The organism is Neisseria sp. P0021.S006 (assembly GCF_051956895.1).
In genome coordinates this window covers 1-49,739 of record NZ_JBQCWZ010000014.1, presented here as the reverse complement: position 1 = coordinate 49,739, position 49,739 = coordinate 1, and the positions used below count along the sequence as shown (strand labels likewise).

Genomic DNA, 49,739 nt, shown 5'->3' with positions numbered 1-49,739 from the left:
AAATCCCTCAGCAAACCCATGACCACCAGCGGCAGCTTTACCCTTGTCCCACAAAAAGGCCTGCTCTGGAAAATGCAAAAACCATTTGAAACCACCCTGCGCGTGCGTTCAGACGGCATCATGCAATGGAACGGCAGTCAATGGGTCAACCCAAATGCCAGCAAACTCAACGGCCAAAGCCGCCAAATCAAACTCTTCCTCGACCTTTTGGGCGGCAATACCCAAGGTTTGGAAAAACAATTTGATTTGAAATTAAACGGCAACGAGAAAAAATGGACGTTGACCCTGACTCCGAAAACCGCCATTACCCGCCAAATCTTCAACCGTATCGAAATCAACGGCGATACGCTGGTACGAAAAATTGAATTGGACGAAAAACAAGGCGACAAAACCATCATGCAGTTCAACCAAATCCAAACCGATAAAGCTCTGGACAGCTTCAGCCGTACCGCCCTCTAAATTGTCTATCCCAACAAAAGGCCGTCTGAAAATAGATTTCAGACGGCCTTTTATATTAATCGGCTGAAGGCTGCTGCCCTTTTCTTTCCGCCTTTCTCGCTTCGCGAATGGCTTTGAGTTCGGCCTCTTTCTGTCTGGCTTTTTTCAGCCAAGCCTCCCATTGGTTTGGCGTTTCCAGCGTGATTCTGCCGATTTTGCCTTCGCGGAAATCAGTCAGGATATTTTCAGCGGCCTTTTGGTAGTTGACCCGTCCGCCACTCAAAACCGCACCGCGTTTTTTGGCAATCCACTCCAGCCAAGAAGTATCGTCCCAATGGCTGCTTGGATCTTTGTCGGCTTGATAGCGCTCTTGCAACAGAGCCAGATAATGGCGGCGGAGGTAATCCAAAAGCTCAAGTGCCACTTCTTCTTCATCCAGCGCGTTGCGTCCGACTGCACCGCCGGCCGCAAGGTTATAGCCGCCTTCTTCGACGATAATTTTTGGCCACAACATACCCGGGGTATCGTAAAGCCAGAAATCGTCTGCAAGGAAAAGGCGCTGTTCGGCTTTGGTAATACCGGGTTCATTACCGGTTTTGGCAGATTTTTTGCCGATCATGCCGTTAATCAAGGTGGATTTGCCGACGTTGGGGATACCGCAAATCAGGACACGCAGCGGCTTCTCGATACCTTGGCGATGCGGAATCATGGCGCGGCAGGCTTGGGTAATTTTGCTATGCGCGCCAGTTTCGGAAGAATCAAGCGCAATGGCGCGGGTATCTTGGCGGCTGTTGTAGTGTTCGAGCCAAACTCTGGTACGCTCGGGATCGGCAAGGTCTTGCTTGTTTAAGATTTTGAGTTTTGGCTTGCCTTTGGACAACTGGGCAAGCAAGGGGTTTTCGCTGGAAGCAGGCATACGCGCGTCCAACATCTCAATCACCATATCAACGCTTTTAATGCGTTCGGCAATGGCTTTTTTTGCCTTATTCATGTGGCCGGGAAACCATTGGATAGCCATGTCTTTTTATTCTTTCTATTCGTATCTGAGGCCGTCTGAACAATTATTTTTTCAGACGGCCTCGGCATTTGGATAATCGGTCAATCGGGATTTAGAGGTTGCCATGCTCGTAGCTGTAATAACCTGCTTCATCCATACATTGCTCAAACGTCTTGGATGTATTTCCATTTTGAACTTGCGATTTGCAGGTATTGATTTGGCGGGAAACTTCAGCTTCGCTCGCGCCGGTGCGGTGCCAACGGTAAGCAGTGACAGGTTCTGTTGCACAGGCGGTCAAGATAAGCAGGGATAATGCGGTCAGACTGATTTTTTTCATGGTTTCTTCCTTTGAGGCCGTCTGAAACGGCAAGTTAGCGTCCTGCCAAGCTTTGTGCCTGACGATGGCGGACAAGGAGTTCGTAACGGCCTTTGAGGCGTTCGGCCAGTTTTTCCACAACATAAACGGAGCGGTGCTGACCGCCGGTACAACCGATGGCAATCGTCACATAACTACGGCTCTCTTGCTGCAGGCGCGGTAACCAGCGGCTAATAAAATGGTCGATGTCATCAACCATTTCTTGAGCCAACGGCTGCTGACCCAAATAATCTTGAATAGGCTTATCCATGCCGGTAAAGGGGCGTAATTCCGGATCGTAATACGGATTGGGTAGGCTGCGCATATCAAACATAAAGTCGGCATTGTTGGGGACGCCGTATTTGAAACCAAAGGATTCAAGAATGACCAGCAAACCGACACGTTCAATATTGAGCCATTGTTGCACAGCATAACGCAGCTGCTGTGCGTTCATTTTGGACGTATCGATGCAATATGCGATGTCTCTAAGCGGGAAGAGCCATTCGCGTTCTTTTTGCAGGCTTTCCAACAAAGTCAGATTATGGCCGGACAAAGGGTGTCCGCGGCGGGTTTCTGAGAAGCGGCGAACCAACACACCCTCTTCCGCTTCAATAAAGAGGACTTCGACTTGATGCCCTTCATGACGCAAATATTGGATTTGCTCTTGCGCTTCCTGAATATTGATACCGGAACGGATATCAACGCTGACACCAAGCTGGGTTTCTTCGCCGCGTTCAATATGGTACAACACCAGCGAAGGCAACATTTCCAAAGGCAGATTATCAACGCAATAAAAGCCTGAATCTTCGAGTTGTTTGAGGGCTACGGATTTTCCTGAGCCGGATAAGCCGCTAATCAGGACGATTTTCATGGTTTTGTTCGTTTTCTTTGAGTTGTGTTTGATGGCGTTCGAGGAATTCTTTGGTGCTGTCTTTACCGCGCAATTGAAGGATGTAATTGCGCACTGCAGCTTCAACCAATACTGCTAAGTTTCGACCGATTGCAACAGGCAGGGTAACGGAACGGATGCTGACGTTGAGGATAGACTCTGTTTCGGTACGGATGCTCAATCGATCGAGTTGTTTCATGTATCCGTCGTCGGCCGGAACCAAATTAATAATCAGCTGGAGGATTTTTTTCGGACGGATGGAGGTTTCGCCAAAAATATGGCGGATATTGAGTATGCCCAAGCCGCGTACTTCGAGGAAATCACGCAGCATAGGCGGGCAACGGCCTTCCAGCATTTCTGGACCGGTACGGAAAAGTTCGACTGCATCATCGGCAATCAGGCTGTGGCCGCGCGAAATCAGCTCCAATGCCAATTCGCTCTTACCCAAGCCGGATTGTCCAGTAATGAGTACGCCCACTTCAAATACATCCAAAAATACGCCATGCTTGATGGTGGAAGTTGCCAATGTCCGTTGCAGATAAATCCGCAAAACGTCCATCAGGTGCGGGCTTTCCTGTTTGGAAGTCAGCAAGGGGATACTGTTGGTATGGCAATAATCGCGTAATTTGGGCGAAACCGGCAAACCGTTGGCGACGATGACCAAAGACATGGGAATGTCGAAAAGCTCGCCGAAATCATAGTTGAGTTCGCCCGATTCCAGACGGCGTAAATATTCGGCTTCGGCTACGCCGACAACTTGAATTTGGTTGGGATGGATAAAGTTTAAATGGCCGACCAAGGCCAAGACGGGTTTATCGGCTTCGACACCGATACGGTTGTCCGCGCCGGAATTGCCGGCAGCCCAAGCAAGTTCGAGTTTGTGCTGATTGTCGGAAAACAGGCGGCGGACAGATATGCTGGGCATGAATTACTCTTCGGTCAGGAGTGTGCGTACTTCTTCGGCAGAAGTCGCGGCCATCAATGCTTCACGGATGGCTTTTTGAGAGAATCTGCCGGCCAGTTTGGACAAGACTTCCAAATGTTCGCCGGTAGCGTTTTCAGGCACAAGCAGGATAAAAATCAGGGAAACGGGTTTGCCGTCGGGCGCATCAAAGGCGACCGGCTCTTTGGTACGGATAAACGCACCGGTGGCTTTTTTCACGCATGCGTGACGGCCGTGAGGAATCGCCACCCCCTGCCCCAAACCGGTCGAACCAAGTTTTTCACGGGCAAACAGGCAGTCGAACACGTTGGTATTCGGTAATTCTGCTTCATTCTCCAGCAGCTGTGCAGCCTCTTCAAACAGACGCTTTTTGCTGCTGACTTCCAAATCCAAAACGATATGGGACAAAGGTAAAATTTCGCCGATCAGGCTCATGTGTATCTCTTTTAAATGTCGCAAAACAATGGGATTGTACCGATTGTCGGTGCAAATCTCAATCCTGAAGGCGTAATTTACACTCGCCCTGCTAACATTTTCCATGTTGTTTTTGATATTTTTTAACGAACTGGAAATAATCCAACCATTTGATTATAATTAATTTAAAGTAAAAATTCCATCATTGGCTAAATCATGGTTTAAATAAAAAGGGGTATGTCCGGCATACCCCTTTTCCCTTCTTTTCAGACGGCCTCAACCTAGTTTTTTAAAACAATTTGGAAACCAAAAACAACCAGAAATAATGGCAGACCAATCCGCAAAACCACGCCAAGCCGATGCGGTTGTTGGCCAAAAATGTTTGGAAGCACAACTGGCGGTCGCGCGTACGGATAGCGGCATACTGCTGATACTGCCAATAAACGGTTATCGGCAATACCAGCCAATAAGGCCAAGTTGCGCCGATTTTAATACCCAGCACCACCATCAATACGGTAAACCAAAAATGGCAAAGCATAGAGGCGGTAATATCGTGATGACCAAATGTGATTGCCGAAGTTTTAATACCGATTTTCAAATCATCTTCTTTGTCCGCCATGGCATAAATCGTGTCGTAAGCCAGCGTCCATAAGGCATTAGCGGTAAACATCAGCCATGCTTCGGGAGGCACTCGGCCTTGCACGGCGGCAAAGGCCATGGGAATACCGAACGAAAATGCCAGCCCCAAATAAAACTGCGGCAATGGAAAAAAGCGTTTGGTGAAAGGATATGTGATGGCCAAAAATAAGGCCGGAAGGCTCATCAGCCAAGTAAAACGGTTGAGCGGCACCAAGCATAAAGCCGCCATCAGACACAGCATGACGGTCAAAAGCAGCGCTTCGGTTTTAGAAACCAAACCTTTGGCAAACGGGCGGTTTTTGGTGCGCTCTACTGCACCGTCAAAATTGCGGTCGGCAAAGTCATTCACGACGCAACCTGCGCTGCGCATTAGAAATGTGCCTGCGGTAAAGGCAATAAAAATATCCGCGTTGGGAACGCCTTTAGACGCAATCCACAATGCCCAATAAGTCGGCCACAGCAAAAGCAGTGTACCAATGGGTTTGTCGACGCGCATCAGCTTGGCGTATATCACCATCCGTCCGACAGCGTAACGCGGTAGAATTTGTAGGAAAAATCGCCTTATGTTCATTGATGTAATGTGTCGTTGTTTATATATCGATTCGGAAGGAAAGGTTTTTTAGAGCCTTAGCTCTTATTATAATTTATTGCCGTCTAAAATTAAACAGATCTTAACAATTTAATTTATTGTATTATAACAGAATTATGACAAACATCGGTAATTGGTTTTATTTTCAGACAGCCTTAGCGGTATAAATCTATTAATTTCAATAAGAAATATTCTGTTAATTCCAATGTTTCGCCGTTCCAATCAAAATAGGAACGGCGCGCGGTAACAGGCCGTCTGAAAGATGGATGGTCGGAATCTTCAAAACGAAGAAACTCAAAATCCGAACGTTTCAACGGCAATGTACCGTCAAACAGGCGCTCGCCCAAAGGCTGCGTTCCGCAATCCAATAATTCTGTCCATAGACGGCTGTCCGGTCGGCACGCGCTTCTGGCTTGTATCACTGTTTCGCCGTCCAGTTTGAGCAAAACATCGCGTACAAAGATTTCGTCTCCGTTTTCCGCACCCTTCGTCAAACCCAAATACACCGGCTCGACTGAAAACTCCTTGCCGGAAGCGCGCAGAGCGGCAGTTAACGAAGAAACGGTCAGCAGATGTTCAGCATCAGACGACAAAAGACTTGAAGCTTCGGCATGTGAACAAAGCGTGCCACGCGGTATATCAAGCTCCATCTGACACCTCTGTTTTGGCCAACTCCTGCCATTTGGCTTCGGGAAACTCATCTTTCAGACGGCCTTTAAGATATTCCAAGGTATCGCCGGCAACGGTTTCATCTTTACTGTCGTGAATATGGTTGAAAATCAGACTATGCAATTGGATGCCGTATTGTTTGAGCGCGGAGAAGCTGAGCAGGGTGTGGTTGATGCTACCGAGCCGTCCGCTGGTAACGAGGATGACGGGATAAGCCTGTTGCTGAATATAATCAATGGTCAACAAATCTTCCGTCAGCGGAACCATCAATCCGCCCGCGCCTTCGACCAAAACGATTTCGTATTGCGTCGCCAACTCTTGAGTGGTGGTACGGATTTTATCCAAATCCAAAGCCCTGCCGTCAAGACGGGCGGCGAGATGGGGCGAGGCTGGATAGCTGAAGATTTCGGGCATGGTCAGCCCTTGTTTGTCGGCTTCCTGCATGGGTATGCCCATGATTTTGCGGTGGACGACGATGTCTTCGGCAATGTCTTGGCAACCGGTTTGCACGGGCTTTTGCGTAATCACGCTTTTACCCTGCTGCAACAATTGTTTTGCCAACACGCCGGTGACGACGGTTTTGCCGATGTCCGTGTCTATGCCACTAACGAAGTAAACGCCTTTCATTTGCTGTGTTCCTTCAAGATTTGTACGGTTTTGTCGGCAAGTTCGGTCAAGAGGTCGTCTGGAATAATGTAAGGCGGCATGAGATACACCAGCCTGCCGAAGGGGCGCACCCAAATTCCTTGCGCCACGCAATCCGCTTGAAAACGCGCCATATCCACGCCTTTTTCCAACTCGATCACCCCGATGGCACCCAAAACGCGTACGTCCTTCACGCCGCGAATGTCCCATGCAGCTTTCAGACGGCCTTTTAAGATGCTTTCGATGCGGCGGATATTTGCCTGCCAGTCTTGAGACAAAAGCAGCTTGACCGAGGCGCAGGCAACGGCACACGCCAGCGGGTTCGCCATAAATGTCGGCCCGTGCATAAATACGCCCGCTTCGCCGCGCGAAATCGTTTCGGTGACTTTTTGCGAAGTGATCGCCGTCGCCAACGTCATATAGCCGCCGCTCAAGCCCTTGCCGATACACATAATATCCGGCACGACATTCGCGTGTTCGCAGGCAAACATCTTGCCCGTGCGTCCGAATCCGGTAGCGATTTCATCAAAAATCAACACGATATCAAATTTGTCGCACAAATCGCGCAATCCGCGAAGATACTGCGGATGATAGAAATACATGCCGCCCGCGCCCTGCACGACCGGCTCTAAAATAAAGGCGGCGATATCCGCATGATGCGCTTCAAACAAGGCGCGGACAGGCTGCAAATCCGCCTCGTCCCATTCATCATCGAAACGGCTTTTCGGATTATCGACAAAATAACGCTGCGGCAACGCGCTGCCGAAAATATGGTGCATCCCCGTTTCCGGATCGCAGACGGACATCGCGTTCCAAGTATCGCCGTGATAACCGCGCCGCACCGTCGCAATATTCTGCTTCGCGGTCAAACCCCGCGCCTGCTGGTATTGCACCGCCATCTTCAGCGCGACTTCCACCGAAACCGAACCTGAATCCGCATAAAAAATACGGTCCAACCCCTGCGGCAAAATCCCGACCAACAACTTGCCCAGCTCTACCGCAGGCTCATGCGTCAAACCGCCAAACATCACATGCGACATTTGCTTAATCTGCGCCTCAACCGCCTGATTCAAAACAGGATGATTGTAGCCGTGTATCGCACACCACCAAGACGACATCCCATCAATCAGCCGCGTACCATCCGCCAATTCGATGTGCACGCCCTCCGCACGGCGCACCGGATAAACAGGCAACGGGTCGGTCATGGACGTATAGGGATGGAGCAGGTGGGTGCGGTCGAAATCGAGCAGGGGGGAATGTTCAGACATGTTGAAAACAATGGTTTGATCAGTTTCATTATTATATAACATATTTTCTATTTCAGACGGCACGTCTTCCGTACTGCATCAACACCAATCCGCCCACCGCTGCCAAACAGCCAGCAACCAAAGAAACATGCAATGCCTCGCCCAAAAACCAAGCGGAACACAAAATACCGAATACCGGCACCAAAGTGATGTACGCCGCCGCGCTGCCTGCGCCCAAAGTCTTCACGCCTTCAAAATACCACGCATAGCTCAAGACCGTTGCGCCGACAGACAGGCCAATTAAAGCAAACCAGCCCCTGCCGTCCATTTCGGCAAGCATGCCAAACGGCAGGCCGTCTGAAATCAACGCAGGCGGCAACAACATCATTGCACCCAGCCAAGCAGTAGCCACGGTGACCGTCAGCGCATCAATCCCCTGCAACACCGCCCTGCCCATCATCGTATAAGTAACCAAGCAGCAAAGGCTGCAAAACACCAGCACTTCGCCCCACCCTATGCCGCCGCCCGACAAAAATGCCGCAATCTCGCCATGCGTGACCGCCCATACCGAGCCTGCCACTGCCAACAACATACCCGACACAATCTTGCCGTTGAGCTTCTCGCCAAATAGCAAAGCCGCAAAAAACATCGTCAATACAGGATTGAACGTGACCAACACCGTCGCCCTTGAAGCAGGAAGCCGCTGCAAACCCAGCATAGACAACACAGTAAAACCAAATACGCCGAATGCCGCCGCCAGTGCCAACCCAAGCCATTGTTTGCGCGACAAAACCGCCAAAGTACGCAACCGATACCGTGCAAACAGCCAGCCCAAAAGCAAGATTGCCGCCGTCAAAAAGCGTAGCATACCGCCCGTTAAAGGCGGCAGCGCCTGTCCCAGCATCCGCCCCATCGGCCAAGATGCGCCCCAAAACGCCGCCATGCCCAATAGTTTTAGATGGATTGCTAAATGTTTCATGGTGATGGATAACTTGAATAATCAGTTTAGAAAGCGTACAAGCGCAGTTTGAAAGGATAAATTTCCTTAACCGCCGAGACTTGATAGAGTTTACGCGGATAAAATACTACGCTGATCATTATGGAAACAAAGGCCGTCTGAAAGACTGAAATCCAGCTTTTTCAGACGGCCTTTGCTGCTCAATCAATAAGACTTACAACTCAATGCCTTTGAGTTTCGCCACGGTATTAATGTCTTTATCGCCACGACCGGAGAGGTTGACCAAAATCACTTGGTCTTTGCTCATTTTCGGCGCGTTTTTCACCGCCCAAGCAACGGCATGGCTGGATTCCAGCGCAGGAATAATACCCTCAAAACGGCAAAGCAAATCAAAGGCTTCGAGTGCTTCGTCGTCTTTGGCAACAGTGTATTCCACGCGGTTGATGTCGTTCAAATGGCTGTGTTCCGGGCCGATGCCTGGGTAGTCCAAGCCTGCGGAAACGGAATGCGTACCCAAAACTTGACCGTTTTCGTCCTGCATCAAATAGCTGCGGAAACCGTGCAATACGCCGATAGGGGCTTTGCTGGTAATCGGTGCGGCGTGGTCGGGGGTATCCACGCCCAAACCGCCTGCTTCTACGCCGACCAAACGTACGTTTTCTTCTTCGATATAGGGATGGAACAAACCGATGGCGTTCGAGCCGCCGCCCACGCAGGCAACGGCAACATCAGGTTGGCGGCCGATGGCTTCCAACATTTGTTCTTTGGCTTCATTGCCGATCACGCATTGGAAATCGCGTACCATTTCCGGATACGGCGTAGGACCTGCGGCAGTACCGATGATGTAGAACGTATCGTCCACGCGCGCCACCCATTCGCGCATGGCTTCGTTCATCGCGTCCTTCAAAGTACGGCTGCCGCTGTCGACGCTGACGACATTCGCGCCAAGCAGCTTCATACGGAACACGTTGGGCATTTGACGTTGGATATCGTCCGCCCCCATGTACACGTCGCAAGTCATGCCGAAACGTGCGGCGACGGTGGCAGAAGCCACACCGTGCTGACCCGCGCCGGTTTCGGCAATCACGCGTTTTTTGCCCATGCGGCGGGCAAGCAATGCCTGACCGATGGTGTTGTTGACTTTGTGCGCGCCGGTGTGGTTCAAATCTTCACGCTTCAGCCAGATTTGTGCGCCGCCCAAATGCTCGGATAATCGCGCGGCATGGTAAACAGGGCTGGGACGGCCGACATAGTGTTTCAAATCATGGCGGAACTCTTCCCAAAATGAAGGATCTTCTTTCGCTGCTTTATAGGCTTCTGCCAATTCTTGCAAAGCAGGAATCAGGGTTTCGGAAACGTACAGGCCGCCGTGTTCGCCGAAAAAGCCGTTCTCGTCGGGAGCGTAATAATTTTTCATGGGATTTTTCCTTATTCGTTTTATGGTTTCAGACGGCCTGATTCAGTACAAGGCCGTATGAAAGTAAAATTGTCAGCAATTATAGCCGTTTTCCATTCATCTTGTCGGCAACTAATTGAATAATAATATCAGCAGACAAAATAGGAACAACAGCGTACAGCTCGATGTTGCAATCAATGCCGTACCCAACGGCGGCGCGATATATTTTTCTTCGTTTTTGTTTCTCAGGCATATTTTTAATGCCAACATCCCCAGCCACAGTGCCAGCAACCAACAACCCAAAAAGTTAAGCACAAGCAAAGCAATAATCAACTCATTGGTATTTATAGTGCTTACGTTCAAAAATATCCAATTAAGGCCGTTAACAGACATAACGACTGCAGATATTTGTATCACATACAAAAGCGTTCCGCCCAACAATACCTTGATATGCCATTGTTTGGCCTTCAGCCACACTGAGACGACATTAAAAAGCCACCACAAAGCCATAAACGTCATTAAAGAGATTTCATAACGGTCCATCGCTCTACTCCTGAAAAACAGTCAATCCAGCCATTTCAAAAAAAGCCCGATACGCCGCTGCTTTTTTCGCCAAACTCAAAGGATAGGCACGCGAAGTCGAAGGCAGGCGCGTCAGGGTCAACTCACGTCCAGCATAGGGGAACGGCACTGTTTCGCCGATCTTCGGCATTTTCATACCGTTGCCTTGAATCTCCAACAAAACTTCGGTTGCCTTGCCGCCGGTGGTACAAAGATGGCGGCACTCGGGCATTTGCGCCAATACTGCCGCCAAATCGACAGTTTCTATTACTTTTAAAAACTTATCCGAAGCATTGCCATGTTCGCGTATGGCCTTCAACACGGTCGGACAGGATGCAATGCCCTTCTCACTTAAAAACGCTTTGATTTTATCGGCATCAAACGCCTTTTCGCCCTGCCTTTGAAAATGCGCCACATCGCCAAAAAACACCAGCCCATACACGCGCCACATATCGTTTTGGAAATTCGGATAATGAAACTGCATCGCGTGTTTTTCTTCTTTAGGCGGAAACGTCCCCATCATCATGATCGTTGCCTGCGGCGGCAACAAGGCTGCGAAGGGGTGGGATTCAACGATTGGCTCTTGCATATATGTATTCCGGTTTCTTTGAATTCAAACAAAATTTCAGACGGCCTTTACTGCTTGAATAAACGCCGCCATTTTCTCCCTGCTCTTAACCCCGCCGGAGATTTCCACGCCACCGGACACATCTACCGCCGCAGCGCCGCTGATTTTTACCGCTTCGGCAACGTTTTCCGCAGTCAATCCGCCGGCAAGTATCCACGGTTTGCCGATATTGCCATGCAACATGGTCCAGTCGAAACTTTGTCCCGTACCGCCGTATTCAGTCGGATGATAGGCATCAAACAGCAAGGCGCGTGCATTCGGAAATTTGGCACAGGCCGTCTGAATATCGGCAGCGGACTGTACGCGCACGGCCTTCAAATACGGGCGGTCAAACCGACGGCAAAAATCATCGTCTTCATCGCCGTGAAACTGAATCACATCTATCGGCACCTGACGCAAAATCTCGCGGATGGTTTGCTCGTTTTCATTCACAAACAAGGCCACCACCGATACAAACGGCGGCAGGTTTTTCACAACCGCCTGCGCCTGCTCAATACTCACTGCCCGTTTACTCTTGGCATAAAACACCAGCCCGATGGCATCCGCGCCCAATTCGGCCGCGGCCAGCGCGTCTTCAGGTCGGGTAATACCACAAATTTTGGTGCGTATGGTGTTCATGGCGATAGCCTTTTTAAACAGTTGGGTCGGATATTATATAAGTTTAAGGCCGTCTGAACATGAAATATCAGGTTCAGACGGCCTTAAACTTTAAAACAACCATCAGCCGATAATATTGGCGGCTGTCAGTTGCGCAGCATCTTCATTATAGAAACGTGCGAACTCTGTGCTGCTTTAGGCTCTGCTTGATATACAGAACATCATACCGATTATTACTAATAACTTTGTAATTATTTTCCTCTTTTCTATTTGCCTATTATTTAATCAAATTTATTTTATCCTTTATTATCAATGAGTAAAATAAACTATCCACAATTGGATTCACACAAAATTTGGATAATGCCCGTCAATAAAAAATATTAAGGCTGTCTGAAAAGTCTTTCAGACGGCCTTTTAGCCTTTTTACTCAAACGGTTTCTTCTGCCAATAAAACTTATCCTTTTTCAGACGGCCTTGAAATATATCGTCCTGTCCCAAAGCAAACACCAACGCGCCAGACAAATCCGTTCTCAATAAAGTAATACCATGCGCGCGGACACGATTTTGTACGGCAACGGTCGGATGTTTGTAGGCATTGGCATAGCCGCTAGATGCCACGGCATATTGTGGCGAAACCGTATGCAAAAAGCTGCCTGACGAAGCCGTGCTGCTGCCGTGATGTCCCAACACCAACACTTGGCTATACAGCGCATTGCCGTATTTCTCAATCAAACCGGCCTCGCCTTTCACGCCCAAATCGCCGGTTATTAACAAGGCTTTTCCGTTTGCCACGACACGCAATACGCAGCTTTGGTCGTTATCTTCCTTGCCTGCATTTTCAGACGGCCTGAGCAACTCGAAATCTACGCCGTCCCATTGCCATTTGTCTTCTTGGCAAAACTCTGCATTCGGATAAAATTCAGGTTGTCCGGCAAGCAATTTATCGGTACCGACAGCCGCCACACTTTGAAAACCGCCGTCATGGTCAATATCATGGTGCGACAAAATCAGGCTGTCCAAACGGCGCACACCCATCGCGTTCAAACTCGGCACTATACCTGTTTGCGCCACTTGCTCCGTTCCCGTATCAAACAAAAGATTGCGGTTACGCGTTTGTATCAACACCGACAAACCTTGTCCTGCATCCATCACCGTAACTCTTGCCACCCCCTCCTCCAGCTTGGCAGGACGGTAAAACACAAAGCCCAATAAAACCAGACATGCCCAAGGTTTTAAGCCCATTCCTTTAGGCAGCAATAACAGTAAAGCCGCCATCATCGCCAACACAAGCAAAGGCACGGGCGCCGCTGCGACGGCAAATTCAGGCGATACCATAGCCAGCCATAGCAAACCGCGTAAAGTATATTCCGCCAAAAATGCCGCTACCAACTGGACAAGTTCAAACGGAAAAACCGAACCCAGCAAAGCCAACGGCGTCAACACCCAAGAAAACCAAGGAATAGCCAGCGCATTAACCAACGGACTGAGCAAAGGTAACGAAGCAAACAAATAGCCCAGCAATACCACCGACAATACAGTCGCTGCCCATTGTCCCCGTACAGCCAACCGCCAGCCCGACTCTTTCAGACGGCCTGATGAAGCCCAAATCAAAGCAGCAACCAAACCGAAAGACAACCAAGTTCCCACGCCCAATACAGCCAACGGATCCAACAACAAAACAACGGCCAAAGCCTGCCACCACGCCGTCCAGCCCGAGCCGCCACTGCCGCGCCACCATGCCCACGCAAACGCAGCCAACATCAACACACTGCGTTGCGTCGGTACGGAAAAACCGGCCAAAAGCGCATAAAACAAAGCACCGGCAACACCGCCTGCCAATATCCACACACGCGGTTTTGCCGGAATCCACGGCAAATAACGGAAAATTCGCTTAATCAGCCAGGCAAACAATACCGCCACCATCGTCACATGCAGGCCCGAAATACTGACCAAGTGTGTCAGCCCCAAAGGGCGGAATGCCTGCCACAAAGGCGGCCTCAACGCCGATTGCTCGCCAATACTCAAAGCACGCATCAGCCCTATGCCGTCTGAAAACTCAGGATATTTGTCCCCTGTTCTCTGCCAACTCCGGCTTACCGCATCACGCATATTAGCCAAACCGAAACCGCCACCTTGCCGCACGAGTTTCCTGTCGCGCCCCAAAGTACCCATGCCATCGATACCATTGGCCAAAGCCCATATTTCACGGTTCAAACCGCGCACATTCACTTCACCGATCACCGGCCTTACCCGCGCCGATACAGACCACCTGCTGCCCACCGCCCAATCGCGCCGCTGATAATCCGACAACATCAAATCAAAAGCCTGCCCCTGTTCATCCCAAGCCCTTGCCGCAAACTGCACGCGCCGACCATCATCACGCGGCATATCCGCCACTTCAACCGTCAAAACTTTAGCCGCCACCTCCCCTGCAGGCCATTGACCGGCCAACACCAGCCCGGTCGGCCACACTCCAAACGCCATACCCACGCAAACAGCCAGCACCAACCAAGCCACAGCAAATTTTCGACACAACGCAAGCGCGCCAATGATTACAGACAACCAAGCCCACCATGGCGGCACAAACGGCAACGCAAACGAAAGCACTACACCCACCACCCAAGCAGGCAACACAAACCGCCACGCCATGAACATTTTCCCTTAAATTATGATTATTAGATATGTAATAATAAATGCTTTTAGTAGATTATGACAAATATTTGATTGCAGTATTTATGACCTGAATCCGTCCGATTTTGTCGTAGATGTAATTGAGTACGCCGCTTCTTTGGTCGGCACTTTGAATCAGGTTGCCGGCTTTGTCATAGGCGTAGGTATGACCCAACGCGTTGGTGCGTTTGAGCGGCAGTCCGTCCACTGCGAGCTCGTAAGCGGTTTTGGCACCAAGTCCGTCGATGTGGGCGGTCAGCCGGTTGAGGCGGTCGTATTCGAAGGTTTCGTGACTGCCGTCGGGATAGTCGGTACGGACGGGGTTGCCTGCTGCGTCGTAGTGGTGGCGGGTGGTATGGCCCAGCGCATCGGTAACGGTTTCGAGATCGCCGTATTCGGTGTAACCGAAACGGGTGGTTTCGCCGGTACAGTCGGTAAAGCAGACGAGTTGGTCGAGGGTGTCGTAGTGTAGGCGTCGGGTTTTACCTAAGGCGTCGGTAATGGTTTCGGGCAGCCATTGGGCGTTGTAGCCGTAGCTTGTGGTGTAACCGGCGGGGTCGGTGATGCTGATGAGGTTGCCGCGCTTGTCGTAATCGTAGGCGGTAATCCTGCCTGCAGGATCGTTGACGGTAATCGGCAGGTTGAGGGTTTCGTGGTAGTCGATTTGAGTGCTGCTGCCGTCCGGGGCGGTGATGGCGATGACATTGCCTTCGGTATCGTAGAGATAGCGGGTTTCGCGTCCGAGGGGGTCGCGTTCTACGGTAATGCGGCCATAGTCGTCGCGTTCGCTGTCGCTGCGTTGTCCGTCGGCGTCGATGCGGTAGACGAGTTCGCGGTTTTCGTCGAAACCGTACACTTCCGTCCGTCCCAATGCGTCGGTAACGACGGTATGGTCTTTGCGGTAGGCGAACGTCCATTCTTCACCGAGGTTGTTGCTGCTCTTGAGCACTTTGCCGTCGGTGTCGTAACGGTCGTATTCGTAGCGGGACACCAGTCCGTCGGGCTGGTTGTGTTCGACCATGATGTGGTTGCGATAGGCGAAACCGCGCAGTTTTTTGCCGTCACGTCCGTAAACGGCGGTCAAATCGCCGTAGCCGGAATCGACTTCGGCAAACAGCAGCCTTGCACCGCCGTCGGGCGAGGCAATTTGGCAGAGGTCGTCTGAAAGTCGGTTTTCAGACGACCTCTATGTTAACTACTAATGAGATTGTTAAAGAACAAATGTTTCAGACGACCTCAAAGAAGATAGTGAGGTCGTCTGAAAAACAGAAACCGCGTGCGTGCGTACCGCACACACTCCACGTCAGGACTTAAGGTTTTGTCCGGGCTATGGCTTGCTTATCCGTAAGGAAACAAACGAAGGTCATCTGAAAGTTATGTTTCAAACTACCCTATGGTTTGGTTTTGTCTTGACTCAACCAACTTACTGGGTTTGCTTTAATATTTTTCCCAGGATAAATCTAAATCGTTTTGTGGAATACATCCCATAGTCAAACATTTTACAGCACATTTGAATGCTATTTCTTTAGATAAAATATATTTAGACTCAAATAAGCCAATTTGCCCTCCCGTATTTAATTCTATTTTTAAGGTACTTCCTTCGTTAGGGTTTATTAAATTAAAAATGATGCCATTTTCTTCACCTGTTACAACATATTTCCCTCCCCCTCCACCAATCATTAAATAGTTTTCTTCTGATAAAACTAAATTTACAAGAGTATGTTGCTTAGCATCTAATTTTTCTAAAATTTCTAAAAGTCTTTCCGAGGAATTAATATGATAAACCTCTTCCTTACAATGAGATCCATTCCAGTTATCCAAAGTAATTTCCATAATAACTTCCTCTAATGAGATTGTTAAAGAACAAATGGTTCAGACGACCTCAAAGAAAGTATTGAAGTCGTCTGAAAAACAGAAACCGCGTGCGTGCGTTCCGTTCGCACTCTACATCGGAATTGTAGGTTTCATTGGCTACAGCTTGCTCATTTATAGAGACTGTATTAATTCTATATATCTGTCTGTTTTTTTATCCCAAAAAATGTACAAATAAGTAGTATCATGCTTCAACTTCGATATATCTAACTGCCCTAGAAACATTGCGGGAATATTATCAATGATAGGCCAACCAGGCTCCTGTAACCATTTGGGATGTTTATCCATGCAAATAAAATGTTCCTTAATAATCTTTTTAAAAGTGGTCACCGTCTTAGGTTTGTACTTATCATACAAGAAATTTAAATAACCCATATCAGCTGGTATCCAGTTAGGAATAGCCTCCAAAATCAAATCGAATTTTTTTTCTGTCGTTGAATTTGAAGAGTACGGTATATGTTTGTAATCTAAAATTTCCCTGAAAATATCCATCAAGTTTAACTTTGCATCAAGAGATGTCAAATCCTGACTAATTAAATATTCATAAGTGGAATTACTATTCATATAAGGTTTAGCTTTAGTATTTTCCAACAGGGAAATTAATTCTTGATTGGAAGACAACGCCATTTCCAATTCTTCAGTTGATAATTTTTCTTCCACAAAATTCTTTAAAATTTCTATTGCTTTCATAGCTAATTTCCTAGATTCCTATAAGGGTCAAGCGCTGCATGTTGTTCTCTAGTTACTTCTCTCAAATTAAAAGGACTATGCCTATCTGCATGACCTAAGCGTTGTGGCACATGATGATGCAACTCCATGGGATTTCCATTTGCATCTAAAGGAGCACGTCCTCTTTTCATTCTACTCATATTTGCAGGAGAAAATTCTCCTGTACCTTTCGAGGCTAAATACCTATTTTTCCAGTATCTTGACCTAACAACATCCCAAGATGGCATATCACCGTTAGGTAATGGTTTATCAATACGCTCGCCTCTTTTCCAACGTTTGAATAAATTCTTTAACAGCGGTTTAGGTTTATTTGGTTTATTTTTGTTGGCCGGGCACAGTCCCCAAACATCAAGCCATTCCTGCGCATTCGGAGCAAACTGATACAGATTCTCCCCACCCAACAACCCAATCGGGTCCTGATTCACAAACCTCCCCGCCTCAGGCTCGTAATACCTCATCAGGTTGTAATGCAACCCGGTCTCTTCATCATAATACTGGTTCTGCAATCTGAACGGCTGATGCGCGTTCTTGTAAACCCGCTCATCCTTTTTCAGACGACCCCAGGCGGTGTATTCGCCGTACCACAAAAGATTGCCGTGGATGTCGGTCATCTCGCGCGGGATGCCGACTTGGTCGTTGTGGAAATAGGCGAGGTATTGTTTGCCGTCTTTGGCGTTGTCAAAGACTTGCGCCAGCGGTTCGTAGCTGTCTTGGTCGGTGTAGAGATAGGTGTAGCTGCCTTTATAGGTGTATTCCTGCAACAGGCGGCTGCCGTCCCAGACGAAGTGGGTGCGTTTTGGGTCGGTACTTGTCCAGGCAAGTTTGTCTTGGCGTTCTTTGGAGAGCCTTCTGCCGAACGGGTCGTAGGCGTATGTCCAGATTTCGGTGTTGCCGACGGGCTTTTTGATTTCGGCGCGGACAAGTTGATTTTCTAAATCGTATTGGTAATATTGGTTTTCGCCGTCGGGCAACTGGCGGTAGATCAGGTTGCCCAAGGCGTCGTAGGTGTATTCGATGCCGTTGTATGATTCTAGGCGGTTTCCGCTGCTAATGTTACTGCCTTTGCCCTTCCCTTCGGCTATTTTGTCGGAAAGGATGTTGTGGGCGGGGTCGAAGGCGAATGTTTCGCTGCGGCCGGTTTGGCTGTTGCGGGCTTCTTGAATCCGTCCGATTTTGTCGTAAACGTAATTAAGGACGCCACTTCTTTGGTCGGCACTTTGAATCAGGTTGCCGGCTTTGTCATAGGCGTAGCGGCGGTTGACGGCGCCGCCGGCCAACGGGTTTTGTTTGCCGTGAAGCGTTTGTGTGCCGTTCTGGATGGTACGCTGGCTTTTTAGACGACCCATGGGGTCGTAGTCGTACAGGCTGCTGATGCTGCCCTGCGTCCTTTGGATTTCGCGGTGCAGTTTGTCGCGTTCGATGTCGCTGACGACTTCGCCGTCGAGGCTGATTTGGTGCAGGTGTCCGCTACCGTAGTACAGGTAATCGATATGGCGGCCGTCGGGCAGGATGGTACGGATGCGGTTGCCCAACGGGTCGTATCGATAGCCTACGGTGGCGCTTTGTCCGTTGTGGACGGTGGTTTCGCCGATGAGGCGGTCGAGTTCGTCGTAGGCGAGTTCGACGATGCTGTAGTGGTTGCGGGCTTTGGTCAGGTTGCCGGTAATGGGGTCGTATTCGAAACGGGTGCGGCTGATGCCTTCGTCTTTGCTTTGTCCGTTGCGGCCGGAGACTTTGCGGCTTTGTTTTTCGATCAGTTGGCCGAGGATGTTGCGTTTGAACCGGTGGATGTGCCAAGTCTCGGGACGCTCTTTCAGACGACCTTTATCGGTGCTTTGACCGTATTCGGTCTGTTGGACCAGTTGTCCGGCGGCATCATAGCCGTAGGCGGTGATTTTGCCGTCCCAGCCGGTTTCTTGGATCAGGTTGTCGGTTTGGTCGTAATCGAGACGGTAGGTTTCGCCGTTTTCGTTGGTGAGGACGGTCAGACGGCGGGCTTTGTCGTAGGCGTAGGCGAAGGTATGGCCCAACGCGTTGGTGCGTTTGAGCGGCAGTCCGTCCACTGCGAGCTCGTAAGCGGTTTTGGCACCAAGTCCGTCGATGTGGGCGGTCAGCCGGTTGAGGCGGTCGTATTCGAAGGTTTCGTGACTGCCGTCGGGATAGTCGGTACGGACGGGGTTGCCCGCTGCGTCGTAGTGGTGGCGGGTGGTATGGCCCAGCGCATCGGTAACGGTTTCGAGATCGCCGTATTCGGTGTAACCAAAACGGGTGGTTTCGCCGGTACAGTCGGTAAAGCAGACGAGCTGGTCGAGGGTGTCGTGGTTAACTGCTAATGAGATTGTTAAAGAGCAAATGCTTCAGACGACCTCAAAGAAAGTATTGAGGCCGTCTGAAAAACAGAAACCGCGTGCGTGCGTACTGCACACCCCCTACGTCAGGGCTGAAGGTTTTGTGTAGGCTGCGGCTTACCCTACATCGGAATTGGAAGTTTCATTTGCTACAGTTCGATTACACCTTGATAAAACATTCAAAAAAATCAAAGTGATTTTTATCAAATGCAATTAATAACTTGCCTTCAGGAATTTTTTTCCCTGTCATACCTCCTATACAAATCCCGAGATTCTTAAAAAGAATATATTTTTTTCCTTCGATAAATTCTGAATCGATGGCTTTAAGGTCTTCGATTGAATTTTTAAATATATCAATATCTCCTAATATGGGATTAGAATCTTTTAAGCAATATCCATAAACCAATTTATCGTTTTCATAAACTAACTCACAAGCATTCCTATATTCCACCTTATTATTCATAATATTATCTTCAACCATTCTTGCTGGTTTTCCATATTTTTCTTGTACGTCCTCAAGAGAAGTACCAAATACAAAATCACCAATTGATTCATATGGCTTAATCAAGTAGGTCATATTAACCCTTTCTAATATATTTACATTAATAAAATAGGAACATTTACCAATAATTCTACGCAGTCTTGCTGCCTGTTTCCTAGAAATTAATCCCTGCCGTTTAGTATCTGAAATCATTCTCCCACATGATTTTATATACGCCTTTTATTCTATTTCAAAGGCAGCAGTATGATATGAAAACCCTTTCGTGCGCAGAATTTTGACAAAATAAGATGAAGGTTGTCTGAAAGTTAGTTTTCAGACAACCTCTATGTTAACTGCCAATGAGATTGTTAAAGAACAAATGGTTCAGACGACCTCAAAGAAGATAGTGAGGTCGTCTGAAAAACAGAAACTGCGTGCATGCAACATACACTCTACGTCAGGACTGAAGGCTTTGTCCGAGCTACGGCTTGCTAGAATTTAACGTTTCATGTGGAAGATGACTTACTATATGATTAAATATTTGTTTAAGTCGTTTGTACGAAGAATAATCCACCCGATAGATCTCGATTTATAAAAATATATCCTATGTTCTCAGTTAAATAAAAAATTTCATTTACTTCTTTAGGTAGATCCATTCCTAAGATTTGACCTATGAAAATATATTTTTCTAGAAAATCATCACCTTCTTGTTGTAAATATTCAGGTTGTCCTCCTAAAAAACTCATTTCATCTAAATTCTCAATAGGATTAATTGGATAAAATTCATCTAGGTTAAACTTGAACTGACTTTTATCTCCGACGATAACTTTCGTGTATCCTTGAATAGCATCGTCAATTTCAGTAATGTAGTCAAGAAAATAATCTTCTTTATCATAATAAGAAAAAACGTAAATTGCTTTATCTTTATATTCCTTCCCCTGAAAATCTGTTTTAAATTGAGGTGCAATAGTTAATAAATTCTCAATCGGTATGAAAGCGATCAATGCTAACTCATGACCATCTGGCGCTATCACTTTATTTGAATAGTCTAAATCTAGCCCAACTAATATATCATTTATATTGGACTTACTATCTAAAAAGTTAAAATTAACGTATCCATTTTTTTTCATTTAAATTCTCCTAAAAATTTAAGGACATTTCTTACCTGTTTTTTTCAATTTTCTAAGAAATTTTTTAGCTTCTTTTCTTAATCGTTTTCTTTGAGCTTTAGGAGTTCCCGTTTTTCTCAATCCTCCTTGAGCAATATCAATCTCTCGATGTAAATCAGTATGCATTTGATTTCTACCCAAACCATAATGAGAACGCCTAATCTCTGCTTCATGGTAATGAGTGCCACCAATCCCTCTAGTATCTTTTGCTGGCCCTCTTGTATGATGATCCAAATCTAAAGCAATAGCTGGATTCTGGCTTAATCGATTATTTTTAGTTGTATAACCATTTTGAACTAATGCTTCATGCCTAATTAACTCATGGGCTTGTAAGCCATCTCCAACATGAGTACTACTATTAAGACTCCCATAGGTACCTATATCAAATAAATTAGCTAGCCCTAAAGGATCAACCCAAGCCTGTGTACTTGGCGCAAAAGCATACAGATTATCCCCACCCAACAGCCCAATCGGATCCTGATTCACAAACCGCCCGGCCTCAGGCTCGTAATACCGCATCAGGTTGTAATGCAGTCCGGTCTCTTCATCGAAGTATTGGTTTTGCAATCTGAACGGCTGGTGCGCATTCTTGTAAACCCGCTCGTCCTTTTTCAGACGGCCCCAGGCGGTGTATTCGCCGTACCATAAGAGATTGCCGTGGATGTCAGTCATTTCCCTCGGTATGCTGATTTGATCATTGTGGAAATAGGCGAGGTATTGTTTGCTGTCTTTGGCGTTGTCAAAGATTTGCGCCAGCGGTTCGTAGCTGTCTTGGTCGGTGTAGATATAGGTGTAGCTGCCTTTGTAGGTGTACTCCTGAAGTAATCGCGTTCCGTCCCAGACGAAGTGGGTGCGTTTCGGGTCGGTACTGGTCCAGGCAAGTTTGTCTTGGCGTTCTTTAGAAAGACGTCGTCCGAACGGGTCGTAGGCGTATGTCCAAATCTCGGTATTGCCGGCGGGCTTTTTGATTTCGGCGCGGACGAGTTGGTTTTCGAGATCGTATTGGTAATATTGGTTTTCGCCGTTGGGCAGCTGGCGGTAGATTAGGTTGCCCAATGCGTCGTAGGTGTATTCGATGCCGTTGTATTCTTTGAGGCGGTTGCCGCTGACAAGATTGTTGCCCTTTCCTTCGGCCGCTTTGTCGGAAAGGATGTTGTGGGCGGGGTCGAAGGCGAAGGTTTCGCTGCGGCCGCTTTGGCTGTTGCGGGCTTCCTGAATACGTCCGATTTTGTCGTAAACGTAATTAAGGACGCCGCTTCTTTGGTCGGCGCTTTGAATGAGGTTGCCGGCTTTGTCGTAGGCGTAGCGGCGGTTGACGGCGCCGCCGGCCAATGGGTTTTGTTTGCCGCGGAGTGTTGGTGTGCCGCTCCAGACGGTACGCTGGCTTTTCAAACGACCCATGGGGTCGTAGTCGTACAGGCTGCTGATGCTGCCCTGCGTCCTTTGGATTTCGCGGTGCAGTTTGTCGCGTTCGATGTCGGTTATGACTTCGCCGTCGAGGCTGATTTGGTGCAGGTGTCCGCTGCCGTAGTAAAGGTAATCGATAGGGCGGCCGTCGGGCAGGATGGTGCGGATGCGGTTGCCCAACGGGTCGTATTGGTAGCCTACGGTGGCGCTTTGGCCGTTGTGGACGGTGGTTTCGCCGATGAGGCGGTCGAGTTCGTCGTAGGCGAGTTCGACGCTGCTGTGCTGGTTGCGGGCTTTGGTCAGGTTGCCGGTAATCGGGTCGTATTCGAAACGGGTGCGGCTGATGCCTTCATCTTTGCTTTGTCCGTTGCGACCGGAGACTTTGCGGCTTTGTTTTTCGATCAGTTGGCCGAGGATGTTGCGTTTGAAATGATGGATGTGCCAAGTTTCGGGACGGTCTTTCAGACGGCCTTCATGATTGCTTTGGCCGTATTCGGTCTGGTGGACCAGTTGTCCGGCGACATCGTAGCCGTAGGCGGTGATTTTGCCGTCCCAGCCGGTTTCTTGGATCAGGTTGTCGGTTCGGTCGTAATCGAGACGGTAGGTTTCGCCGTTTTCGTTGGTGAGGACGGTCAGACGGCGGGCTTTGTCGTAGGCGTAGGCGTAGGTATGGCCCAGCGCGTTGGTGCGTTTGAGCGGCAGTCCGTCCACTGCGAGTTCGTAGGCGGTTTTGGCACCGAGTCCGTCGATGTGGGCGGTCAGACGGTTGAGGCGGTCGTATTCGAAGGTTTCGTGACTGCCGTCGGGGTAGTCGGTACGGACGGGGTTGCCCGCTGCGTCGTAGTGGTGGCGGGTGGTATGGCCCAGCGCATCGGTAACGGTTTCGAGATCGCCGTATTCGGTGTAACCGAAGCGGGTGGTTTCGCCGGTACAGTCGGTGAAGCTGACGAGTTGGTCGAGGGTGTCGTAGTGTAGGCGTCGGGTTTTGCCTAAGGCGTCGGTAATGGTTTCGGGCAGCCATCGGGCGTTGTAGCCGTAGCTTGTGGTGTAACCGGCGGGATCGGTGATGCTGATGAGGTTGCCGCGTCCGTCGTAATCGTAGGCGGTAATCCTGCCTGCGGGATCGTTGACGGCAATCGGCAGGTTGAGGGTTTCGTGGTAGTCGATTTGAGTGCTGCTGCCGTCCGGGGCGGTGATAGCGATGACATTGCCTTCGGTATCGTAGAGATAGCGGGTTTCGTGTCCGAGGGGGTCGCGTTCTACGGTAATGCGGCCATAGTCGTCGCGTTCGCTGTCGCTGCGTTGTCCGTCGGCGTCGATGCGGTAGACGAGTTCGCGGTTTTCGTCGAAACCGTACACTTCCGTCCGTCCCAATGCGTCGGTAACGACGGTATGGTCTTTGCGGTAGGCGAACGTCCATTCTTCACCGAGGTTGTTGCTGCTTTTAAGCACTTTGCCGTCGGCGTCGTAACGGTCGTATTCGTAGCGGGACACCAGTCCGTCGGGTTGGCTATGTTCGACCATGATGTGGTTTCGGTAGGCGAAACCGCGCAGTTTTTTGCCGTCTCGTCCGTAAACGGCGGTCAAATTGCCGCAGCCGTCGTAGTCGTAGCGCACCAATTCCTTGCCGTTGAAGGTGACGGAAGTAAGGCGGTTGACGTAGAAACGTTCGTCTTCGGAAACGAATACGTCCCGTTCTCCGGCCGGGTCGAAGTCGGGATCGTTGTCGTGCAGACGGATGGAGGAGAATACGGGCTGAAAGTGTCGGCCACTGCCGTCGTAAATGCTGTGCGGCAGTCCGTTGTCGTTGTAGCAGAGGCGGATATGGCGGCCGTTGCGGTCGAGTTGTGCGACCAGTTGGAAAATGCCGCAGCCGGAATCGACTTCGGCAAACAGTAGCCGTGCGCCGCCGTCGGGGGAGGCGATTTGGTAGAGGTCGTCTGAAATCTGAGAAAAGAAGATTTGTTCGTAAGGATCAAAATAGGCGTTATCCAGACCGTAGGGATCTTCTTCGGCGGAAGCAGGTCTTGGGGCAGCCTCTTCTTCATATAAATCGTCTTCATCTTCGTCGGCTGCGGAATAAGGCTCGTCCGCTTCGTCGCTGATATCCGGCAACGAAATTTCCCTGCCCTGTTCATCAATATAGAGGAAACCGTCGGCAGTGCGGACAAGACGCATGGAGAACGGCAGCGACCAACCCTGTCCCAGCCAGCCGTTGCCTATTTGGTCGGAATAGTAGCTGCGCTGCCAAACAAGTGGAAGCGGGGAGTCAAATGCAAAGTCAGTCTCTGTTTCATCAAATAATACTTTGATACCGAGTACGGCATTGACAGGATTACCGATAGCTGCTGCAACCTTACAGGGAATACAGTGACCATGACCAGAAGTAACTACCCCACCATCAGAACCTGCTCCGCTGCCCCCGCCAAAACCACTGACCATCTTTCGTGAAGGCAGTCTAACACTAGGCAAACCTGGGACCATTGAAGCGAGCGAAACCACATCAGATACAGCATCAGCCACATTAGCTGCAGCAGAGTCAGGAGCAACCAAAGAAAGGGCACTAGAGGCAACATCGGCCACCATCTCTATCACATCTACCGGCCCGGCTGCATTAGTCAGCGGCTCAGGCGGATTGGCAGAACCTTGAGACACCATGGCAGGTGCAGAAGGCTGAGGAACAAGAATACCTATGGTGTTACCGGAAGAGGACATGCGATTACTCCGTCGAAATCCTAATTAATCTACAAGTAGAAACCTCAAAACAAGGAACCTCAATCACTTTCTGAGGACTTTGAACACATTATTTTGCAAAAATTATAACAAACAATAAGCTATAAATAAAACTGTATTTGATAAACTTTATTATCTATAATATCATATAGTAAGCGCATATTTTTAAAGATTATTTACATTTCTTTAGTTATTATTTCAAGTGGTTTAAATTTATATTTATCAACACATCAAATTATGCTAGAGTACGAGTCTTAGCAGTTGTATCTAATTAGCAACTTGGGAATCTAAAAACTCTTCTCTTGTGATGACTACTTATGTTTAAGCAAAATGAAGTCTATTTTTTTGGCAAACTGAATCAATCCCGTGATTTTATTTTCTCCGAGAATCTTCAAACTCATGATAGATTCTTTTGGGATAACTGGTTTAACCGATGCTCCGGCCAAAACAAATTAATTTCATTCACTCGAAAAACATATTCCCCTTTGCAAATTTGGCTATTTTGCATCAAATTACCCGATGATCTTATTTATACTGGTATGGCTGCTGGTAGTTCTGATAAAATTGGCAGAAAATACCCATTTGTGTTATTTTATAAACCTAGCTCTATTCCCGAATCACTTGATTCTCTTTTTTTTCTTTTAAAGAAAAAAAATTCCTTTCGCAAGATATTAAAAGAAGGGGAATATTGTATCGAAGATTTTTACAGTAGTGATACAACAGAGAGCTCTATCCTCTCTGAATCCTTTCACAACTTTTTATCTGATTCAGACGGCATTGGTAGTTTTTGGCAAGAGATTGAAAGCGGTTACCACATAAAACATGAAGGCCTCCCCTCATGCTCACTGTTTAATAAGTTATTTGGATTATAAGTAGATGAACACATTTCCTCGATGGGACGAGCCTATCTCTATCGACAGTCCCGAAGGTGTAAATATCGAATACGATAGCCGCTTTTTAGAACTACAAAGCGTAGCTGAAGGCAAACCAGAACAACAATATGGTGACACGATTATTCCGGCAGAAGAGGCCGACTGGGCAACAGTAGAAAAGTTGTGCAATCAATTGCTAGCCGAGTCTAAAGATTTACATGTCTTGGCTTATTATGCACAAGCTCTTACTGCCAAACATGGACTCGTAGGGTTCTACGCTGGCTGCGAAGCAATTAGAGCTAATATAGACTTATATTGGGAATCCATTTACCCCAAACTTGAAGATGAAGACGGTGAATTTGATCCCTTTTACAGGATCAATGCCCTTAGCTCCTTTACTACACTTGATGGCATCATCAAAGAGATTCTTGCATCTAAATTATTGATAAATGGGTTAACTCAACAACCAATTACTGTCAAAGAAGCTGTTTCCATACTACAAGGAAATGATTCACAAAATTATCCAGGAGGTAAAGAGCGGCTAATGCTCGATATTAGAGTAAATGCCGATACAGGGAAACCTGAATTAACTGCATTAATTCAAGCATTGGACTGTCTGAAAGACATCCAACGCATTTTCTCGTCTAATTTACAGGATGAACACTCACTTGATTTTGATGTTATTCAGAAACCCCTTACCCTAATTCACAAAGCCATCAACTATAATGATGGGAGCACTCCCTCAGTACAGCAGACAGAACAGCCTGAGTTACCCTCTGAAACTAACAGCTTGGCTATTACGCAAGAACAATCTATTCAAGAGGCTGATGCATGGCGCCGTCTGAATATTAAAAATCGCGCTGATGTTGATCTGGCTTTAGAGAAAATCTGCATTTATTTTGAAACTCTTGAGCCCAGCCACCCTGCACCACTGTTTATCCGCAGAGTGCAACGACAAATGAATATGAACTTTTATGACATCATGAAAGATATTAGCCCAGAAAGTATTGTCAATTTAGAAGTTTTAATTGGCAAACCAGATGAAGATACAGCAAATTCCTAAAATTAGTAAACCTCATCCACAATTTCGTAAATATCTTTTAGATATACAACATTATTAATTATCCTAAGGTTATAACCATGTCACGAAATAAATCATCAGGTCAAAAGTTTATTGCCCGCAATCGAGCTCCTCGCGTGCAAATTGAATATGACGTAGAGTTGTATGGCTCAGAGAAAAAGATTGAACTGCCTTTCGTTATGGGTGTTATGGCAGATTTGGTTGGTAAACCTGTCGAGCCACTGCCTGACTTGGCCGAACGAAAATTCTTAGAAATTGATGTAGACAATTTCGACGAACGCATGAAAGCCCTTAAACCTCGTGTCGCCTTCAACGTAAAAAATACATTGACAGGTGAAGGGAATTTGAATGTAGAACTCGAATTGGAAAGCATGGATGACTTCTCACCGGCTGCGATAGCTAAAAAAGTAGCACCTCTAAATGAGCTTTTACAGGCACGTACAGAACTGTCTAATTTACTCTCATATATGGATGGTAAAAGTGGGGCTGAAGAACTAATTGGAAAAGTCTTAGGAGACAGCGAATTACTAAAAAGTCTTGCAGCCGCGCCCAAATCAACATCCAAAAATGAACAATAGTCTCTAATAAAACTAGAAGTGAAAGTAAATCATGGCTGAAAAACAATTAGATACCCTAGAAAATGGCAGTTCGCAACATGTGTTTGCAACCAATGAATTTGAACAGCTGCTTCAAAAAGAATTCAAACCTAAAACGGAAGAAGCTAAAAGCGCTGTAACTAATGCAGTCGCAACATTGGCTCAGCAAGCCTTACAAAATGTCGTCACCATTTCAGATGATACCTATCAAACCATTGAAGCAATTATTGCCGAAATTGACAGAAAGCTTTCTGAACAAATCAACTTGATCTTGCATCATGAGGACTTTCAAAAGCTTGAAGGTGAATGGCGCGGCCTGCATCATTTAGTGACCAATACCGAAACAGATACTTTACTGAAAATCAAAGTATTACCTATTTCCAAAAAGGAAGTTGCTCGTAATTTAAAACGCTTTAAAGGTACGGCTTGGGATCAAAGCCCACTCTTTAAACGTATTTATGAGGAAGAATACGGCCAATTTGGCGGTGAACCCTTTGGTTGCTTAGTAGGTGACTATTATTTTGATCACTCTGCCCCTGATGTAGAAATGCTCAATAGTCTTGAGAAGATTGCAGCGGCTGCACACTGTCCATTTATTGCTGGTGCATCTCCCAAATTAATGCAAATGGAGTCTTGGCAAGAATTAGCTAATCCGCGCGACTTAAGTAAAATTTTCCAAAATGCCGAATATGCTCCATGGCGAAGCCTGCGTGAATCCGAAGATTCACGTTATATCGGTTTAGCCCTGCCTCGTTTCCTGTCTCGCCTGCCTTATGGTGCCACAACAAATCCTGTAGACGAATTTGACTTCGAAGAGGAAACAGAAGGTGCAGATCACAATAAATATACTTGGGCCAATGCTGCTTATGCAATGGCAGTAAATATTAATCGCTCATTTAAATACTATGGTTGGTGTACCGCTATTCGCGGTGTGGAATCAGGCGGTATCGTTGAAAATCTTCCCTGCCACACATTCCCAACCGATGATGGTGGTGTAGACATGAAATGCCCAACAGAAATCGCCATTAGCGACCGCCGAGAGGCAGAATTGGCTGCATTGGGCTTTATGCCATTAATTCATCGCAAGAACACGGATTTAGCTGCATTTATCGGTGCGCAATCTTTGCATAAACCATCTGAATATTATGATCCAGATGCTACCGCCAATGCACGTTTATCTGCTCGCTTGCCTTATTTATTCGCATGCTGCCGTTTCGCACACTACTTAAAATGTATTGTTCGTGACAAAGTTGGCTCATTCCGCGAACGTGATGACATGGAACGCTGGTTGAACGAATGGATTATGAATTATGTAGATGGAGACCCTGCCAACTCTACGCAAGAAACGAAAGCACGCAAACCATTAGCTGCTGCAGAGGTAGTTGTAGAAGAAGTAGAAGATAATCCAGGATACTACACTTCTAAGTTCTTCCTGCGTCCTCATTATCAACTTGAGGGGCTTACCGTTTCTCTACGCTTGGTTTCCAAATTGCCTTCGACTAAACAAGAATAGTCAGGCTTAGTTTATTTAGTTGGGTATATTTAGTGCCCTGTTGTTAAATCGCTTGTATTTTTTAACTAGGAGAGTAAAAAATGGCTATTGATATGTTCATGAAAGTTGAAGGTGTAAATGGCGAATCAAAAGATTCTAACCACAAAGACTGGACTAACATCGAAAGTTTTGACTGGGGTGCAGAGCAACCTGGTTCAATGACTAGCGGTGGTGGCGGTGGTGCCGGTAAAGTCAATTTCAATGACTTGACCGTAGTTGCTGCTATCGATAAAGCAGCTCCAACCATTTTGAAAAACTGCGCTACTGGCCAACACTTGAGCAAAGTAGAAATTTCTGTATGTAAAGCTGGTGGTGAACAAATTGAATACTCACGCACTACATTAGAAGATGTCTTAGTGACCGGTGTGAAATTCATTGGCGTACAAGACAATGATGCTCTGAAAATGCGTTATTCATTCCAAGCTGCAAAAGTGAAAAACCAATATTGGGAACAAACCGATAAAGGTTCTAAAGGTGCTGAAGTTCAAATGGCCTTCAATATCAAAGAAAACAAATCTGCATAATTGATATGTAGATTTAATTAAAAAAGCCTGACTTAAAAGGCGTTTTTAAGTCAGGCTTTATATATAAATGTTTTCACTTTTCAGACGGCACTACTTAACTGAAAAATTAATCTTGTTTTTAACTTCTATTATTCATCTTTATAAATTAAATAAGGGATCATTGAAATGGATTTGAAGACTAAATTATCAGAGATGATTGAGCTTGTACGTTCAAATCCTGACAATCAAGAACATCGTTTAGCACTGATTCAATATCAGTGTCTGTGCGCAAAATGGGAACAGGCTTTAAAACAGATTGGACAATATCAAAAACTGTTTCCTCATACCCAAAAACCTTTAATGCTTTATCTTATTGAAAATATTTCTGCTGAAATGCGGCGTCAGGCAGTTTTGGAAGCCCAACAAAAACCAAAAACACTAGAACAACACGCAAGCAAACTTGATATTCTTCAAAAGCAACTCTCTTTAGTTGCCCATGTTTCAGAACAGAAAAATAAAGCCCTTGTCGATGATTATACTGTGCTATCTGAGAATATAGAAGGCTCGCCCGTACATATTACTTACCTTTTAGCAGATAAATCAGTTTCCGAGATTGATAGTGACTGGATTATGGATGGAGACGTACGTACCGCCTTCGTTTATGAATATTTCTATCAAGGTCACTACTACTGGCAAACATGGAATTCTATTGAAAATATTTCTTTCAAGACACCAAGTTCCTTACTGGACATCATTTGGAGGCCGTCTGAAATCAAATTTACTAATGGTGAATGTATTCAATGTACCAGCCCTGCTCGTTATGCTGTTATGCCTGGTGAAGAAACAGCATGGTCAGATCTACTAATGAAATGTTCACAAACTGACTGGATAGAAATAGCAGAGCAACTCTTTACAGGGGTTGGTCAAAAAACTTTGTATACCGACAACCATGATTTTGGCCTTTTAGATATTTGTAATATTAGATTTGAACAAAATCATTAAAATCTATCCATCTTTCAAACCCAACAATTAAACATGTCGCAATTCAAAAATCAACTGTTACCCTCTTTATTTGACAGACTAACAGATGAAGAGCCACGCAGAAAAAAAGAGGCACGCTCCGATCAGGTCATTAATCTTGATCAATATCGGCAAGCAGTACTGCGTGATATTCTTTATCTACTGAATACATGCAACATGCAAGCAGAAACTATGGGGATTGACCTAACTGAAAATGTACGCTCTTCTACATTAAATTATGGTATCCCTCCCCTTTCTGGTATTAATTTTTCCGATATTGAATGGCAAGATGTGGAACAGAATATCAAACAAGCCATCATCGATTTTGAACCGCGTCTTGAAAATAAGACTCTACAAGTGATCGTAAATACCTCAGACGATGATGACGATGCTTTACACAATAAACTCATTATTGAAATCAAAGGTTACCTGAAACTCAATCCTTATCCTAAAGAATTCTTGCTCCGAACCAGCATGGATGTTGAAACAGGATTGTTTGACTTATTAGATGGGGGAAATGGGGCTTGAATAATAAATTACTGTCTTACTACAACAAAGAGCTAACTTTTCTAAAGGAAATGGGTAAAGAGTTTGCAGCCCAATATCCTAAGATAGCCTCAAGATTAGCTTTAGATACAACTGATATTCCTGACCCCTATGTTGAAAGACTCTTGGAAGGGGTAAGTTTTCTTACTGCACGCACCCAACTTAAACTGGATGCGGAGTATCCTCGTTTTGTCCAAAGAATCTTAGAAGTTGTTTATCCTGACTTCATCAATCAAAAACCGGCTGCAGCTATTGTCAATCTAGAGCCTACTAATCAATATAACGCTGATGTGATCAATCTACTGGAACGAGGAAAAATATTAAGGTCTCTGCCTATTGATGAATTTAGAGTAAGTTGTCCATTTTCTGTAACTAAAACTACTGAAATTCTGCCACTTCGTATTGAAAAAGCCAAATATACTGACTCAATAGGTTATTTACCAAACGCACTCCCTGCACTCAAACAATCCTCTGGTAAGAAAGTACAATCTGCCTTGCGTTTGGATTTTTCATTGAGCGTACCAGGTACATGTTCAGAGATGTTGCCAGATGAATTATCTATATTTTTGGGTACAGAGCTTTCCAAATCATCTTCATTGCTGTTTCTATTGGCTTCTGAATGCGTGGGTGTTGTTTGCCACAGTTACGAAAATCCAAAACAATGGTATTACCCATTACCTACTACACCAGAACATCGTGGTTTTCGAGAAGATGAAGCCTTATCATTTAATTTAGATAAATCGGTGAGTGCATTCCGAATTATGCAGGAGTATTCACGCCTACCGGAAAAGTTTCTATTTATTTCTCAAAAAAATATTAAACAAGCCGTCCAACAAGCCGAAAAAAAAGGACACTTACCTAAAGTACCTGAACATTTAGAGGAAATCGTAAACGATAAGGGAGTCAATAAAAAAATTATTACTTATCGTAAACGCTATTTTAGTCTTTCATTTTTATTCAGTAATAAAATACCTGAATTAACTGAGCTGATCGGTGTAGATGATTTCTCTGTAAATGCCGTACCAGTCGTCAACTTATTCAGAAAAAAAAGCTCACGCTTTCCGGTAAATATTCAAGATCAGGAGTACCATGTCGTTATCGACCGTACCCAGCCCCTGAATTATGAAGTCTACGCTATCGAGCAAGTAAAAGGCTTTGATACCAACAACCTTCAAACCGTAGTATTTTCACCAATGTACAAAGCACCGGATATAGGACTCTTTCCTGAGTCCCAAACTCAACATGCTTATTTTTCTGCTCGTCGTGCTGATAGAGTACCATCCGAAAACTCAGCTAAAAATGGTTTTCGCTCTTCCTATTTAGGTAGTGAGGTATTTTTATCTCTTGCTAATAATCAGAATTACGCCTTTAATTCAAACATACAACACCTTTCTGTCGATACTTGGTGTACAAGCAGAGATTTGCCTCTAATCATGCCTCGAGACGGAGAATCTGACTTTCTTATTGAGGGATTTTTGCCAGTCAAATCAATTAAACTGATTTCTAAATTAACAAGGCCTCAAGAAGCAGTAAGTGAAGATAGGACACTTTGGTCATTTTTAAATCAATTGAGCTTAAATTACCTATCGCTCTTGAATACTGATAAAGAAGATGCGCCTGTTGCTTTGAAAGAGCTTTTAACAGTATTTGTTTCTTCTGAAAGCGATTTACTGAAAAAACAGATTGAATCAATTACACGAGTTGAAACCTCAATTATTAACAAAGTAGTCCGTCATTATGGAGTTGCAGCCCCTATCAGAGGAATCAACATTACTATTACACTAGACGAAGCTCAATTAGGCGGCGTCCATCCTTTCCTATTTGGATCAGTTTTAAACCATTATTTCCGACGTTTGGTGTCTATTAACTCATTTGTACAACTGAGAATTGACACGCTCCAGCAAGGTCATATTGCTACTTGGCCGTCTGAAATTGGAGAGAGAATGATTATATGAGTCCAGTCAACCCTAAAACAGATTTTGGTGACTCATTAGACAATGCTTGGGATGAAAAACTTACAGTCTTTTTAAATAAAGTTTCCTCTCAGCCGTATAAGTATGATTATTTTTCACTCTTGCGCCAGCTTGAGTCCGTTAAATTTATTACTGGTGGGCAAATATTAGGCAAAGCTATTAGCCCCAAAATGGAGAAAATAAGGATCCACCAAAATCCTTCGCTTACTTTTGCCCCACGCAATCTCCAATCGGTAACCTTATCACCACATTATGTAGAAATTTCCATTAATGGATTTGGTCTGTTTGGCCCATCTGGCCCACTACCTCTACATTTAACCGAGTATGCTTATGAACGCCAACATCAACACGGTGACCGGGCATGGGCAGGTTTTGCAAATATGTTGCAACACCGTCTGGCTATCTTATTCTATCGAGCATGGGCTAATGCCCAAAGCATTACATCTTTAGATAAAAATGCTGAAGACCGCTTCGGAAAATATATTGCCAGTTTTAACGGCCTTAACATTCCGACCACACATAACAAAGGCTTAATTCACGAATTTGCCAAACGTTATTTTTCCGGTCTATTGATAAAACAAAGCCGATCTGCAGTCAACCTGCAACAACTGCTCACTCGCTATTTCCAAGTTCCCGTTAACATTCAAACTAACGTGGGGTACTGGGTTAAGGTTGAAGAAGAGAAAACGCAAATTGGGATTATGGGTAACTACACACTTGGTGATGGTTTACTACTAGGTGACAAACTCTATGATGTGCAAAGTAAATTTCGGATTATTATTGGCCCACTTACCTTACCAGCCTACCAATCATTCTTTAAAGACGGTATTAATACAGCCCGTTTACGAGAATGGGTTCGTTTATTTGCCGCAGAAGAATATGAATGGGACATTCAACCTATTCTGATGCAAAAAGAAGTTCCACTGATGGATTTAGGAGGGAACACTCAACTCGGCTTATCAACTTGGCTGGGAAATGTTTCCCGAGACGCAGAAGACTTGATTGTCAGCAATCATTAATCGGCTTTTCAGACGGCCATCGTCGATAAAAGCTTTAGAAAACTATTTTTGGACATATTTGAAATAATTTAACTAAGGACGTCTTATGTCAAACATCAGCCGCAGCGTATTATTTGGTAAGTTAAATACTACTTTGTATAAAACTTTGGAAAATGCCTATACCTTCTGTCGTCTTCGAGAAAACAGCTATGTTGAATTAGTACACTGGCTACACTCTCTACTTCAAACTGAAAAAACAGATATCTTCTGCCTGATAAATCAGTTTAACTTAGATGAAGTCAAAGCACGAAAAGATGTATTGGCTGCAGTAGAAAAATTACCTGTTGGTGCTACTGCCGTTATTGACTTCTCCGAACATATCCAAACCCTTGTCGAACAAACTTGGACATACAGTTCACTAAAATTTGGTACAGACAAAATCCGTACAGCTCATATTTTCTATACCATGCTGCAAAATAAGACTTTACAGGGTATTCTGGCCAATATTTCATCTGAGTTCCTGAAAATCAAACCGGAGACATTGGCAAACAATATTATTGCTATTACTGCTAACTCTGAAGAGAATCTTGATGTTACCCAGAATGCCTTATCTTCCGAGCCTAATGCTACCCACAAAGAAAGTGCCTTAGCTAAATACGGCAGCAATCTTACCGAAAAGGCTAAAAATGGCGAAATAGATCCAATCACAGGCCGTGACACTGAAATCAGACAAATGATTGACATCCTAATGCGTCGCCGTCAAAACAACCCGATTCTTACAGGTGAAGCCGGTGTTGGTAAGACTGCTGTGGTTGAAGCTTTGGCATTACGTTTAGCTGCCGGAGATGTTCCGCCTGGGTTGAAAGACGTTCAATTAATTCTATTGGATATCGGTTTGCTCAAAGCTGGTGCCAGTGTTAGCGGAGAATTTGAATCACGCCTCAGAGCAGTTATGGATGAAGTAGAATCCAGCCCAACCCCAATCGTGCTATTCATCGACGAAATCCATACTTTAATTGGTGCCGGTGGAGCTGTCGGTACTGGTGATGCTGCCAACTTACTCAAACCTGCATTAGCTCGTGGCAAACTTCGTACTATTGGTGCAACCACATGGGCAGAATACAAAAAATATTTTGAAAAAGATCCTGCCCTAACTCGTCGCTTCCAAGTTGTACAAGTAGATGAACCCGATGAAGAAAAAGCCATCAACATGCTTAGGGCATTGAATGCTTCTCTAGAAAAACACCATAAAGTGATTATTCTTGATGAAGCAATCCAGGCTGCTGTAAAACTTTCTCACCGCTATATTCCAGCACGTCAGCTCCCCGATAAAGCTGTAGGCCTGATTGATACTGCCTGCGCACGTGTTGCAGTCAGCCAACATGCTGTACCTGGAAGCATTGAATATCTACGCAAGAAGTCAGAAGCATTAAAACTTGAGCAAGCAAATTTAGAACGTGAGAAAAAACTCAGTTTTGATTCTGAAGCTAGAATCACAAATATTGGTAAAGAATTAACTGAGGTTGAAGGCCGTCTGAAAAAATTAGAAGACAGATGGAAATCTGAAGCAGACTTAGTTGCCGAGCTATTGGCTGTACGTGAACAAATCATGCAGGTTGAACAAGAAACAACCGATGAAGAAAATAAACAGTTGCGTACCCGCCAAAAAGAACTGGTTACTAAATTGAAAAAACTGCAAGGCGTCCAACCTTTGGTTATGCCGTTAGTAGACAGTCGTACGGTTGCTGACGTTGTAGCAGACTGGACTGGAATTCCTGTCGGAAAAATGATGAAAGACGAGGTTGAGGCTGTATTACAGCTTGCTGATACCTTAAATAAGCGCATCATCGGCCAACGCCACGGTTTGGATGCGATTGCCCGCCGTATTCAAACTTCACGCGCCAATCTAGACAATCCCAACAAGCCTATTGGTGTTTTCATGCTTGCTGGCCCTTCCGGCGTGGGTAAAACCGAAACTGCACTGGCTCTAGCCGATACATTATATGGTGGTGAACAAAACGTGATTACCATCAACATGAGTGAATATCAAGAAGCTCATACTGTATCCACTTTGAAAGGAGCTCCTCCAGGTTATGTCGGCTATGGTGAAGGTGGCGTATTGACTGAAGCTGTACGTCGTAAACCTTACAGTGTTGTCTTACTCGATGAAGTAGAAAAAGCACATCCAGATGTTCATGAAATCTTTTTCCAAGTATTCGACAAAGGCTGGATGGAAGATGGCGAGGGCCGCTATATCGACTTTAAAAACACCATTATCATTCTTACCACCAACGTTGGTACAGATTTAATTATGGATATGTGTGATGATCCCGAAATGTTGCCTACTCCAGAAGGCCTAACTAAAGCCCTGCGTACTCCCCTGCTGAAAACTTTCCCAGCTGCTTTATTAGGCCGGATGCAAGTTATTCCTTACTATCCGCTATCCGATGATATGCTCTCAAAAATTGTTGAATTGCAATTAGACCGTATCGTAAAACGCATTAAAGATAATCATGGCATCGACCTACACTATACCCCTGAAGTGTTAAAACTAATCACTTCACGTTGTACAGAAGTTGAATCAGGTGGCCGCATGATCGATGCGATTCTTACCAATACGGTTCTACCACAAATCAGCCAAGAACTACTTACCTGCGCAACACAGGGGAAACAAGTTTTGAGCGTAAATATCGACGCAAGCAATCATGACTTCAATTACCAATATAAATATAAACTTAGAAAGAAAAATACTTTATAATTCTAAGTAAAATAAGAAATCTTAGTATTTCGATCGACAGTCATAGACCAACTAGTTCCTAAAATCTAGGCTGTCGATTAATTTAAAATTTCTATCATTAAATACAATCACTATTGATGTACCTAGGTAACCAAAATGCATGGAAAACTGATAAAATATATATCATTTGCAATGATATCTTTGATGGTAAGCGCATGCGCATCCAACCATAAACCACCAAAAGAATCTGACGAAAGTGGAGAAAAAATTGATGTACAAATCATAGTTTCTCCCGATGTCAATCCAAATTTAGTTGATCAACCTTCCCCCATAAGATTGGATTTATATCAACTGTCATCTGATGGTGAATTTAAAAAAGCAAACTATTTTGATCTTACTAATAATGCTAAAGAAACTTTAGGAGACAAATTAATTCAACAAAACCAATTCATGTTACACCCTGATACGGTTTCTGTATTACCTATCAAGATGGATTCTCATCTGAAATACCTAGGTGTTGTTGCCAGTTATCGTGATTTGGATAATAGTCAATGGAGATTAATTTTATTAAAACAAAAACAACGATGGTATCAGTTTGGGAAACACTATTTCTACGTGAATATTGGGAAAAATGAATTATATCAATTATCGAAATCAGAGATGCAAGAAATGCTAAAAGAATATAAAGAGCGCCATCCTGATGATCCGACTATCAAAGAAAATGGGAAAACTCGTAAGAATAATAGTGATCTGAGCAAAGGCATTTTCCGCGAGGAATAAATACTTATATATAAATAATTTGAGGTTGAATGCATGGCAATTGAAGCAAAAGTAGTTTGGTCGGAGGGAATCTTTATTACCCCACAGCATTTCCAGCAATTTGAACGTTATCTTGAGTCTGGATTACGTCAACTAGCTGTTTCTAAAGAAGGTTATTTTTGGGGATTTTCATCTTTAGTACTGGATTCAGACGGCCTCAAACATGGTGTTCTTGGTATTCGTGAAGCAGAAGGTATTTTTCCTGATGGTTCTATATTTGTGTTTTCCCAAAAACAACTTGAAAATTTAAGCTTAAAAGTACCTGCAAACATAAAAGATACCAAAGTTTGCTTAGCCATTACTCTGCCATCCTCTGTCAATAATGAGATTGACTTTCTAAATCAAAATTCTGCTCACTCTTACCGATATAAAGCATTTGAGAAAACCCTTGCAGATACAACAAACTCCGAATTAGACGGTCGCCAAATTACACTAGCAGATCTTAATCCTACATTGATTTTAGAAAATGATTTAACTAGCAATCAAACTGCCCTTCCTATTGCAGTTATCCGATCCAGTTCAGCAGACTTTGAAATCATTCTAGACGAATCATATATTCCACCTTCCCTAGGAAGCCAAAAGCAACAACACCTAAAAGCTTACATTTCAGAAATATATGGCTTATTAATGCAAAAAAGCAATAGTCTAGCTAACGCTGTAAACGACCCGAATACCGGAGGTTCTGTTGAAGTAATGGACTTTATGATGCTTCAGACCATCAATCGGTATCTGGCTTATTTGCATCATGAAAATGAAGGCGCTCGTCAAACTCATCCAGAACAATTATTTGTCAACTTATCAAAATTATGTGCTGATTTAATGACTTTCCTTCCTTCACGCAAGGTAGGAGATGTTCCTATTTATGAACACAATGATCTAGCATCATGTTTTGGTAAATTATTTTTTAACTTGCGCAAATCACTGTCTATTGTACTTGAACAAAGAGCAATTAGAATTCCATTAGATTTGCGTGATGAAGCAACCCGAGTCGCCCAAACTCCTGATCAAAGCTTACTGGATAAAGCTTCATTTGTCCTAGCCATCAAAGCTGATATGCCTAACGAAGCCTTACGCCAAAAAATTCCAAGTGTAGTAAAAATAGGTACTGTAGAAAAAGTTAAGGAATTGGTTGCTTACCATTTACCTGGAATTAAAGTTCATGCGTTATCCGTGGCACCAAGAGAATTACCATACCATAGTGGTTATGTTTATTTTGAATTAGATAAAAAACATGAATTATGGGATATGTTTGATACTTCCTCAGGTATGGCTTTCCATTTGGCTGGTAATTTCCCTAATTTAGATGTTGAATTTTGGGCGATTAAGTCTTTAAGTTAATTTGATTTAATTTGGAATTTCATTATGAATAACCAGAATAATACTGCAAACAACGCAGTAAATGTTTATAACCCTTTAATTGAAGCTGCTAAACCTGTTCTTATCTTGGCTAACTCTATGCAGCAAACTACTAGTCAATTATCTACTGACAGCCTAATTAATAAATTCTCTCTCTTAATTAATAATTTTGAAGAGAATGCTGAAAAAAATGGAGCTAAATATGATGCCATTCAGGCTGCAAAATACTGTCTTTGTACATTTGTAGATGAATTAGCAGTCCGTGCAGGCTGGGCTGATGAAACTTGGTCAAAGAATAGCTTATTAGTATCTTTTTACGATGAAACTTGGGGTGGAGAACGTTTTTTTGAAATCATTCAAAATTTGAAACAAGATTCTGATAAGAATATTGATTTATTGGAGTTTATGTATTTATGCCTACAATTTGGTTACAAAGGTAAGTACCAGGTTCTAAACAATGGGGAGCTTGAGATCGATAAAATTAAAAGGGACCTACTTGCCTTAATTCACAGTAAACGACCTGACCAAACTGCTAATCTTTTTAAACATAACCCGATTATTACAAATAATATTCAAAGGAAACGCAGGCTTGCTATTCCTTTATGGGTAGTAGGCGTATTAGGAGCTGTTGCATTAGGTGTAGGCTATTTTACAATGCAATGGTCATTAGGAGATAAATTCAATACAGCCAGTACAAAAGTAAACAGCCTCAAACTCCCTTCAGTAATCACCAAACAACAGGATACACAAAAAACAGTCCGACTACGGCCTTTATTGGAAAATGAGATTGCTAGAAAATTAGTATCTGTGGAAGATTTTCAAGACAGAAGCACTGTTACTATTTTAGGTGATGGCTTATTTGAATCCGGCTCTGCACAAATTCAAGACCAATATTATCCTGTTTTGGCTGCGGTTAGCCAAGCCTTAGATAGTGTGGAAGGACAAATTATTGTTACGGGATACACTGACAATCAGCCAATTCAGAGCTTAAATTTTCCATCCAACTGGCATTTATCACAGGCTCGGGCAGATGCAGTAAAAGAAATTTTATTGAATTACGTTAAAAATGGTGGAACACGCATCCGTTCTGAAGGGCGAGGCTCAACCGATCCTGTAGCACCAAACGATACTTTGGAGAACAGGGCTAAAAACCGAAGGGTTGAAATTACATTATTTACTACAGAAACTGGACCCAAACTAGGTAGCACAGTCGAAATAAAAAACAATACCTCCAATCCTTAACAAAACGGTAGTGCAAACACACAATAATCTATTTTAGATTGATACGGAAAAAATAGACATGAAAAAAATTATTTATTTTCTAGGTTCTCGCTCTTTATGGGTGATGTTGGGTATTACTGGCCTAATTATATTAGTATGGTTTATTGGCCCATTAATCTCCATAGGTGAAGTTCGCCCCTTAGTAAGCAAAACTATTCGTTTTGCAGTGTGTGCCACTATTATTGGTATTTGGTTGGCTAAAGCTGTATTTCGCCAATATCGTGAATCCCGACGAAACGCTGCTTTATTGAAAGAAATTCGAGCAGCCCAAGAACCTATTTTAAAAAGTGCAAATGATGTTAGCTCTATGAGCCGCCAGTTTGCTGAAATGGACAAAGTATTAAAGAATGCTAAATTTTCTAAATCTAAAAACAGTTTGTTGGCTAGACTAGAAGAAGGTCAATACCTCTATCAAATGCCATGGTATGTTGTCCTAGGGGCAGCAGGATCTGGTAAAACGACTGCACTCAAACGTTCTGGCCTTAACTTCCCCTTAGAGAGCACTTTGGGGACATCTGTAAGTGGCCTAGCAGGTACACGAGATTGTGATTGGTTCCTATCGGATGAAATAGTATTTCTCGATACAGCTGGTAGATTATCTTTACATGACAATCATAGCAGTAAAGATTCTAGTGACTGGGAAGAATTTGTAACGCTGCTACAACGTTACCGACCTAAACAGCCAATAAACGGAGTATTGGTTACTGTAGGCGTAGATGATTTATTGGGCGGAAAAACCAATATAACAGAAATCTCAGTAGAACTGCGTAAAAGAATCCATGAAATGCATACTAAATTAGGTATACATTTTCCAGTTTATCTTATGATAACCAAATTAGATTTATTGCATGGTTTTAATGAATTCTTTAACCATCTAACTGAAGAACAAAGAAATCAATATTTAGGGATTCCTCTATCTAATACAGAAGGAATGGAAACCCCTATCGCTACTGCTTCTAATGCCTTAGCAGATATTGTAGATAAATTACGCTCCTCTATGTTGGGTACTGTTCACCAATTAGAATCCACTGAAGACAAGGCTGCGGCTTTTGCATTCCCTGAGGAGTTCGAGCGTCTTAATCAGGCCGTACTTTCCCTATTTAAAGAACTGTCTAAATCTTCAAAATTTGAGCAACCTATCGCATGGAGAGGTGTTTATTTTTCAAGCTCAACTCAAACAGGACAACATCTCAACCCTATACTGGAAGGTTTGCAAAGTGATTTCCAATTATCTAAAAAATACTTGGATTCAAACCAGGCCTCTACTCAGAATAACGAACATAGCTTTTTCTTAAATAGACTATTTGCTGACGTTATTTTAAGCGAGGCAAATTTGGCTGGTGAGAATAAATCTTGGTTTGTCAAAAAACAAATCTTGTATTGGCTAGGTATTGGAGCTATTGCAACTGTAGTAATCGCATGTTTGACAATGATGTTGAATAGTTACTCCAATAACCAATCATATCTTGAACAGGTTGATAAAAAAGCAACTGACTTAGCTTCAGATGTAAAAAAATATACAGACGGCCCTGATTTACTTAAGGCTGTAACATTTGCTGAACAAGTTAGAGATACAACTACCAGTAAAGAAATTCCAGATTTATTATCCCCTCCGCTCAGCTATCGTATTGGCCTTTATCAAGGCAGCCAAATGAAAGATGTTGGGGAGTCAGCCTATTATAGAATTCTTCAAGACAACGTAATGCCATTAATCAGCTATAAGTTGGATGAACTTCTACGCACAGCTAATGGCTCCAACAATATTAATAGCTATGATGCATTAAAAGCTTATCTTATGATGTTCCACAAAGAACATTTTGATGCTGCTTTTATGCAAAACTGGTTAATGTCCAATTTGTCTAAAACAGAATCATCAGGTATGAGTGACCAACAAAAAAAATCTGTTGAAAAAGCTCTGAATCAGATTCTTTCAAAACAAAGCATTACACCAAGCGTTCCCTATGATGAAGAATTAGTAGAACGTCGTAGACAGGAAATTGCGCAAAGAGACATTGCAACCATGGTATTAGAAGATACCATAAATACAGTTACTCTCTCTGGAAAGGGAGGAGTTACACCTGTATCCTTTTCAAGTATGGGTGGAGTGCAAAGTCACTTGTTATTCCGACGTAAGACTGGTGGAACTCTGAAAGAACCTATTAACTTTATTTATACCAAAGAAGCCTACATTACTAAAGTTTTGCCTGCTATGGTTAAATCTGCAGAGCAGTTTTTTAATGAAGACAACTGGGTATTAGGTGACTATGCTTCTTTAAGTCAAAGCAAGGCATCTGTCCTTTCTGATGCCCAAAGAATCTATTTCAGTAATTACATCAAAGTTTGGAATAGTTATTTATCTGATTTGTCATTAGTAACACCAAAGTCATCACGAGAGAGTACTCAAATTGCTAAGCTGCTATCTGAAAAGAACTCACCTTTAGTCAATATTATTAAAGGAATTAGTGATAATACGACTTTAACTATTGACAAACGAATAACAGAAAAAGCTGGAAGCAAAATTACTGATTGGTTAAATAGAGCGGGACTCTCGAAACTCTTAGAGAGTGAAGAGGGGAATAATGTAAAGAATGAATTAGCTGCTTTAAAACAAGCAACTCCAGTCGATGATGCTTTTGCAGATTTCCATATATTAACTGAAACCACTAATGATCAACCTCCAGCTATTAATAACGTTACAGAAGCTATAAATGATTTATATGTTTATTTAGTTGCCGTTAATGTTGCTGTAGAAAAAGGAGTGGACTTACCACCTGATGATCCTTTCGTAAAATACAAGGCTGAAGTAAATAGACTGCCACCTCCCTTTCGCCAAATGTTAGATAACTTTTCTGAAATTATTCTGAAAAACACTAACAAAATTGTTGATGAAAAAATTTTATCTACTTTAGAAAAACAAATGGCCACATTGACTAATAGTTGTCAAGAAATACATCAACAAGGATACCCTTTCGATAAAGGATCGGAGGACAATGTCGCATTAGAGAGTTTCACCAGTATATTTGGTCCCAATGGTATCTACAGTAAATTTACCAACTTGACTGGTGAAGCTGCCGTATTGGCACGCTCAGAAAAACTGGAAACTTTAACTGCTAAAAATGATGCGTTTAAAGATCGTTTTGCAAAGCTAAATGATATAGCAGACATTCGACAAGGGTATTTTGATAAAGGATCAGAAACTCCTACATTCGACTTTTCAATTAAAGTTTTAATTCTTGATACCAGTTTAGAAAGTGTAAATATTTCATATGCAGGTAAGAGCTATGTATACAGCCATGGTCCTGTAAATCCTGTAACCTTTACTTGGCCATCCAAGAGTGAAAATGCTTTAGCTAAAATAGATATCTCATCTCCCCAAATCAACAGCGCAGGTATTAGTTCAACTGGGCCGTGGTCAATCTTCCGCCTTATTGAAAAAGGTAAAATTATTCGCCAAACAGGAAATACCACTGTTGTCGAATACAATATTAAAGGAAAAAATCTTATACTTGAATTTACTACTTCTACTGCCTTTAATCCATTTAATTTAAGTAAATTACGGAATTTTCAGTGTATTTAAAAGTTTCAATAGAGATGTAAATAATATTATCTAAAATATCACTTCCACATATTTTATCCCTATTTAAAATATAGGATAAAAATACTTCTAACCGGAATATTGGTTTAAGATTGACAAGGAGTTTCCCGAAATGAATAGAACTATCGTTGCTCATACGCCTTTGGGATCACAACTATTATTCAAAAAAATGCTTGGAACAGAATCCGTTTCAAATCTGTTTGAGTTCAATATTACATTGGTCTCCCCAAACCCAAATTTACAAGGCAAAGATATTATTGGTCAGTTTGTAACATTGGAAATTGATACTGAAGCAAGCAGTCCTCGTTACCTAAATGGTCTGGTTACCGATTTCGGTTATATTGGAGAAGATGAGGACGAGGAAGGTTATCATGCCTATACTTGTACCACTCGCCCATTCATGTGGTACCTCACTCAAAATACAGACAGCAGGGTTTTCGTTGATAAGTCCGTATTAGATATCGCTAATGAAGTCTTAGCACCATTCGGATTCCCATACCAGATAAAATGTCAAAAAGGGTATCGAACAAGAGGCTTTTGTGTTCAATATCAAGAAAATAGCTTTGATTTCTTAAACCGCCTATTTGAACAAGAAGGTATCTACTATTATTTTGCCCACAGTAACGGTTCACATGAGCTGGTTATTACTGATGATGTCGGTGTTTTAGAAGCTATTTCATCCCCTAACATCCCCTACCACTCTCGAAATACTGCACCAGGGGCACCAAATATCGCCTATATTGATATTTGGGAAGAACGAGATGCTTTAAAATCTAGTCAATTTGTTACTCGAGAATACAATTATAAAAATGCTAAAGTACCGATGATGTCTTCAGACTCAGTTCATGACTTTAATTCGGTATCTATGGAACACTATGACTTCTACACAGGTTTTAGTGATGTGGCAGAAGCACAAAATTACAGTCAGGTTCGTAGTGAAGATTTGAAAAGCCAAACCAAGATTATTACTGGCTCAGGCACTGCACTGACACTTGCTCCAGGTTATACGTTTATCCTGAGCAAACACCCTCATGCATCTTCTAATACCGAATATACTATTTTAAAAGCTGATTATGATTTCGAAGAGGCAGGCTATACGTCTGGAGACCGTATTGGCAAATTTAGAATTTCATTCCGCGTATTACCTAAATCTTATCCATACCGCCCTCCTCTTAAAACTCCCAAGCCAAAAGTTTTAGGGACACAAGCAGCTACGGTAACAGGACCTGCAGGTGAAGAGGTCTACACCAATGAATATGGCGATATTAAAGTCCAGTTCCACTGGGATCGCTATGGAAAAATGGATGAAAACAGTTCCAACTGGGTACGAGTAACTCAGGGCTCTGCTGGTGCTGGCTATGGCTCTATTAATACACCACGCATTGGCGAAGAAGTACTGGTTGATTTTATTAATGGCGATGCTGATCGACCCATTGTATTAGGCCGTCTGTATAACAGCGCAATGTCGCCACCATGGGGATTTCCTGCTGCAGCTAAGCAATCCGGTATCAAGAGTAAAAGTTTTAACTCTCCATTAGCCAACTTTAACGAACTGATGTTCAATGATACTGCTGGGTCTGAAATGGTCAACTTCCAGGCACAGAAAGACTTGACCTCACTTGTTAAGAATAATGAAACCCGTAACGTCAACAACGACCGAACCACTACAATTGGTAATAATGAAACTGTAACAGTAGTAGGTGATCGAGCTAAAACCGTTCAAAAAAACGAAACTGCCTCAATTACCCAAAACCGTACCAAATCAGTCGGCCAAAACGAAACTTCCAGTATTACCCAAAACCAAAGCATTAGTGTTGGCCAAAACCAAAGTACTTCTGTGGGTAAAGATCAGAGTGTTTCTGTCGCTAAAAATCGAACCCATTCTGTTGGCCTCGATGAAAACATTGGCATCGGAAAAAATCAGGCTTTAACCGTAGGCTTGGATCAAAACGTTTCTATCGGCAAAAATCAAGCATTGACCGTTGGTGCCAATCGTAACAAAACCATTGTATCCAACGAGGTAAGCAGCATTGGTGGCAATAAGCAGGAAACCGTCAGCCTAAATGGTATGAGCAACGTTGGTATCGGACAAATGACCAACATTGGCGCTGGCTATATGCTAAACGTCGGAGGTGGTTGGATGACCAACGTTGTTGGTGCCGAAATGCATAGCGTTGGCCTAGTTATGGGACTTAATGCAGGTTTAAATATTGGCCTTAATGCCGGCAATAAAATTACCTTATCTGCTGGGAGCAAAATTACCCTTCAAGTAGGCAACTCAATGATTGTAATAGATAAAAATAAAATCTCTATCGTTAGTAAAAAAGTTAAGATCGTTGGCACTAATGTAGTAGATATGGATGGTAAAAAAGTCGATATCAACTAGAAGAAAAGGTATATAAATGTTCGAATTGGAGAACTTTACCTGCTTTCATACGCAGCAATTTAAAAACATCGACCAGTTAGATCGAACATATGATGTCGTAGTTGCTAAAGTCAGTTATGAGTTTGAAATCGATCCTGTAACTGGAAAAACCGTACTTAAGTTTGCCCAAACGCAGACGCCTCTTACATTTGCAGATACTTTTTACGGTGAACCATCTCAAACTTCAACTCAGTTTGAAAGCGACTTCTGCCTTTATAAACCTAAAACTGATTTAGTGGTCAATGCAATCGCCTATGCACATGATGACACTCCCGCTCGGCAACTTGCTGTAGCGGTGAGTGTTGGCGATTACCAAAAAAGTCTGGCTCTTACTGGCGAGCGCTACTGGGTAAGAGAGATAGCCGGATGGTCTCTAAGCGAACCAGATCCTATTCTCTCCTTGCCCATCCGCTATGAATTTGCCTTTGGCGGTAGTGCAGTTGAAGACGATCATGAGGGGCATCAGCAAAATCCTGTCGGTATTGGTTATTATCCCAAATCCCAACTCAAACAAAATGGGTTCAAAAGGATATTAAAGGCTCACCAGATTTATGACCCAAGCCATCCGGTACGAGATCCTGCTGAAAATGTTGCTCCTGAAGGATTTGGCTTTATGCCCCGTTATTTTGCGCAACGGGCACAACATTCAGGTACTGCCGATGCAGAATGGATAGCTAACCGTGCACCTTTATTACCAAAAGATTTTTCTATGGCTTATTGGAACGGTGCTCATCCTTCCCTTCAATTGCCACATCTAAAGCCTAACCATATCTATACACTAGGATTTACCGGCATGGTACATTCCTTTCAAGCGCCCAATCAGTACTTTACTGTCGAACTACCGGTAGAGACTGTATTTGTACATGCCCATACCGCATCTAATATGTCTTTGTGTAAAGACATGGTGTTGGATACCGTACTCGTTGATGTAGAACAACGCCGCATCGACTGTACATACCGGACTTCTTTTGCAGAAGAGCTGGAAATTTCTGCATGTCAACTCAGGTTTATTGCTCGACATGAACGGGCAGAACAAATCGCAGCCGCAGTTGCATGCCATACTTCACAAGACAAATTTATCCCGATACCGCCTTCTCTTGCGGCACTCGCGTAAACAACTAAAAGACCGTCTGATTATCAACCGATTGTAGCCAATTTTTCAGACGACCCCATCCCCCCAACAGGAGCACCCAATGGCCGTCAATAAAATCGCCCGTAAAAGCAGCAAATTCCGCGTTGTCTTTACCGTCCCCGATTTCTGCTGGCCGCCTCCACCCGCTCCCCCTTCCGTTCCACCCATCCCCTTCCCACTCTTTGCTGATCTCGGCGGTGCCAAAACCGTCGCCAAAGACGTACGCCTCAACCGCAAGCCTGCTTTTGTCTTTAATGCCAGTAAGACGCACAAAACTTATGGCGATGAAATCGCCCTTCCGGGCCGTAAAGGGGTAAAAAGCCGCACCGCCACCAAACCGGCCTGGCCGATGCGCCATTCTTCCTCGGTTAAAATCCGCAAACGCTATATCGTGCGTACTGGCGATATGTTCCATATGAACGGCAAGTTCAGCAAAAGACTCCCCCCTAAAACCTGTTTGTCCTGCAAGGGTGCGGTAGGTGCCGGCCGTCCAGTCAATCCGATACACGGTTTGAAGTTTTTGGAGGGTGAAACCGACTTTGCCTTTGAAGGTATTCTGCCGCTGGTATGGAGCCGCAGCTATTATTCCGACCAAGACGGTACCGGCTGGCTCGGCGAGGGCTGGAGCGTACCGGGCTGCCAGCGCATTATCCGCGATGCGGCCGGATTGGCCTATATCGACGATCAGGGCCGTTTGTTCCCTTTGCCGGAAGTCGATGAAGATGACGAAGAGCCGGTATTGTTTGAGAGCGAACAGATTTGGTTCAGCAAGAACCCGGACGGCCATTATGTCATTGCTTCTCTGGACGGTTCGATAGCGCTGCGTTTTGCGCCTTTGGTGGTGGCGGAGGACGGTTCTGATGAAGATTCCACCCTCTTCCCGCTGGTCGCGGTGGAAGACGCCAACGGCAACCATCAGCGTTTCGTCTATCATCCGCTGACCGGTCTGCCGCAATACGTCATCGACGGCAACGGCCGGGTGTTCTCGCTAAACTTCGGCAATGTGGCCGATGAGCAGTCGCCTAGAATGCGGCTGCTGTCGGTGTCGCTGTTGGAGGGTTTACCATCCTTTGGCGAAACGGTCCGGGTCGGTATGCCGCTGGTCCGCTATGAATACGACGGCAGTGGTGACCTGATCCGCGTCATCGGCCGCGACGGTAATGTCAAACGCAGCTTCGGCTATAAAAACAATCTGATGGTGTCGCATACGGATGCGGCCGGATTGGTATCGGAATACGAATACGACCATTACACCCCGACCGGCAAAGTCATCCGCAACCGGACTTCTTTGGGCGAGGAATGGCGTTTTACCTATCACGAAGGTTACACCGAGGTAACCGACATATTGGGCCGTACCGAGCAATATCATTACGACTACAACAATGAGTTGACCAAACGGGTGTTTGCCGACGGCAGTACCAACCTGATGGAACGCGACGACTTGGGCCGTCTGCTCAGCCATACCGATGCAATGGGACGCGTTACCCGTTATCAATACAGCAACGAAGGCCAGGTAGAAAGCATTATCCGTCCGGACGGCGTCATCCTGCATTTCGACTATGACGACAACTACCGTCTGATCCGCAAAAGCGATGCCGAAAGCCGTTACCACGGCTATACCTATGACGAAGCGGGCAACCTGCTGACCCATACCGACCCGCTGAAACACATCACCCGTTTCGAATATGCCGGCAACGGTCTGTTGCTGTCGGTAACCGATCCGAACGGCAGCAGTACCGCATACCACTATAACGAAAACCATCAGCCCGACCGGATTACCGACTGCTCGGGTTACGAAACCAAACTGGCCTACACCCCCGAAGGACAGTTGGCGCGTATTACCGATGCGCTGGAACAGCACACCGAATACCACTACGAC

General features: G+C 44.5%; 41 protein-coding genes. 19 read left to right on the top strand and 22 right to left on the bottom strand.

Translation table 11 applies throughout. The features are described from left to right. Positions 1-459, top strand: a 459-nt coding sequence (locus tag ACTHUM_RS04840; protein WP_440402797.1) for a LolA family protein, incomplete at its 5' end; no start/stop codon positions are given. Positions 460-514: 55 nt separating this feature from the next. Here ACTHUM_RS04840 and ylqF read toward each other — a convergent pair. The 19 genes from ylqF to ACTHUM_RS04745 form a co-directional block, all read right to left on the bottom strand. Further along, a complete protein-coding gene (gene ylqF / locus ACTHUM_RS04835) occupies positions 515-1,456 on the bottom strand; it encodes a ribosome biogenesis GTPase YlqF (RefSeq protein WP_049336447.1) in 942 nt (313 codons plus the stop codon). 91 nt (positions 1,457-1,547) lie between these two features. After that, the gene (locus tag ACTHUM_RS04830; RefSeq protein ID WP_039862229.1) at positions 1,548-1,772 is read right to left on the bottom strand and encodes a protocatechuate 3,4-dioxygenase; all 225 of its coding nucleotides are present in this window, start codon (positions 1,770-1,772) and stop codon (positions 1,548-1,550) included. A gap of 34 nt (positions 1,773-1,806) precedes the next feature. Beyond that, a complete protein-coding gene (rapZ, locus tag ACTHUM_RS04825; protein WP_004520067.1) occupies positions 1,807-2,661 on the bottom strand; it encodes an RNase adapter RapZ in 855 nt (284 codons plus the stop codon). After that, on the bottom strand, positions 2,642-3,604 hold the full coding sequence (gene hprK / locus ACTHUM_RS04820) for an HPr(Ser) kinase/phosphatase (protein ID WP_004520066.1): 963 nt from the start codon (positions 3,602-3,604) through the stop codon (positions 2,642-2,644). Before hprK ends, rapZ begins: the two co-directional genes overlap by 20 nt. Before the next feature lie 3 nt (positions 3,605-3,607). Next, complete coding sequence (gene ptsN, locus ACTHUM_RS04815) at positions 3,608-4,057, bottom strand: PTS IIA-like nitrogen regulatory protein PtsN (RefSeq protein ID WP_039862228.1); 450 nt, start codon at positions 4,055-4,057, stop codon at positions 3,608-3,610. A 268-nt stretch (positions 4,058-4,325) separates the two neighbouring features. Further along, a complete protein-coding gene (gene ubiA / locus ACTHUM_RS04810; RefSeq protein WP_049336445.1) occupies positions 4,326-5,246 on the bottom strand; it encodes a 4-hydroxybenzoate octaprenyltransferase in 921 nt (306 codons plus the stop codon). A 173-nt stretch (positions 5,247-5,419) separates the two neighbouring features. Further along, positions 5,420-5,914, bottom strand: a complete 495-nt coding sequence (locus tag ACTHUM_RS04805) for a chorismate--pyruvate lyase family protein (RefSeq protein ID WP_004520063.1) — start codon at positions 5,912-5,914, stop codon at positions 5,420-5,422. After that, positions 5,904-6,560: a dethiobiotin synthase gene (bioD, locus tag ACTHUM_RS04800; protein ID WP_004520062.1), complete on the bottom strand. Its 657-nt coding sequence runs from the start codon at positions 6,558-6,560 to the stop codon at positions 5,904-5,906. The genes ACTHUM_RS04805 and bioD overlap by 11 nt, the downstream gene beginning before the upstream one ends. Continuing rightward, positions 6,557-7,846: an adenosylmethionine--8-amino-7-oxononanoate transaminase gene (gene bioA / locus ACTHUM_RS04795; RefSeq protein ID WP_070588287.1), complete on the bottom strand. Its 1,290-nt coding sequence runs from the start codon at positions 7,844-7,846 to the stop codon at positions 6,557-6,559. The genes bioD and bioA overlap by 4 nt, the downstream gene beginning before the upstream one ends. 52 nt (positions 7,847-7,898) lie before the next feature. Beyond that, positions 7,899-8,804 (bottom strand): DMT family transporter, encoded by a 906-nt coding sequence (locus ACTHUM_RS04790; protein ID WP_004520059.1) that lies wholly within the window; start codon positions 8,802-8,804, stop codon positions 7,899-7,901. Positions 8,805-8,997: 193 nt separating this feature from the next. Then, positions 8,998-10,200 carry a tryptophan synthase subunit beta gene (trpB, locus tag ACTHUM_RS04785; RefSeq protein ID WP_004520058.1) on the bottom strand — a complete coding sequence of 401 codons (1,203 nt, stop codon included), beginning with the start codon at positions 10,198-10,200 and terminating at the stop codon, positions 8,998-9,000. A 111-nt stretch (positions 10,201-10,311) separates the two neighbouring features. Continuing rightward, positions 10,312-10,722: a hypothetical protein gene (locus ACTHUM_RS04780; RefSeq protein ID WP_004520057.1), complete on the bottom strand. Its 411-nt coding sequence runs from the start codon at positions 10,720-10,722 to the stop codon at positions 10,312-10,314. A gap of 4 nt (positions 10,723-10,726) precedes the next feature. Then, positions 10,727-11,329 carry a hypothetical protein gene (locus ACTHUM_RS04775; protein WP_004520056.1) on the bottom strand — a complete coding sequence of 201 codons (603 nt, stop codon included), beginning with the start codon at positions 11,327-11,329 and terminating at the stop codon, positions 10,727-10,729. A gap of 36 nt (positions 11,330-11,365) precedes the next feature. Beyond that, the gene (locus ACTHUM_RS04770) at positions 11,366-11,986 is read right to left on the bottom strand and encodes a phosphoribosylanthranilate isomerase (RefSeq protein WP_004520055.1); all 621 of its coding nucleotides are present in this window, start codon (positions 11,984-11,986) and stop codon (positions 11,366-11,368) included. A gap of 402 nt (positions 11,987-12,388) precedes the next feature. Beyond that, positions 12,389-14,614, bottom strand: coding sequence for a DNA internalization-related competence protein ComEC/Rec2 (locus ACTHUM_RS04765; protein WP_049336435.1), 2,226 nt, complete (start codon positions 14,612-14,614; stop codon positions 12,389-12,391). A gap of 58 nt (positions 14,615-14,672) precedes the next feature. After that, positions 14,673-15,719: an RHS repeat protein gene (locus ACTHUM_RS04760; RefSeq protein ID WP_440361187.1), complete on the bottom strand. Its 1,047-nt coding sequence runs from the start codon at positions 15,717-15,719 to the stop codon at positions 14,673-14,675. A gap of 353 nt (positions 15,720-16,072) precedes the next feature. Beyond that, complete coding sequence (locus ACTHUM_RS04755; protein ID WP_049344844.1) at positions 16,073-16,468, bottom strand: hypothetical protein; 396 nt, start codon at positions 16,466-16,468, stop codon at positions 16,073-16,075. Between the two features lie 153 nt (positions 16,469-16,621). After that, positions 16,622-17,197, bottom strand: coding sequence for a hypothetical protein (locus ACTHUM_RS04750; RefSeq protein WP_049344845.1), 576 nt, complete (start codon positions 17,195-17,197; stop codon positions 16,622-16,624). Positions 17,198-17,199: 2 nt separating this feature from the next. Beyond that, positions 17,200-19,299 (bottom strand): RHS repeat-associated core domain-containing protein, encoded by a 2,100-nt coding sequence (locus ACTHUM_RS04745; RefSeq protein WP_440361188.1) that lies wholly within the window; start codon positions 19,297-19,299, stop codon positions 17,200-17,202. 147 nt (positions 19,300-19,446) lie between these two features. Here ACTHUM_RS04745 and ACTHUM_RS04740 point away from each other — a divergent pair, with 147 nt between their 5' ends. After that, complete coding sequence (locus ACTHUM_RS04740; protein ID WP_432760552.1) at positions 19,447-19,569, top strand: hypothetical protein; 123 nt, start codon at positions 19,447-19,449, stop codon at positions 19,567-19,569. Positions 19,570-19,744: 175 nt separating this feature from the next. On the opposite strand, the gene ACTHUM_RS04735 is transcribed toward ACTHUM_RS04740, so the two are convergent. The 3 genes from ACTHUM_RS04735 to ACTHUM_RS04725 all read right to left on the bottom strand — a co-directional run bounded on the left by ACTHUM_RS04735 (position 19,745) and on the right by ACTHUM_RS04725 (position 25,356). Beyond that, positions 19,745-20,161, bottom strand: coding sequence for a CTP synthase (locus ACTHUM_RS04735; protein WP_440361190.1), 417 nt, complete (start codon positions 20,159-20,161; stop codon positions 19,745-19,747). Between the two features lie 449 nt (positions 20,162-20,610). Beyond that, the gene (locus ACTHUM_RS04730) at positions 20,611-21,195 is read right to left on the bottom strand and encodes a hypothetical protein (protein WP_004521126.1); all 585 of its coding nucleotides are present in this window, start codon (positions 21,193-21,195) and stop codon (positions 20,611-20,613) included. 18 nt (positions 21,196-21,213) lie between these two features. Beyond that, the gene (locus ACTHUM_RS04725; protein ID WP_440361191.1) at positions 21,214-25,356 is read right to left on the bottom strand and encodes a DUF6531 domain-containing protein; all 4,143 of its coding nucleotides are present in this window, start codon (positions 25,354-25,356) and stop codon (positions 21,214-21,216) included. 335 nt (positions 25,357-25,691) lie between these two features. Between ACTHUM_RS04725 and ACTHUM_RS04720 the strand changes: the two genes are divergently transcribed. The 17 genes from ACTHUM_RS04720 to ACTHUM_RS04640 form a co-directional block, all read left to right on the top strand. Next, positions 25,692-26,246, top strand: coding sequence for a TagF domain-containing protein (locus tag ACTHUM_RS04720; protein ID WP_049337065.1), 555 nt, complete (start codon positions 25,692-25,694; stop codon positions 26,244-26,246). 4 nt (positions 26,247-26,250) lie between these two features. Further along, positions 26,251-27,309 (top strand): type VI secretion system protein TssA, encoded by a 1,059-nt coding sequence (tssA, locus tag ACTHUM_RS04715; RefSeq protein WP_049337063.1) that lies wholly within the window; start codon positions 26,251-26,253, stop codon positions 27,307-27,309. Positions 27,310-27,386: 77 nt separating this feature from the next. Next, entirely contained in the window at positions 27,387-27,905 is a 519-nt protein-coding gene (tssB, locus tag ACTHUM_RS04710) for a type VI secretion system contractile sheath small subunit (protein WP_004520044.1), read from the top strand. Between the two features lie 31 nt (positions 27,906-27,936). Then, the gene (gene tssC, locus ACTHUM_RS04705) at positions 27,937-29,436 is read left to right on the top strand and encodes a type VI secretion system contractile sheath large subunit (RefSeq protein WP_004520043.1); all 1,500 of its coding nucleotides are present in this window, start codon (positions 27,937-27,939) and stop codon (positions 29,434-29,436) included. A gap of 80 nt (positions 29,437-29,516) precedes the next feature. Next, positions 29,517-29,999 carry an Hcp family type VI secretion system effector gene (locus ACTHUM_RS04700; protein WP_003761730.1) on the top strand — a complete coding sequence of 161 codons (483 nt, stop codon included), beginning with the start codon at positions 29,517-29,519 and terminating at the stop codon, positions 29,997-29,999. A gap of 165 nt (positions 30,000-30,164) precedes the next feature. Beyond that, entirely contained in the window at positions 30,165-30,980 is an 816-nt protein-coding gene (locus tag ACTHUM_RS04695; protein ID WP_004520042.1) for a type VI secretion system accessory protein TagJ, read from the top strand. A gap of 33 nt (positions 30,981-31,013) precedes the next feature. Next, positions 31,014-31,526: a type VI secretion system baseplate subunit TssE gene (tssE, locus tag ACTHUM_RS04690; protein ID WP_004520041.1), complete on the top strand. Its 513-nt coding sequence runs from the start codon at positions 31,014-31,016 to the stop codon at positions 31,524-31,526. Then, positions 31,523-33,499, top strand: a complete 1,977-nt coding sequence (locus ACTHUM_RS04685) for a type VI secretion system baseplate subunit TssF (RefSeq protein WP_049337059.1) — start codon at positions 31,523-31,525, stop codon at positions 33,497-33,499. The genes tssE and ACTHUM_RS04685 overlap by 4 nt, the downstream gene beginning before the upstream one ends. Next, positions 33,496-34,536 carry a type VI secretion system baseplate subunit TssG gene (gene tssG, locus ACTHUM_RS04680; protein WP_004520038.1) on the top strand — a complete coding sequence of 347 codons (1,041 nt, stop codon included), beginning with the start codon at positions 33,496-33,498 and terminating at the stop codon, positions 34,534-34,536. The genes ACTHUM_RS04685 and tssG overlap by 4 nt, the downstream gene beginning before the upstream one ends. An 85-nt stretch (positions 34,537-34,621) precedes the next feature. Continuing rightward, the gene (gene tssH / locus ACTHUM_RS04675; RefSeq protein ID WP_004520037.1) at positions 34,622-37,273 is read left to right on the top strand and encodes a type VI secretion system ATPase TssH; all 2,652 of its coding nucleotides are present in this window, start codon (positions 34,622-34,624) and stop codon (positions 37,271-37,273) included. A gap of 135 nt (positions 37,274-37,408) precedes the next feature. After that, a complete protein-coding gene (gene tssJ / locus ACTHUM_RS04670; RefSeq protein ID WP_004520036.1) occupies positions 37,409-38,032 on the top strand; it encodes a type VI secretion system lipoprotein TssJ in 624 nt (207 codons plus the stop codon). A gap of 33 nt (positions 38,033-38,065) precedes the next feature. Further along, entirely contained in the window at positions 38,066-39,409 is a 1,344-nt protein-coding gene (gene tssK / locus ACTHUM_RS04665; RefSeq protein WP_049337057.1) for a type VI secretion system baseplate subunit TssK, read from the top strand. Positions 39,410-39,433: 24 nt separating this feature from the next. Continuing rightward, positions 39,434-40,669, top strand: a complete 1,236-nt coding sequence (tssL, locus tag ACTHUM_RS04660; protein WP_004520033.1) for a type VI secretion system protein TssL, long form — start codon at positions 39,434-39,436, stop codon at positions 40,667-40,669. Positions 40,670-40,727: 58 nt separating this feature from the next. Next, positions 40,728-44,285, top strand: a complete 3,558-nt coding sequence (gene tssM / locus ACTHUM_RS04655; protein WP_049343522.1) for a type VI secretion system membrane subunit TssM — start codon at positions 40,728-40,730, stop codon at positions 44,283-44,285. Positions 44,286-44,415: 130 nt separating this feature from the next. Next, positions 44,416-46,689 (top strand): type VI secretion system Vgr family protein, encoded by a 2,274-nt coding sequence (locus ACTHUM_RS04650; protein WP_004520031.1) that lies wholly within the window; start codon positions 44,416-44,418, stop codon positions 46,687-46,689. A gap of 16 nt (positions 46,690-46,705) precedes the next feature. Beyond that, on the top strand, positions 46,706-47,842 hold the full coding sequence (locus ACTHUM_RS04645) for a DUF2169 family type VI secretion system accessory protein (RefSeq protein WP_004520030.1): 1,137 nt from the start codon (positions 46,706-46,708) through the stop codon (positions 47,840-47,842). Positions 47,843-47,921: 79 nt separating this feature from the next. Beyond that, positions 47,922-49,739 (top strand): DUF6531 domain-containing protein (locus tag ACTHUM_RS04640; RefSeq protein ID WP_440361300.1); only part of this gene is annotated, 1,818 nt, incomplete at its 3' end.

Bases quoted from the DNA above. Each gene is read 5' to 3' on its own strand.
- ACTHUM_RS04650 (WP_004520031.1), top strand. From the start codon at position 44,416: ATGAATAGAACTATCGTTGCTCATACGCCTTTGGGATCACAACTATTA.
- tssA (WP_049337063.1), top strand. From the start codon at position 26,251: ATGAACACATTTCCTCGATGGGACGAGCCTATCTCTATCGACAGTCCC.
- ACTHUM_RS04730 (WP_004521126.1), bottom strand. From the start codon at position 21,195: ATGAAAAAAAATGGATACGTTAATTTTAACTTTTTAGATAGTAAGTCC.
- ACTHUM_RS04725 (WP_440361191.1), bottom strand. From the start codon at position 25,356: ATGTCCTCTTCCGGTAACACCATAGGTATTCTTGTTCCTCAGCCTTCT.
- ubiA (WP_049336445.1), bottom strand. From the start codon at position 5,246: ATGAACATAAGGCGATTTTTCCTACAAATTCTACCGCGTTACGCTGTC.
- ACTHUM_RS04735 (WP_440361190.1), bottom strand. From the start codon at position 20,161: ATGACCTACTTGATTAAGCCATATGAATCAATTGGTGATTTTGTATTT.
- ACTHUM_RS04805 (WP_004520063.1), bottom strand. From the start codon at position 5,914: ATGGAGCTTGATATACCGCGTGGCACGCTTTGTTCACATGCCGAAGCT.
- ACTHUM_RS04780 (WP_004520057.1), bottom strand. From the start codon at position 10,722: ATGGACCGTTATGAAATCTCTTTAATGACGTTTATGGCTTTGTGGTGG.
- rapZ (WP_004520067.1), bottom strand. From the start codon at position 2,661: ATGAAAATCGTCCTGATTAGCGGCTTATCCGGCTCAGGAAAATCCGTA.
- ACTHUM_RS04830 (WP_039862229.1), bottom strand. From the start codon at position 1,772: ATGAAAAAAATCAGTCTGACCGCATTATCCCTGCTTATCTTGACCGCC.
- ACTHUM_RS04645 (WP_004520030.1), top strand. From the start codon at position 46,706: ATGTTCGAATTGGAGAACTTTACCTGCTTTCATACGCAGCAATTTAAA.
- tssH (WP_004520037.1), top strand. From the start codon at position 34,622: ATGTCAAACATCAGCCGCAGCGTATTATTTGGTAAGTTAAATACTACT.
- bioD (WP_004520062.1), bottom strand. From the start codon at position 6,560: ATGAAAGGCGTTTACTTCGTTAGTGGCATAGACACGGACATCGGCAAA.
- ptsN (WP_039862228.1), bottom strand. From the start codon at position 4,057: ATGAGCCTGATCGGCGAAATTTTACCTTTGTCCCATATCGTTTTGGAT.
- ACTHUM_RS04750 (WP_049344845.1), bottom strand. From the start codon at position 17,197: ATGAAAGCAATAGAAATTTTAAAGAATTTTGTGGAAGAAAAATTATCA.
- tssJ (WP_004520036.1), top strand. From the start codon at position 37,409: ATGCATGGAAAACTGATAAAATATATATCATTTGCAATGATATCTTTG.
- trpB (WP_004520058.1), bottom strand. From the start codon at position 10,200: ATGAAAAATTATTACGCTCCCGACGAGAACGGCTTTTTCGGCGAACAC.
- ylqF (WP_049336447.1), bottom strand. From the start codon at position 1,456: ATGGCTATCCAATGGTTTCCCGGCCACATGAATAAGGCAAAAAAAGCC.
- ACTHUM_RS04775 (WP_004520056.1), bottom strand. From the start codon at position 11,329: ATGCAAGAGCCAATCGTTGAATCCCACCCCTTCGCAGCCTTGTTGCCG.
- ACTHUM_RS04770 (WP_004520055.1), bottom strand. From the start codon at position 11,986: ATGAACACCATACGCACCAAAATTTGTGGTATTACCCGACCTGAAGAC.
- ACTHUM_RS04790 (WP_004520059.1), bottom strand. From the start codon at position 8,804: ATGAAACATTTAGCAATCCATCTAAAACTATTGGGCATGGCGGCGTTT.
- tssL (WP_004520033.1), top strand. From the start codon at position 39,434: ATGAATAACCAGAATAATACTGCAAACAACGCAGTAAATGTTTATAAC.
- tssK (WP_049337057.1), top strand. From the start codon at position 38,066: ATGGCAATTGAAGCAAAAGTAGTTTGGTCGGAGGGAATCTTTATTACC.
- bioA (WP_070588287.1), bottom strand. From the start codon at position 7,846: ATGTCTGAACATTCCCCCCTGCTCGATTTCGACCGCACCCACCTGCTC.
- ACTHUM_RS04740 (WP_432760552.1), top strand. From the start codon at position 19,447: ATGGCCCAGCGCATCGGTAACGGTTTCGAGATCGCCGTATTCGGTGTA.
- hprK (WP_004520066.1), bottom strand. From the start codon at position 3,604: ATGCCCAGCATATCTGTCCGCCGCCTGTTTTCCGACAATCAGCACAAA.
- ACTHUM_RS04755 (WP_049344844.1), bottom strand. From the start codon at position 16,468: ATGGAAATTACTTTGGATAACTGGAATGGATCTCATTGTAAGGAAGAG.
- tssE (WP_004520041.1), top strand. From the start codon at position 31,014: ATGTCGCAATTCAAAAATCAACTGTTACCCTCTTTATTTGACAGACTA.
- ACTHUM_RS04720 (WP_049337065.1), top strand. From the start codon at position 25,692: ATGTTTAAGCAAAATGAAGTCTATTTTTTTGGCAAACTGAATCAATCC.
- tssB (WP_004520044.1), top strand. From the start codon at position 27,387: ATGTCACGAAATAAATCATCAGGTCAAAAGTTTATTGCCCGCAATCGA.
- tssM (WP_049343522.1), top strand. From the start codon at position 40,728: ATGAAAAAAATTATTTATTTTCTAGGTTCTCGCTCTTTATGGGTGATG.
- tssG (WP_004520038.1), top strand. From the start codon at position 33,496: ATGAGTCCAGTCAACCCTAAAACAGATTTTGGTGACTCATTAGACAAT.
- ACTHUM_RS04695 (WP_004520042.1), top strand. From the start codon at position 30,165: ATGGATTTGAAGACTAAATTATCAGAGATGATTGAGCTTGTACGTTCA.
- ACTHUM_RS04700 (WP_003761730.1), top strand. From the start codon at position 29,517: ATGGCTATTGATATGTTCATGAAAGTTGAAGGTGTAAATGGCGAATCA.
- ACTHUM_RS04765 (WP_049336435.1), bottom strand. From the start codon at position 14,614: ATGGCGTGGCGGTTTGTGTTGCCTGCTTGGGTGGTGGGTGTAGTGCTT.
- tssC (WP_004520043.1), top strand. From the start codon at position 27,937: ATGGCTGAAAAACAATTAGATACCCTAGAAAATGGCAGTTCGCAACAT.